General features: G+C 68.6%; 65 protein-coding genes and 1 pseudogene (1 of these 66 only partly in view). 54 read left to right on the top strand and 12 right to left on the bottom strand.

Annotated elements, in window-relative coordinates; all coding sequences use genetic code 11:
- Positions 1 to 1,119, bottom strand: the 5' portion of a protein-coding gene (locus J2X41_RS24290) for an FAD-dependent oxidoreductase (RefSeq protein ID WP_310087001.1). It extends 549 nt beyond the left edge of the window; only the first 1,119 of its 1,668 coding nucleotides appear in the window; it begins with the start codon at positions 1,117 to 1,119; its stop codon lies beyond the left edge, outside the window.
- Between the two features lie 133 nt (positions 1,120 to 1,252).
- On the opposite strand from J2X41_RS24290, the gene fdhD reads away from it, so the two are divergent.
- The 4 genes from fdhD to J2X41_RS24270 all read left to right on the top strand — a co-directional run bounded on the left by fdhD (position 1,253) and on the right by J2X41_RS24270 (position 6,422).
- Positions 1,253 to 2,068, top strand: coding sequence for a formate dehydrogenase accessory sulfurtransferase FdhD (fdhD, locus tag J2X41_RS24285; RefSeq protein WP_310086999.1), 816 nt, complete (start codon positions 1,253 to 1,255; stop codon positions 2,066 to 2,068).
- The gene (locus J2X41_RS24280) at positions 2,068 to 4,362 is read left to right on the top strand and encodes an FdhF/YdeP family oxidoreductase (protein ID WP_310086997.1); all 2,295 of its coding nucleotides are present in this window, start codon (positions 2,068 to 2,070) and stop codon (positions 4,360 to 4,362) included. The genes fdhD and J2X41_RS24280 overlap by 1 nt, the downstream gene beginning before the upstream one ends.
- A gap of 137 nt (positions 4,363 to 4,499) precedes the next feature.
- A complete protein-coding gene (locus J2X41_RS24275; protein ID WP_310086995.1) occupies positions 4,500 to 5,339 on the top strand; it encodes a GIN domain-containing protein in 840 nt (279 codons plus the stop codon).
- 84 nt (positions 5,340 to 5,423) lie between these two features.
- Positions 5,424 to 6,422, top strand: coding sequence for a glycoside hydrolase family 43 (locus J2X41_RS24270; protein ID WP_310086993.1), 999 nt, complete (start codon positions 5,424 to 5,426; stop codon positions 6,420 to 6,422).
- A 105-nt stretch (positions 6,423 to 6,527) separates the two neighbouring features.
- Here J2X41_RS24270 and J2X41_RS24265 read toward each other — a convergent pair whose 3' ends face one another.
- Complete coding sequence (locus J2X41_RS24265; protein ID WP_089928427.1) at positions 6,528 to 7,292, bottom strand: P22 phage major capsid protein family protein; 765 nt, start codon at positions 7,290 to 7,292, stop codon at positions 6,528 to 6,530.
- A 666-nt stretch (positions 7,293 to 7,958) separates the two neighbouring features.
- On the opposite strand from J2X41_RS24265, the gene rpsJ reads away from it, so the two are divergent.
- From rpsJ to J2X41_RS24120, 28 genes are all read left to right on the top strand, one after another.
- Positions 7,959 to 8,267: a 30S ribosomal protein S10 gene (gene rpsJ / locus J2X41_RS24255; protein ID WP_004616952.1), complete on the top strand. Its 309-nt coding sequence runs from the start codon at positions 7,959 to 7,961 to the stop codon at positions 8,265 to 8,267.
- Between the two features lie 14 nt (positions 8,268 to 8,281).
- A complete protein-coding gene (gene rplC / locus J2X41_RS24250) occupies positions 8,282 to 9,049 on the top strand; it encodes a 50S ribosomal protein L3 (protein ID WP_310086988.1) in 768 nt (255 codons plus the stop codon).
- Positions 9,049 to 9,687 carry a 50S ribosomal protein L4 gene (gene rplD / locus J2X41_RS24245; protein WP_056759343.1) on the top strand — a complete coding sequence of 213 codons (639 nt, stop codon included), beginning with the start codon at positions 9,049 to 9,051 and terminating at the stop codon, positions 9,685 to 9,687. Before rplC ends, rplD begins: the two co-directional genes overlap by 1 nt.
- Positions 9,687 to 9,983: a 50S ribosomal protein L23 gene (locus tag J2X41_RS24240; RefSeq protein ID WP_007662755.1), complete on the top strand. Its 297-nt coding sequence runs from the start codon at positions 9,687 to 9,689 to the stop codon at positions 9,981 to 9,983. The genes rplD and J2X41_RS24240 overlap by 1 nt, the downstream gene beginning before the upstream one ends.
- Positions 9,984 to 9,987: 4 nt before the next feature.
- Positions 9,988 to 10,824, top strand: a complete 837-nt coding sequence (rplB, locus tag J2X41_RS24235; RefSeq protein ID WP_028041110.1) for a 50S ribosomal protein L2 — start codon at positions 9,988 to 9,990, stop codon at positions 10,822 to 10,824.
- A gap of 3 nt (positions 10,825 to 10,827) precedes the next feature.
- Positions 10,828 to 11,106 carry a 30S ribosomal protein S19 gene (rpsS, locus tag J2X41_RS24230; protein ID WP_012285669.1) on the top strand — a complete coding sequence of 93 codons (279 nt, stop codon included), beginning with the start codon at positions 10,828 to 10,830 and terminating at the stop codon, positions 11,104 to 11,106.
- 3 nt (positions 11,107 to 11,109) lie between these two features.
- Positions 11,110 to 11,490 (top strand): 50S ribosomal protein L22, encoded by a 381-nt coding sequence (gene rplV, locus J2X41_RS24225; RefSeq protein WP_012285670.1) that lies wholly within the window; start codon positions 11,110 to 11,112, stop codon positions 11,488 to 11,490.
- Positions 11,490 to 12,239 (top strand): 30S ribosomal protein S3, encoded by a 750-nt coding sequence (rpsC, locus tag J2X41_RS24220; protein ID WP_028041108.1) that lies wholly within the window; start codon positions 11,490 to 11,492, stop codon positions 12,237 to 12,239. The genes rplV and rpsC overlap by 1 nt, the downstream gene beginning before the upstream one ends.
- 12 nt (positions 12,240 to 12,251) lie before the next feature.
- Positions 12,252 to 12,692 carry a 50S ribosomal protein L16 gene (gene rplP, locus J2X41_RS24215; protein ID WP_012285672.1) on the top strand — a complete coding sequence of 147 codons (441 nt, stop codon included), beginning with the start codon at positions 12,252 to 12,254 and terminating at the stop codon, positions 12,690 to 12,692.
- Positions 12,689 to 12,883 carry a 50S ribosomal protein L29 gene (gene rpmC / locus J2X41_RS24210; RefSeq protein ID WP_012285673.1) on the top strand — a complete coding sequence of 65 codons (195 nt, stop codon included), beginning with the start codon at positions 12,689 to 12,691 and terminating at the stop codon, positions 12,881 to 12,883. The genes rplP and rpmC overlap by 4 nt, the downstream gene beginning before the upstream one ends.
- Before the next feature lie 10 nt (positions 12,884 to 12,893).
- Positions 12,894 to 13,133 (top strand): 30S ribosomal protein S17, encoded by a 240-nt coding sequence (rpsQ, locus tag J2X41_RS24205; RefSeq protein WP_035080025.1) that lies wholly within the window; start codon positions 12,894 to 12,896, stop codon positions 13,131 to 13,133.
- A gap of 17 nt (positions 13,134 to 13,150) precedes the next feature.
- The gene (rplN, locus tag J2X41_RS24200) at positions 13,151 to 13,519 is read left to right on the top strand and encodes a 50S ribosomal protein L14 (RefSeq protein WP_007662742.1); all 369 of its coding nucleotides are present in this window, start codon (positions 13,151 to 13,153) and stop codon (positions 13,517 to 13,519) included.
- A complete protein-coding gene (gene rplX / locus J2X41_RS24195) occupies positions 13,519 to 13,833 on the top strand; it encodes a 50S ribosomal protein L24 (RefSeq protein WP_310086982.1) in 315 nt (104 codons plus the stop codon). Before rplN ends, rplX begins: the two co-directional genes overlap by 1 nt.
- On the top strand, positions 13,826 to 14,383 hold the full coding sequence (gene rplE, locus J2X41_RS24190; RefSeq protein WP_310086980.1) for a 50S ribosomal protein L5: 558 nt from the start codon (positions 13,826 to 13,828) through the stop codon (positions 14,381 to 14,383). Before rplX ends, rplE begins: the two co-directional genes overlap by 8 nt.
- A gap of 21 nt (positions 14,384 to 14,404) precedes the next feature.
- Positions 14,405 to 14,710 carry a 30S ribosomal protein S14 gene (rpsN, locus tag J2X41_RS24185; protein ID WP_018061186.1) on the top strand — a complete coding sequence of 102 codons (306 nt, stop codon included), beginning with the start codon at positions 14,405 to 14,407 and terminating at the stop codon, positions 14,708 to 14,710.
- Positions 14,711 to 14,720: 10 nt separating this feature from the next.
- Positions 14,721 to 15,119 carry a 30S ribosomal protein S8 gene (gene rpsH / locus J2X41_RS24180; RefSeq protein WP_007662733.1) on the top strand — a complete coding sequence of 133 codons (399 nt, stop codon included), beginning with the start codon at positions 14,721 to 14,723 and terminating at the stop codon, positions 15,117 to 15,119.
- Positions 15,120 to 15,138: 19 nt separating this feature from the next.
- Positions 15,139 to 15,672: a 50S ribosomal protein L6 gene (rplF, locus tag J2X41_RS24175; RefSeq protein ID WP_310086977.1), complete on the top strand. Its 534-nt coding sequence runs from the start codon at positions 15,139 to 15,141 to the stop codon at positions 15,670 to 15,672.
- Between the two features lie 3 nt (positions 15,673 to 15,675).
- Positions 15,676 to 16,032 carry a 50S ribosomal protein L18 gene (rplR, locus tag J2X41_RS24170; protein ID WP_028041103.1) on the top strand — a complete coding sequence of 119 codons (357 nt, stop codon included), beginning with the start codon at positions 15,676 to 15,678 and terminating at the stop codon, positions 16,030 to 16,032.
- A 10-nt stretch (positions 16,033 to 16,042) separates the two neighbouring features.
- Positions 16,043 to 16,648, top strand: coding sequence for a 30S ribosomal protein S5 (gene rpsE / locus J2X41_RS24165; RefSeq protein WP_018113050.1), 606 nt, complete (start codon positions 16,043 to 16,045; stop codon positions 16,646 to 16,648).
- A 3-nt stretch (positions 16,649 to 16,651) separates the two neighbouring features.
- Positions 16,652 to 16,840, top strand: coding sequence for a 50S ribosomal protein L30 (gene rpmD / locus J2X41_RS24160; protein ID WP_028041101.1), 189 nt, complete (start codon positions 16,652 to 16,654; stop codon positions 16,838 to 16,840).
- A gap of 126 nt (positions 16,841 to 16,966) precedes the next feature.
- Positions 16,967 to 17,452: a 50S ribosomal protein L15 gene (gene rplO, locus J2X41_RS24155; RefSeq protein ID WP_310086974.1), complete on the top strand. Its 486-nt coding sequence runs from the start codon at positions 16,967 to 16,969 to the stop codon at positions 17,450 to 17,452.
- A 281-nt stretch (positions 17,453 to 17,733) separates the two neighbouring features.
- Positions 17,734 to 19,092 (top strand): preprotein translocase subunit SecY, encoded by a 1,359-nt coding sequence (gene secY / locus J2X41_RS24150; RefSeq protein ID WP_028041099.1) that lies wholly within the window; start codon positions 17,734 to 17,736, stop codon positions 19,090 to 19,092.
- 132 nt (positions 19,093 to 19,224) lie between these two features.
- Positions 19,225 to 19,794 carry an adenylate kinase gene (locus tag J2X41_RS24145; RefSeq protein ID WP_310086970.1) on the top strand — a complete coding sequence of 190 codons (570 nt, stop codon included), beginning with the start codon at positions 19,225 to 19,227 and terminating at the stop codon, positions 19,792 to 19,794.
- A 174-nt stretch (positions 19,795 to 19,968) separates the two neighbouring features.
- A complete protein-coding gene (gene rpsM / locus J2X41_RS24140; protein ID WP_012285684.1) occupies positions 19,969 to 20,337 on the top strand; it encodes a 30S ribosomal protein S13 in 369 nt (122 codons plus the stop codon).
- A gap of 12 nt (positions 20,338 to 20,349) precedes the next feature.
- A complete protein-coding gene (gene rpsK / locus J2X41_RS24135; protein ID WP_007662706.1) occupies positions 20,350 to 20,739 on the top strand; it encodes a 30S ribosomal protein S11 in 390 nt (129 codons plus the stop codon).
- Between the two features lie 75 nt (positions 20,740 to 20,814).
- Positions 20,815 to 21,831, top strand: a complete 1,017-nt coding sequence (locus J2X41_RS24130; protein ID WP_018061159.1) for a DNA-directed RNA polymerase subunit alpha — start codon at positions 20,815 to 20,817, stop codon at positions 21,829 to 21,831.
- Between the two features lie 186 nt (positions 21,832 to 22,017).
- Entirely contained in the window at positions 22,018 to 22,431 is a 414-nt protein-coding gene (gene rplQ / locus J2X41_RS24125; RefSeq protein ID WP_056437811.1) for a 50S ribosomal protein L17, read from the top strand.
- Between the two features lie 166 nt (positions 22,432 to 22,597).
- Positions 22,598 to 24,400, top strand: coding sequence for a methyl-accepting chemotaxis protein (locus J2X41_RS24120; protein ID WP_310086965.1), 1,803 nt, complete (start codon positions 22,598 to 22,600; stop codon positions 24,398 to 24,400).
- On the opposite strand, the gene J2X41_RS24115 is transcribed toward J2X41_RS24120, so the two are convergent.
- From J2X41_RS24115 to J2X41_RS24105, 3 genes are read right to left on the bottom strand one after another with little or no spacing between them, the layout of a single operon-like run.
- Complete coding sequence (locus J2X41_RS24115) at positions 24,397 to 24,627, bottom strand: hypothetical protein (RefSeq protein WP_310086963.1); 231 nt, start codon at positions 24,625 to 24,627, stop codon at positions 24,397 to 24,399. The genes J2X41_RS24120 and J2X41_RS24115 overlap by 4 nt on opposite strands.
- Positions 24,628 to 24,630: 3 nt before the next feature.
- Positions 24,631 to 25,446, bottom strand: a complete 816-nt coding sequence (locus J2X41_RS24110) for an ABC transporter permease (protein ID WP_310086960.1) — start codon at positions 25,444 to 25,446, stop codon at positions 24,631 to 24,633.
- Positions 25,436 to 26,341, bottom strand: coding sequence for an ABC transporter ATP-binding protein (locus tag J2X41_RS24105; RefSeq protein WP_310086958.1), 906 nt, complete (start codon positions 26,339 to 26,341; stop codon positions 25,436 to 25,438). The genes J2X41_RS24110 and J2X41_RS24105 overlap by 11 nt, the downstream gene beginning before the upstream one ends.
- A gap of 24 nt (positions 26,342 to 26,365) precedes the next feature.
- Here J2X41_RS24105 and J2X41_RS24100 point away from each other — a divergent pair.
- Positions 26,366 to 27,750 (top strand): annotated as a pseudogene (locus J2X41_RS24100) (ectonucleotide pyrophosphatase/phosphodiesterase).
- Between the two features lie 4 nt (positions 27,751 to 27,754).
- Here J2X41_RS24100 and J2X41_RS24095 read toward each other — a convergent pair.
- Complete coding sequence (locus J2X41_RS24095; protein ID WP_310086956.1) at positions 27,755 to 28,165, bottom strand: hypothetical protein; 411 nt, start codon at positions 28,163 to 28,165, stop codon at positions 27,755 to 27,757.
- Between the two features lie 121 nt (positions 28,166 to 28,286).
- Here J2X41_RS24095 and J2X41_RS24090 point away from each other — a divergent pair, with 121 nt between their 5' ends.
- The 6 genes from J2X41_RS24090 (at position 28,287) to J2X41_RS24065 (ending at position 32,918) form a co-directional block, all read left to right on the top strand.
- Positions 28,287 to 28,739 carry a VOC family protein gene (locus J2X41_RS24090; protein ID WP_310086954.1) on the top strand — a complete coding sequence of 151 codons (453 nt, stop codon included), beginning with the start codon at positions 28,287 to 28,289 and terminating at the stop codon, positions 28,737 to 28,739.
- Positions 28,740 to 28,776: 37 nt separating this feature from the next.
- The gene (locus J2X41_RS24085) at positions 28,777 to 29,106 is read left to right on the top strand and encodes a metalloregulator ArsR/SmtB family transcription factor (RefSeq protein WP_310086951.1); all 330 of its coding nucleotides are present in this window, start codon (positions 28,777 to 28,779) and stop codon (positions 29,104 to 29,106) included.
- Entirely contained in the window at positions 29,103 to 29,609 is a 507-nt protein-coding gene (locus J2X41_RS24080) for an SRPBCC domain-containing protein (protein WP_310086950.1), read from the top strand. Before J2X41_RS24085 ends, J2X41_RS24080 begins: the two co-directional genes overlap by 4 nt.
- Positions 29,606 to 30,853 carry a TCR/Tet family MFS transporter gene (locus tag J2X41_RS24075; protein ID WP_310086948.1) on the top strand — a complete coding sequence of 416 codons (1,248 nt, stop codon included), beginning with the start codon at positions 29,606 to 29,608 and terminating at the stop codon, positions 30,851 to 30,853. The genes J2X41_RS24080 and J2X41_RS24075 overlap by 4 nt, the downstream gene beginning before the upstream one ends.
- Positions 30,854 to 30,973: 120 nt before the next feature.
- Entirely contained in the window at positions 30,974 to 32,395 is a 1,422-nt protein-coding gene (locus J2X41_RS24070; protein WP_310086946.1) for a Do family serine endopeptidase, read from the top strand.
- 100 nt (positions 32,396 to 32,495) lie between these two features.
- Complete coding sequence (locus J2X41_RS24065) at positions 32,496 to 32,918, top strand: GFA family protein (protein WP_310086944.1); 423 nt, start codon at positions 32,496 to 32,498, stop codon at positions 32,916 to 32,918.
- Positions 32,919 to 33,059: 141 nt separating this feature from the next.
- Here J2X41_RS24065 and J2X41_RS24060 read toward each other — a convergent pair whose 3' ends face one another.
- Both J2X41_RS24060 and J2X41_RS24055 read right to left on the bottom strand, forming a co-directional pair.
- On the bottom strand, positions 33,060 to 34,160 hold the full coding sequence (locus J2X41_RS24060) for an alpha/beta hydrolase-fold protein (RefSeq protein WP_310086942.1): 1,101 nt from the start codon (positions 34,158 to 34,160) through the stop codon (positions 33,060 to 33,062).
- 180 nt (positions 34,161 to 34,340) lie between these two features.
- Positions 34,341 to 34,757: a VOC family protein gene (locus tag J2X41_RS24055; RefSeq protein ID WP_310086939.1), complete on the bottom strand. Its 417-nt coding sequence runs from the start codon at positions 34,755 to 34,757 to the stop codon at positions 34,341 to 34,343.
- A 34-nt stretch (positions 34,758 to 34,791) separates the two neighbouring features.
- Here J2X41_RS24055 and J2X41_RS24050 point away from each other — a divergent pair, with 34 nt between their 5' ends.
- The 4 genes from J2X41_RS24050 to J2X41_RS24035 are packed head-to-tail and all read left to right on the top strand — an operon-like array spanning position 34,792 to position 38,226.
- Positions 34,792 to 36,093 (top strand): replication-associated recombination protein A, encoded by a 1,302-nt coding sequence (locus tag J2X41_RS24050; RefSeq protein ID WP_310086936.1) that lies wholly within the window; start codon positions 34,792 to 34,794, stop codon positions 36,091 to 36,093.
- On the top strand, positions 36,090 to 36,863 hold the full coding sequence (locus J2X41_RS24045) for a hypothetical protein (RefSeq protein WP_310086934.1): 774 nt from the start codon (positions 36,090 to 36,092) through the stop codon (positions 36,861 to 36,863). The genes J2X41_RS24050 and J2X41_RS24045 overlap by 4 nt, the downstream gene beginning before the upstream one ends.
- A complete protein-coding gene (locus J2X41_RS24040) occupies positions 36,860 to 37,693 on the top strand; it encodes an RluA family pseudouridine synthase (protein WP_310086932.1) in 834 nt (277 codons plus the stop codon). Before J2X41_RS24045 ends, J2X41_RS24040 begins: the two co-directional genes overlap by 4 nt.
- Positions 37,694 to 37,713: 20 nt before the next feature.
- On the top strand, positions 37,714 to 38,226 hold the full coding sequence (locus J2X41_RS24035) for a CC0125/CC1285 family lipoprotein (RefSeq protein WP_028041084.1): 513 nt from the start codon (positions 37,714 to 37,716) through the stop codon (positions 38,224 to 38,226).
- On the opposite strand, the gene J2X41_RS24030 is transcribed toward J2X41_RS24035, so the two are convergent.
- Positions 38,223 to 39,467, bottom strand: coding sequence for a hypothetical protein (locus J2X41_RS24030; RefSeq protein WP_310086929.1), 1,245 nt, complete (start codon positions 39,465 to 39,467; stop codon positions 38,223 to 38,225). The two genes, J2X41_RS24035 and J2X41_RS24030, sit on opposite strands and share 4 nt — an antisense overlap.
- Positions 39,468 to 39,746: 279 nt before the next feature.
- Between J2X41_RS24030 and crcB the strand changes: the two genes are divergently transcribed.
- A complete protein-coding gene (gene crcB, locus J2X41_RS24025; RefSeq protein WP_310086926.1) occupies positions 39,747 to 40,133 on the top strand; it encodes a fluoride efflux transporter CrcB in 387 nt (128 codons plus the stop codon).
- Positions 40,130 to 41,119: an RluA family pseudouridine synthase gene (locus J2X41_RS24020; RefSeq protein WP_310086924.1), complete on the top strand. Its 990-nt coding sequence runs from the start codon at positions 40,130 to 40,132 to the stop codon at positions 41,117 to 41,119. The genes crcB and J2X41_RS24020 overlap by 4 nt, the downstream gene beginning before the upstream one ends.
- A gap of 27 nt (positions 41,120 to 41,146) precedes the next feature.
- Here J2X41_RS24020 and J2X41_RS24015 read toward each other — a convergent pair whose 3' ends face one another.
- Together J2X41_RS24015 and J2X41_RS24010 are read right to left on the bottom strand one after the other, a co-directional pair.
- Entirely contained in the window at positions 41,147 to 42,466 is a 1,320-nt protein-coding gene (locus J2X41_RS24015) for a DUF1501 domain-containing protein (RefSeq protein WP_310086922.1), read from the bottom strand.
- Positions 42,463 to 43,860, bottom strand: coding sequence for a DUF1800 family protein (locus J2X41_RS24010; protein WP_310086920.1), 1,398 nt, complete (start codon positions 43,858 to 43,860; stop codon positions 42,463 to 42,465). Before J2X41_RS24010 ends, J2X41_RS24015 begins: the two co-directional genes overlap by 4 nt.
- Before the next feature lie 107 nt (positions 43,861 to 43,967).
- Here J2X41_RS24010 and J2X41_RS24005 point away from each other — a divergent pair, with 107 nt between their 5' ends.
- The 3 genes from J2X41_RS24005 to J2X41_RS23995 all read left to right on the top strand — a co-directional run bounded on the left by J2X41_RS24005 (position 43,968) and on the right by J2X41_RS23995 (position 46,844).
- Positions 43,968 to 44,693, top strand: a complete 726-nt coding sequence (locus tag J2X41_RS24005; RefSeq protein ID WP_310086918.1) for an ATP12 family protein — start codon at positions 43,968 to 43,970, stop codon at positions 44,691 to 44,693.
- A gap of 125 nt (positions 44,694 to 44,818) precedes the next feature.
- Positions 44,819 to 46,351, top strand: a complete 1,533-nt coding sequence (locus tag J2X41_RS24000; protein WP_310086916.1) for an acyl-CoA carboxylase subunit beta — start codon at positions 44,819 to 44,821, stop codon at positions 46,349 to 46,351.
- A 10-nt stretch (positions 46,352 to 46,361) separates the two neighbouring features.
- Positions 46,362 to 46,844, top strand: a complete 483-nt coding sequence (locus J2X41_RS23995; RefSeq protein ID WP_310086914.1) for a hypothetical protein — start codon at positions 46,362 to 46,364, stop codon at positions 46,842 to 46,844.
- A gap of 91 nt (positions 46,845 to 46,935) precedes the next feature.
- On the opposite strand, the gene J2X41_RS23990 is transcribed toward J2X41_RS23995, so the two are convergent.
- Positions 46,936 to 47,784 carry an RsiV family protein gene (locus J2X41_RS23990; protein WP_310086912.1) on the bottom strand — a complete coding sequence of 283 codons (849 nt, stop codon included), beginning with the start codon at positions 47,782 to 47,784 and terminating at the stop codon, positions 46,936 to 46,938.
- Between the two features lie 175 nt (positions 47,785 to 47,959).
- Here J2X41_RS23990 and J2X41_RS23985 point away from each other — a divergent pair, with 175 nt between their 5' ends.
- The 6 genes from J2X41_RS23985 (at position 47,960) to J2X41_RS23960 (ending at position 52,561) form a co-directional block, all read left to right on the top strand.
- Complete coding sequence (locus J2X41_RS23985; RefSeq protein ID WP_310086910.1) at positions 47,960 to 48,427, top strand: hypothetical protein; 468 nt, start codon at positions 47,960 to 47,962, stop codon at positions 48,425 to 48,427.
- 117 nt (positions 48,428 to 48,544) lie between these two features.
- Entirely contained in the window at positions 48,545 to 49,438 is an 894-nt protein-coding gene (locus J2X41_RS23980) for a polyprenyl synthetase family protein (protein WP_310086909.1), read from the top strand.
- Positions 49,435 to 50,391 (top strand): ABC transporter ATP-binding protein, encoded by a 957-nt coding sequence (locus tag J2X41_RS23975; protein WP_310086907.1) that lies wholly within the window; start codon positions 49,435 to 49,437, stop codon positions 50,389 to 50,391. Before J2X41_RS23980 ends, J2X41_RS23975 begins: the two co-directional genes overlap by 4 nt.
- On the top strand, positions 50,388 to 51,590 hold the full coding sequence (locus J2X41_RS23970) for an ABC transporter permease (RefSeq protein WP_310086905.1): 1,203 nt from the start codon (positions 50,388 to 50,390) through the stop codon (positions 51,588 to 51,590). The genes J2X41_RS23975 and J2X41_RS23970 overlap by 4 nt, the downstream gene beginning before the upstream one ends.
- A gap of 11 nt (positions 51,591 to 51,601) precedes the next feature.
- Positions 51,602 to 52,075, top strand: a complete 474-nt coding sequence (locus tag J2X41_RS23965) for a sterol desaturase family protein (RefSeq protein WP_310086902.1) — start codon at positions 51,602 to 51,604, stop codon at positions 52,073 to 52,075.
- Positions 52,076 to 52,120: 45 nt separating this feature from the next.
- Positions 52,121 to 52,561 (top strand): hypothetical protein, encoded by a 441-nt coding sequence (locus J2X41_RS23960; protein ID WP_310086900.1) that lies wholly within the window; start codon positions 52,121 to 52,123, stop codon positions 52,559 to 52,561.
- The last annotated feature ends 122 nt before the right edge of the window (positions 52,562 to 52,683 follow it).

Here is a 52,683-nt window from a genome sequence, read left to right as displayed (position 1 = left end):
GGCCTCGAGCGGCGAGGCCCAGTAATGGACGCTGCTGCCCTCGAACTGGTCCAGGTTGGACACCTCCAGCCGCCGATAGCGCGCGCCGCTGGCGATCACCACGGTCTTGGCCTGGGTGGTCTCGCCGCTGACCAGTTTCAGGTGATAGCCGCTGAGGCTCCCGTTTTCTTTCGCATCACCATCGCAGTCCAGGCTGGCCACCTCGTCGGGGATGGCCAGGTTGGCGCCGAACTTCTGGGCCTGGTTGTAGGCGCGGGCCATCAGGGCCATGCCCGAGACCCCGGTGGGGAAGCCCAGATAGTTCTCGATCCGGGCCGAGGCCCCGGCCTGGCCGCCGAACGCCCGGGTGTCGAGCACCAGCACCGACAGGCCTTCGGACGCGGCGTAGACCGCGGTGGCCAGGCCCGCGGGGCCCGCGCCGACCACGGCCACGTCGTAGACGCGGTCCGGGTCCAGGTCGCCGACCATGCCGATGCAGCGCGCCAGTTCGGCGTTGGACGGATGGCGCAGCAGCTGGCCGCCGGGGCAGAGCACGATCGGCAGCTCGGCCTCGTCGACCGAGAACCGCTCGATCAGCACCTTGGCGCAGTCGACGACATCCGGGTCCAGGTGCTTGTAGGGATGGCCGTTGCGGCCCAGGAAGCCGGACAGGCGGATGACCTCGCCGTCGGCGGCGCGGCCGATGATCACCGGGCCGCCGGCCCCCGTTTCCAGCAGCCCGACCCGGCGCAGGATCAGGGCCCGCATGATCCGTTCGCCCAGCTCGGCCTCGGCGACCAGCACCGCGCGCAGCCGCTCGGGCTTGATCCGCAGCACCTCCAGGTCGGTCAGGGCGTGGACGTCGACCAGAGAGGGGCGGTTCGACAGCTGGGCCAGTTCGCCGATGAAGGCGCCGGGGCCGTGCTCGGCGATCACGTGAGTCTCCTCCATCGCGTCGCGACGGGTGACCTGGGCGCTGCCTTCCAGCACCACCATGACCCCGGGCGAGACCTCGCCGGCCTTGGCCAGCACGGCGCCGGCCCTGGCGTGGGCGATGTCGCCGAAGCGGCGGATGCGGTCGATCTCCTCCGGGCGGAGGATGGGAAACATCTGGTCGCGGCGGGTGTCGATGATGGCCATGGCCCTAGAGTGCGTCAGGATCGTCGCGCGGTCATCCGTCGTGCGTGAAGGATTTTGTATGTTCCTGCCGTCGTGAGCCGTTCGCCGGCTTCCGGGTTTGGCTATGCGGGCGCCTAGGCGGTAGACTTCGCCCATGTCGAAAGCCGCCGCTCAACGTCGTTCCGCCGTCCAATGGCGGGTCGGGACCGGGTCCCAGACCATCGCCCGCGCCACGCCGCAGGAAGTCGCCGTGGGCCTGTCGTTCGATGGCCGGCCGCACACCGTGCTGATGGCCACGCCCGACGACGTCGCGGACCTGGCGCGGGGCTTCACCCTGACCGAGGCCGTGGCCCGCGCCGAGGACATCCTCGAGATCGAGGTCACCGAAACCGACCTGGGCCTCCTGGCCGACGTCAGGCTCAAGCCCGGGACGCTCCAGCGCAAGGCGCGGCCGCGCACGCTGGAAGGACGGTCCAGCTGCGGGCTGTGCGGCGTGCAGCGACTGGCCGACGCGGTGCGGCCGCTGCCGCGCCTGGACGGCGGCGCAAGAGTGTCGCACCAGGCCGTGCAGCGGGCCGTCGACGCCCTGGACGACGTCCAGGCCCTGGGCCGCCTGACCCGGGCCACCCATGCCGCGGCGTTCGCCGATGGGGAGGGGGCGCTGGTGCTGGTCCGCGAGGACGTCGGCCGCCACAACGCCCTGGACAAGCTGGCCGGGGCGATGGCGCGCGAGGGGCGCGAGGCGTCGGGCGGCTTCGTGCTGGTCACCAGCCGCTGCTCGTTCGAGATGGTCGAGAAGACCGTGCGGATGGGCTGTTCGATCCTGGTGGCGGTCTCCGCGCCCACCGACCTGGCGATCCGCCGGGCCGAGGAGTCCGGCCTGACCCTGGCGGCCCTGGCCCGCGCCGACGGCCACGCCGTCTTCACCCATGCCGAGCGCCTGCTCGACGTCGTTCCGGAGCCTGCGTGATGACCGACCGCAACCCCAATGCGGGCGTGCCCGGCATCCATCGCTACGACAACGCCGCCGGCGGCTGGGGCGCGCTGAAGGCGGTGGCCGGGGCGCTGAGCGACCAGGCGACGGTGATCGAGGGCGGCAAGACCCTGCTGCGCGCCAACCAGCCCGAGGGCTTCGACTGTCCCGGCTGCGCCTGGCCCGACCCCAAGCACACCTCGTCGTTCGAATTCTGCGAGAACGGGGCCAAGGCCGTGGCCTGGGAGGCGACGTCCAAGCGCGCCACGCCGGAGGTGTTCGCGGCCCACACGGTCACCGAGCTCCTGACCTGGAGCGACCACGCCCTGGAGGACCTGGGCCGGCTGACCCATCCCATGGCCTACGACCGTGCGACGGACCGCTATCTGCCCATCGCCTGGGACGACGCCTTCCAGCGCACCGCCGACGCCTTGCGGGCCCTCGACCATCCGGACCAGGCGGAATTCTACGCCTCGGGCCGGGCCTCGAACGAGGCGGCGTTCCTGTTCCAACTGCTGGGCCGACGGGTGGGGACCAACAATTTCCCCGACTGCTCCAACATGTGTCACGAGCCGACCAGCGTCGGCCTGCCGGACTCGATCGGCATGGGCAAGGGCTCGGTGACGCTGGAGGACTTCGACCACGCCGACCTGATCCTGTGCTTCGGCCACAACCCCGGCACCAACCATCCGCGGATGATGACCACCCTGCGCGACGCCTCGCGGCGCGGGGCGACGATCCTGGCCTTCAACCCGCTGAGGGAGCGGGCGCTGGAGAAGTTCGCCGCGCCGCAGGATCCGGTCGAGATGGCGACCCTGTCCTCGACCCCGATCGCCTCGGCCTATTACCAGGTGGCGATCGGCGGCGACGCCCTGGCGGTGCAGGGGATGATGAAGGCCGTGCTGGCCCTGGACGCGGCGAGCCAGGGTACGGTCCTGGACCGCGCCTTCATCGCCGAGCACACCGAAGGCTTCGAGACCGTCAAGGCCGTGGTCGAAGCGCTGGACTGGGACGAGATCGAGGCGGGCTCGGGCCTGTCGCGCCCCCAGATCGAGGAGGCGGCCCGGGCCTATGCCGGCGCCAAGGCCACGATCCTCTGCTACGGCATGGGCCTGACCCAGCATCGCTCCTCGTCCAGCACCGTGCAGCAACTGGTCAACCTGCTGCTGCTGAAGGGCAATATCGGCCGACCGGGGGCGGGGATCTGTCCGCTGCGGGGCCATTCCAACGTCCAGGGCGATCGGACCGTGGGGATCTGGGAGAAGCCCTCGACGGCGTTCCTGGACGCCATGGACCGGGTGTTCGCCTTCAAGTCGCCGCGCGAGCACGGGCATACCGTCGTCGAGACGATCGCGGCCATGGAGGCTGGGCGGACCAAGGTGTTCGTCGGCCTCGGCGGCAATTTCGCGGTCGCCGCCCCCGATCCGACCCGCACCTTCGCGGCGATCCGCAAGGTCGGACTGGCGGTCCACGTCGCCACCAAGCTCAACCGCACCCACCTGCTGCACGGCGGCGAAAGCCTGCTGCTGCCGTGCCTGGGCCGCACAGAGATCGACGTGCAGGCCGGCGGTCGCCAGGCCGTGACGGTCGAGGACTCGATGTCGATGGTCCACGCCTCGCGCGGCCTGAACGCCCCGGCCTCGGACCAGTTGAAGTCCGAGCCGGCCATCGTCGCCGGGATTGGGGCGGCGCTGTTCGGGCCGGACGACATCGTCGACTGGCCGGGCCTGGCCGCCGACTACGACCGGATCCGCGACCTGATCGAGGCGGTCTTTCCCGAGGCCTTCGCCAACTATAACCAGCGGGTGCGCCAGCCCGGCGGCTTCCGCCTGCCGGTCCCGCCGTCCGACCGGGTCTGGAAGACGCCCAGCGGCAAGGCCCAGTTCCTGGCCCATCGCCACGACGGCCAGGACGCCCGGCGCGGCCAGGCCGACGTCCTTCTGCTGACCACCCTGCGCAGCCACGACCAGTACAACACCACCATCTATGGGACCAACGACCGCTATCGCGGGGTGTTCGGCCGCCGCGACGTCGTCTTCGCCCATCCCGAAGACATCGCCGCCCGCGGCCTGAAGGCGGGCGACCGCATCGACCTGACCGCGGCTTTCGACGACACCGGACGGCGGGCGGTGCGCGGCTTCACCCTGGTCGAGCGCGACATCCCGCGCGGTTGCCTGGCGGCCTACTATCCGGAGGCCAACGTGCTGGTGGCGCTGGAGGACCACGACCATCGCAGCGGCACGCCGGCCTACAAGTCGGTTCCCGTGCGGCTGGCCGCCCACGTGGGTTGAAAGCGGCGGACGTCGACGGCGCCGCTTCGATTGCGGCCGGATCATGACAACCGGGTCATGACCTCGAATTAAGTCGTTTCTCGATAAGGGCGCGGTTAGCTTTCCCTCAACAAACGCTTTGCTTCGAGGGAATACCGATGCGCGCTCTTCTGCTCCTGGCCACCGCGGCCGCCGCCCTGGGCTTCGCTGGAACCGCCGCCGCCGATCCGTCCGTGAAGATCAAGGACGCCGTGGCCCGCGTGGTCGTGGTGCCCGAGGCGCGTGGCGACGTGAAGGTCGAATTCCTGACCACCAACAAGAGCCTGCCGCTGGACATCCGCAGGAACGGCTCGGACGTGACGGTCGACGGCGGCCTGCGCCGCAACCGCATCAACGGCTGCAACACGGTGATGGGCAAGATCGTGGTCCACGTCCGCGGCGTCGGCGACGTGAAGTGGGAGGACATCCCGCAGATCGTGGTCCGCGTGCCGATGGACGCCGAAGTGGGCGCCGCCGGCGCGGTGTTCGGCAGCGTCGGCCGCACCGACCACCTGGAACTGTCCAACGCCGGTTGCGGCGACTGGACCGTGGCCAATGTCAGGGGCAAGCTCGAGTTGAGCCAGGCCGGCTCGGGCGACACCAAGACCGGCAGCGCCGGCTCGGCCGAGATCAACATCGCCGGCTCCGGCGACGTGAAGACCCAGGAGATCGGCGGCGACCTGGAGGTCAACATCGCCGGCTCGGGCGGCGTCACCGCCGCCAGCGTCAACGGCAAGCTGGAGGCCAATATCGCCGGCTCGGGCGACGTGACCGTCAACGGCGGCCGCTCGCGGTCGGTCGAGGTCAGCATCATGGGCTCGGGCAATGTCGACTTCGGCGGCGAGGCCGACACGGCCGAGGTGTCGGTCGCCGGCTCCGGCGACGTGAGCATCGCCAAGGTCAACGGTCCGGTCCACAAGTCGGTCGCCGGCTCCGGCGAGGTGAACATCGGCCGCTAGGGCGGGCGCCCGGCCTCGTCAACATGGTGGATCGGCCTGGCCTCTCCGGGCTAGGCTGGTCGCCGTGTTGATGGGGCAAGCGGCATGATCCTGCGGACTTTGGTGTTGATCGGCGCGCTGGCGCTGCCGGCGGTCGCGCAGGCCGCGGCCTTCAAGCCGCTCTATCGCGATCCGATCACCGACGGCGCGGCCGACGTGTCGATCGTGTTCGACCAGGCCCAGCGCGAATGGGTGATGTTCTACACCAACCGCCGGGCCACGATGAAGAGCCCCGACCCCAAGGACGTGGCCTGGGTCCACGCCACGCCGATTGGCATGGCGGTGTCGAAGGACGGCCTGGCCTGGGCCTACAAGGGCGTGGCGAAGATTCCCGCCGCCTGCACGGGCCAGACCCTGTGGGCGCCGGAGCTGTACGCCGAAGCTGGCGTCTACCACATGTGGCTGACCGTGGTGCCCGGCGTCTTCCACCGCTGGGGCGAGGCCGGGGCGACCGCGCGGATCGTCCACCTGACCAGCAAGGACCTGAAGGCCTGGACCTGCGGCGACACGCTGGACCTGGGCTCGGACCGGGTGATCGACGCCAGCGTGGCCAAGGTCGGCGACCGCTATCGCCTCTGGTACAAGGACGAACACAAGGGCAGCCGGATCGTGGCGGCCGAGAGCCCCGACCTCGTCCATTGGACGCCGCTCGGCGACAAGCCTGTGGTCGACATGGGCGCCGAGGGGCCCAAGGTGTTCCGCTGGAAGGACGCCTGGTGGATGGTCGCCGACGCCTGGAAGGGCCTGATCGTCCTGCGTTCGGACGACGCGGAGGCCTGGACCCTGCAGCCGGCGCGCCTGCTGGAGCAGCCGGGAACCCAGGCCACCGACACCGCCAAGGGCCAGCACCCCGACGTGGTGGTCAGCGGGGGCAGAGCCTTCCTCTACTATTTCGTCCACCAGTCCAATGAACCGCGGGCCAAGGCCGACCCCTATTACGGCCAGCGGACCGTCATCCAGGTGGCGGAACTGAAGGAAGCGGACGGCGTGCTGTCGGTCGACCGCGAGGCGCTGGTCGAGCAGGGGCTGGTCGCGCCGAAGTGAGCCGGGTTCGGCGAACCGTGCTTACGTCATATATATAAAGTGAAACGCCCCGGAGCCTGAGCTCCGGGGCGTTCCTTTGTCCACCGTAGGGCGAACGGCGGCCGCTTAGCGGACGCCGAAGCCGAACAGGGTGTCGGCGTCGATCAGGTCGGCGCCCGAACGGTCGCGGGTCTTCAGGCTGCCGCCGAAGGTGTAGCGGAAGCCGACCTTCACGGCTTCGGCGTTCAGGTCGGCCAGGTCCTTGGACTCGGTGTGGGTGTACTTGCCGAAGGTCGACCAGCCGGTGTTGGCGAACTTGTATTCGCCGCCGACATTGACGTCCCAGATGTCGGCTTCCAGGCCGGCGTCAGCGTCCAGCTTGGAGTAGCCGGCGCCGGCGTCCAGACGGAAGTCGTCCGAGACGAAGTAGCGAGCTTCGCCGCGCACGGCGTACAGGTCGGCGTCCAGGTCGTTCGACTGGCCGTAGGCGACCAGGCCGTTCAGGGTGACCTTGTCGAAGTACTTGGAGGCTTCGGCGCCGACGGCCCACAGGGTGTCGTTCGACGGACGCGACAGGGCGGCGAAGCCGCCGACGCGCACGGTGTCGCCGGCGACCAGGGTCGTGGCGTGAGCGGCGGTCGAGGCGACGGTTTCGTCGCTCAGGTCGTTGTCATTGACCGAGACGTTGCCGTTCAGGGTGACGGTCCAGGCGCCGGTCGGGATGGCGACGTTGCCGTCGACCTTCACCGAGGTGCCGTCGGCGTCGATGCCGGTGGCCTTGACGTCGCTGTAGTTCACCGCGGCGCCGATCGAGCCGACGTTCTGGGCGAAGGCGGGAGCCGAGACGGCCAGCGCCAGGACGGCGGCGGCGGCAAAGAGTTGGGTCTTCATAGTGGGTAATCCCCTTACTGTGTGGCCTCGATCGGCGGGCGGTCGTTTGGGGAGGGCCGCCCGTCCGTCGAGGAGCGGCGGATCTATGGAGCTTCGGCCAAGGCGGCAAGACCGGACGGAACGGTCGCTAGAGCATTGATGCAGTTTTATGACACTTGCGCGACCGGGTTAACGTGCCTAACGCGCGCACTCGCCCGATCATGTTCATGCGCCGTGTTTTGAGCTTGTTTCGCATGACGGTGTTATATTCGACTAAGCTCTGCCAACTCCGCTCATCCGGTGAAAGCAGAGGAAGTGGGCGCCGCCTCGGGCGCGGGATCAGGCGCGGCGGGCGCCGGGCTTCGGCCGGGACGAGCGGATCAACAGGGGAGGGCGGGGAGGTCCGGCGGCCCGTCCGAAACCCGCGCCGAACCGCTTGACGAAACCGATTCCCGCACGTAAAAGCCCCCCTCTGTTGGACCGGCTGTGAGCTTTCGAGCTCAGACGCGGTTCGCGAACGACTGCCGATCGCGCCTTTTGGGGCGCAGTTTTCAGTCACAGGCCCTCTCGGGAGACCGGGCGGGCCAATTTGTTTTGCGGACGCTGCGTTCGGACCCCTCGCGGGGACCGAGTTGGTCTTTGAAATGGTTCGAGACGCGGGCGCAGCCCACTAGGAAACCGAGCGATATGGATCGTCAGAACATCCGCATCCGGCTCAAGGCCTTCGATCACCGCGTGTTGGATCATTCCACGCGCGAGATCGTCAATACGGCCAAGCGCACGGGTGCGACGGTACGGGGCCCGATCCCCCTGCCCACGCTTATCGAGAAATTCACGGTCAACCGCTCGCCGCACGTCGACAAGAAGTCGCGCGAGCAGTTCGAGATCCGCACGCACAAGCGCGTTCTCGACATCGTTGATCCGACTCCGCAGACCGTGGACGCGCTGATGAAGCTCGACCTGTCGGCCGGCGTCGACGTCGAAATCAAGCTGTAAGGAGGGCCGAACAGATGACTCTCCCCGCTAATCGTACTGGCGTGATCGCCAAGAAGCTGGGCATGACCCGCTTCTTCGATGAAACCGGACAGCACGTCCCGGTCACCGTCCTGTCGCTGGACGGTTGCCAGGTCACGGGCCAGCGCACGGTCGAGAAGGACGGTTACACCGCCCTGCAACTCGGCGCCGGCGCCAAGAAGCCCAAGAACACCTCCAAGGCCCTGCGCGGCCACTTCGCCAAGAACGCGGTCGAGCCCAAGCGGATCGTCGCCGAATTCCGCGTCGATGAAGCCGCTCTGATCGATGTGGGCGCGGAATTCACCGCCGACCACTACGTTCCTGGCCAGAAGGTGGACATCCAAGGCATCACCGTCGGCAAGGGTTTCGCCGGCGCCATGAAGCGCTGGAACTTCGGCGGTCTGCGCGCCACCCACGGCGTCTCGGTCTCGCACCGTTCGCACGGCTCGACCGGCAACCGCCAGGATCCGGGCCGTACGTTCCCGGGCAAGAAGATGGCCGGTCACCTGGGTCAGGAAACCGTCACCACCCTGAACGTCACCGTTTGGAAAGTGGACGTCGAACGCGGCCTGATCCTGGTCAAGGGCGCCGTCCCCGGCTCGGAAGGCAGCTACGTCAAGGTTCGCGACGCGATCAAGAAGGCCGCTCCGGCCGACCTGCCGCGTCCGGGCGCCTTCCGCAAGGCTGGCGAGGCTCCGGCCGCCGCCGCTGAAACCCCCGCTGAGGAAGCCCCCGCGGCGACGACCGAAGAGGGCGAAGGCTAATGAAACTCGACGTCATCAAACTGGACGGCGGCAAGGCCGGTTCCGTTGATCTCGACGACGCCATCTTTGGCATCGCCGACATCCGCGGCGACATCCTGCAGCGCGTCGTCACCTGGCAGCTGGCCAAGCGCCGCTCCGGGAACCACAAGATTCAGGTCCGCAACGAGGTCTCTCGTACGGGCAAGAAGATGTACAAGCAAAAGGGCACCGGCTCGGCTCGTCACGGTTCGCGCCGTGCGGCTCAGTTCGTCGGCGGCGCCAAGGCCCACGGCCCTGTCGTCCGTAGCCACGCGTTCGATCTTCCCAAGAAGATCCGCGCCATGGCTCTGCGCCACGCGCTCTCGTCGAAGGCCAAGTCCGGTTCGCTGGTCGTGCTGGACAGCGCCGTTCTGACCGATCCGAAGACGGCCGCCCTGCGCGCCAACTTCGAGAAGATCGGCCTGAAGAACGCCCTGGTCATCGCGGGTCCGGAAGTGGACGGCAACTTCAAGCTCGCCGCCCGCAACATTCCGAACATCGACGTGCTGCCGAACGCCGGCCTGAACGTCTATGACGTGCTGCGTCGCCAAACGCTCGTCCTGACCAAGGACGCGATCGAGGCGATCTCGGCCCGTTTCGCTGAGAAGGAAGCCGCCTGATGGCCGCAACCGCCCGCCACTACGACACGATCCTGTCGCCGGTGATCACCGAGAAGGCCACCCTGCTCAGCGAGCAGAACAAGGTTGTCTTCCGCGTGTCCGCCGATGCGTCGAAGGACGAAATCGCCGCCGCCGTCGAAGAGCTGTTCAAGGTCAAGGTCACCAAGGTCAACACCCTGGTCACCAAGGGCAAGACCAAGCGCTTCCGTGGCATCATCGGACGCCGTTCCGATGTCAAAAAAGCCATCGTGACCCTGGCCGAAGGCCAGTCGATCGACATCACGACGGGGCTCTAATCAGATGGCCTTGAAGCACTTCAACCCGACCAGCCCCGGCCAGCGCGGCCTGGTGCTGATCGACCGCAGCGAGCTCCACAAGGGCCGCCCGGAAAAGAAGCTGGTCGAAGGTCTGACCAAGTCGGGCGGTCGCGGCGGCAACGGCCGCATCGCGGTCCGCTTCCGCGGCGGCGGCGCCAAGCGCCTCTACCGTCTGGTCGACTTCAAGCGTCGTAAGCAAGGCACGGCCACGGTCGTCCGCCTCGAGTACGACCCGAACCGCACCGCCTTCATCGCCCTGATCAAGTATCAGGACGGCGAGCTGGCCTACATCCTGGCCCCGCAACGCCTGAAGGCCGGCGACGAAGTCGTCACCGCCGACAAGGTCGACGTGAAGCCGGGCAACGCCTCGCCGCTGCGCACCCTGCCGATCGGCACGATCATCCACAACGTCGAGCTGAAGCCCGCCAAGGGTGGTCAGATCGCGCGTTCGGCTGGCGCCTACGCCCAGCTGGTGGGTCGTGACGCCGGCTACGCCCAGATCCGCCTGAACTCGGGCGAGCTGCGCATGGTGCTCGACAGCTGCATGGCCACCGTCGGCGCCGTGTCGAACCCGGACCACATGAACGAAAACCTCGGCAAGGCCGGGCGCGTTCGTCACATGGGCCGTCGTCCTCACGTCCGCGGCGTCGCCATGAACCCGGTCGACCACCCGCACGGCGGTGGTGAAGGCCGCACCTCGGGCGGCCGTCACCCGGTGACCCCGGCTGGTAAGCCGACCAAGGGCGCCAAGACCCGCGTCAACAAGGCCACGGATAAGTTCATCATCCGTTCGCGCCACAAAGCGAAAAAGGGCCGCTAAGCCATGACCCGCTCCGTCTGGAAAGGCCCGTTCGTCGACGGGTACCTCCTGAAGAAGGCCGACGCCGCTCTCGCGTCGGGCCGCAAGGACGTCATCAAGACCTGGTCGCGCCGCTCGACCATCATGCCGCAGTTCGTCGGCCTGGTGTTCGGCGTGCACAACGGTCAAAAGCACGTTCCCGTCTCCGTGTCGGAAGACATGGTCGGCATGAAGTTCGGTGAGTTCGCACCCACCCGCAACTTCCCCGGCCACGCCGCCGACAAGAAGGCGAAGAGGAAGTAGGCCATGAGCCAAGCTAAACAACCTCGCCGCCTGCCGGCCAATGAAGCGATGTGCAAGGTTCGCACCTTGCGCACCAGCGCCCGCAAGCTGAACCTGGTTGCTCAGTCCATTCGTGGCCTGAACGTCCAGCGCGCTCTGAACGAGCTCGAATTCAGCCACAAGCGTATCGCTCAGGACGTCCGCAAGGCGCTGTACTCGGCCATCTCCAACGCCGAGAACAACCACAACCTCGACATCGACTCGCTGGTCGTCGCCGAGGCCTATGTGGGCAAGAACCTGGTGATGAAGCGCTTCTCGCCGCGTGCTCGCGGTCGGGCCACGCGCGTTGAAAAGCCGTTCTCCGAGATCACCATCGTGGTCCGCGAACTGGGTGAGGCCGCCTGATGGGTCAGAAAGTCAATCCGGTCGGGCTGCGGCTCGGCGTAAACCGTACCTGGGACAGCCGTTGGTTCGCCGACGGCGAGCAGTACGGCAAGCTCCTGCACCAGGACCTCGCGGTCCGTGCGATGCTGAAGAAGCGCCTGTATCAAGCCGGCGTCTCGCGCATCATCATCGAGCGTCCGCACAAGAAGTGCCGCGTCACGATCTATGCCGCCCGTCCGGGCGTCATCATCGGCAAGAAGGGCGCTGACATCGACAAGCTCCGCAAGGACCTGTCGGTGATGACGGAAGGCGAGGTTCACCTGAACATCGTCGAGATCCGCAAGCCCGAAACCGATGCGCAGCTGGTGGCCGAGTCCATCGCCCAGCAGCTCGAGCGTCGTATCGCGTTCCGTCGCGCCATGAAGCGGTCGATCCAATCAGCCGTCCGTCTCGGCGCCAAGGGCATCCGCATCAACGTGTCGGGCCGCCTCGGCGGCGCGGAAATCGCGCGGATGGAATGGTATCGCGAAGGTCGCGTGCCGCTCCACACCCTGCGGGCCGACATCGACTACGGTTTCGCGGAAGCCAAGACCACCTACGGCATCATCGGCGTGAAGACCTGGATCTTCAAAGGCGAAGTGCTGGAGCATGACCCGATGGCGCTCGACAAGCGTTTGGCTACCGAATCCGGCCCGGCCGGCGAAGGTGGCGGACGCGAGCGCGGCGATCGTCCCGACCGGGGCGACCGCGGCCGTCGCGATCGGGGCTAAGGATAGAGCGCTATGCTGTCACCGAAAAAAACCAAGTATCGCAAGCAGTTCAAGGGCCGTATCCACGGCACCTCGAAGGGCGGCACCCTGTTGAACTTCGGTTCGTACGGCCTGAAGGCCGTCGAACCTGAGCGCATCACGGCTCGCCAGATTGAAGCTGCTCGTCGCGCCATCACCCGCCAGATGAAGCGTCAAGGCCGCGTCTGGATCCGTATCTTCCCGGACGTGCCGGTCACCGGCAAGCCGGCCGAAGTGCGGATGGGTAAGGGCAAGGGCGCCGTGGACCACTGGGCCGCTCGCGTGGCTCCGGGCCGCATCATGTTCGAAATCGACGGCGTGCCGGACGATATCGCGCGCGAAGCCCTGCGCCTTGGCGCCGCCAAGCTGCCGATCCGTACCCGCGTCGTCACCCGCATCGACGCTGGTGCGGCTCTGGAGGCCGAAGCGGCATGACCAAGATCCAAGACATCCGGGGCATGACTCCCGACCAACTCGCCGAGCAGCTGCTCAACCTGAAGAAGGAGCAGTTCAACCTGCGCTTCCAGGCGGCGACCGGTCAGGTGGAAAAGACCCACCGCGTCGGCGAGATCCGCAAGGAAATCGCCCGCATCAAGACCGTGCTGCGCGCCAAGGCCGCGGCTTAAGGAGAACGATATGCCCAAGCGTATCCTCGAAGGGGTTGTCGTCTCCGATAAGGGCGACAAGACCGTAGTGGTCAAGGTTGAACGGACCATCGTTCACCCGCTGCTGAAGAAGATCGTGCGTCGGTCCAAGAAGTACCACGCGCATGATGAGAGCAATGCGTACAAGGCGGGCGAAGTGGCCCGTATCATCGAGTGCGCTCCGAAGTCCAAGCTGAAGACCTGGGAAGTCCTTCCCAAGGCTTCAGCTTAATCTGGAAGGTTTGAACCATGATCCAGATGCAAACTAACCTGGAAGTCGCCGACAACTCCGGCGCCCGCCGGGTCATGTGCATCAAGGTGCTGGGTGGCGCAGGTCGTCGCTACGCCAGCGTCGGTGACGTGATCGTCGTGTCCGTGAAGGAAGCCATTCCGCGCGGCCGCGTGAAGAAGGGCGACGTGCTTCGCGCCGTCGTCGTTCGCGTGAACCAAGGCATGAAGCGTAAGGACGGGTCGCTGATCCGTTTCGACAAGAACGCCGCGGTCATCGTCAACAAGCAGAGCGAGCCGGTCGGCACGCGGATCTTCGGCCCGGTTCCCCGTGAACTGCGCGCCAAGAACCACATGAAGATCATCTCCCTCGCCCCCGAGGTGCTGTAATGGCTGCCAAGATTAAGAAGGGCGACCGCGTTGTCGTCCTGGCCGGCAAGGACAAGGGCAAGCAAGGCGCCGTGATCCAGGTTCTCCCCAAGGAGAACCGCGTCCTGGTGCAAGGCGTGAACCTGGTTCAACGCCACACCAAGGCCACCCAGGCTGATCCGCAAGGCGGCATCAAGAGCAAGGAAGCGACCCTGCACGTCTCGAACGTGGCTCTGGTCGATTCCAACGGCAAGCCCACCCGCGTCGGCTTCAAGATCGAAGGCGACAAGAAGGTGCGCGTCGCCAAGACGACGGGCGAGGTGATCAATGGTTGATCAAGCTTACGAGCCGCGGCTGAAGACCGAATATCGCGCGCGCATCCGCGCCGCGATGAAGGAGCAGTTCGCGTACACCAACGAGATGCAGATCCCCAAGCTGGACAAGATCGTCCTGAACATGGGTATCGGCGAGGCCGTGGCCGACTCCAAGAAGGCCCAGACCGCGCTGAAGGATCTGATGGCCATCGCCGGCCAGAAGCCGGTCGCCACGAAGGCCCGCAAGTCGATCGCCGGCTTCAAGCTGCGCGAAGGCATGGTGGTCGGCGCCAAGGTGACCCTCCGCAAGGACCGGATGTACGAATTCCTCGACCGCCTGGTCACGATCGCGCTGCCGCGCGTGAAGGACTTCCGCGGCCTGAACGGCAAGAGCTTCGACGGCCGTGGCAACTACGCCATGGGCCTGAAGGAGCACCTGGTGTTCCCGGAAATCAACTATGACCAGATCGAACAGATCTGGGGCATGGACATCATCGTCTGCACCACTGCGAAGACCGACCAGGAAGCTAAGGCTCTCCTGAAGGAATTCCAGTTCCCGTTCACGAATTAAGAGCGGGCAGGGAAACACACCATGGCCAAGAAAAGCGCCGTTAACCGTAATCTCGCGGTCAAGGCCCTCGTCAAGCAATACGCCGACAAGCGCGCCGCGCTGAAGGCGATCGCCAACGACGAAAGCCTGCCGCTGGAAGAACGCTTCGAAGCCCGCCTGAAGCTCGCGAAGCTTCCGCGCAGCTCGTCGGCTGTTCGCATTCGCAACCGCTGCGAAGTGACCGGCCGCCCGCGCGCCTACTATCGCAAGCTGAAGATGAGCCGGATTGCTCTGCGCGAACTGGGTTCGCAAGGGCAGATCCCCGGCCTCGTCAAGTCGAGCTGGTGAGGACGATCAGATGTCGATGAACGATCCCCTGAGCGATATGATCGCTCGCATCAAGAACGCCGCCACGCGCAAGCGCGCCAAGGTCGCGACGCCGGCTTCCAAGCTGCGCGCCCGCGTCCTGGACGTGCTGGCCGACGAAGGCTACATCCGCGGCTACTCGCTGGTCGAGAAGCCCGGCGCGTTCCCCGAATTCGAGATCGAGCTCAAGTATTTTGACGGTGAGCCCGTGATCGCCGAGATCAGCCGCGTGTCCAAGCCTGGCCGTCGCGTCTATTCGTCGATCAAGGACCTGAAGCCGATCAAGAACGGCCTGGGCATCTCGATCCTTTCGACGCCGAAGGGCGTCATGTCGGACTCCGCCGCACGCGACGCTAACGTCGGTGGCGAAGTCCTCTGCCGCGTCTACTAGGCGCGGGAGGGAACAGAGCATGTCACGTATCGGTAAGAAGGCCGTCGCGATCCCCTCGAACGTGCAAGTCACGATCGACGGGCAGACGGTCACGGTGAAGGGCCCCAAGGGGCAACTCGCCTGGACCATCGCCGAAGAGATCGCCGTTTCGCAGGAAGGTTCCGACCTCCTGCTGGCGGCGCGCGATGAGAGCAAGCGCGCCAAGTCGATGTGGGGCCTGTCCCGCACGCTGGTGGCCAACATGGTGCAAGGCGTCACCACGGGCTTCGAGGAAACCCTCGAGCTGGTGGGCGTCGGTTACCGCGCCGCGATGAAGGGCACCGCGCTCTCCATCCAGCTCGGTTTCTCCCACGATGTGGACGTCGAGGCTCCGGCCGGCGTCACCTTCGCGGTGCCCAAGCAGACCGAAATCAAGATCGCCGGCGCTGACAAGCAGGCGGTTGGCGAGATTGCCGCGAAGATCCGTCGCATTCGTCCGCCGGAGCCCTACAAGGGCAAGGGCGTGCGGTATGCTGGCGAGAAGGTTCGCCGCAAGGAAGGCAAGAAGAAGTAAGCCATGGCGCTCTCACCTCGCGAATCCGCCGTGCGTCGTGCCCAACGCACCCGCACCCGCCTCAAGGCCCTGTCCAACGGTCGTCCGCGTCTGTCGGTCTTCCGTTCGTCCAAGAACATCTACGCCCAGGTCATCGATGATGAACGTGGCGTGACCCTGGCTTCGGCCTCCACTCTCGAGGGTGAAGGTTCGGCCAAGGGCGCGGACAAGGACGCGGCCGCCCTGGTCGGCAAGCTCGTCGCCGAGCGCGCCATCGAAAAGGGCGTCAAGGACGTCGTCTTCGATCGCGGCGGCTACATCTTCCACGGACGGGTGAAAGCCCTGGCCGACGCCGCGCGCGAAGCCGGCCTGAACTTCTAAGGGAAACATCATGGCTCGTGGTGACCAACAGCGCGGAGAAGGCGGCCAACGCCGGGACCGTCGCGACCGCAACGCCCCCGAAGAGCGGGTCGACAGCGACATCGTCGAAAAGCTCGTCCACATCAACCGCGTCGCCGCCACCGTTAAGGGCGGCCGTCGCTTCAGCTTCGCCGCTCTGATGGTCGTCGGCGACCAGAAGGGCCGCGTCGGCTACGGTCATGGCAAGGCGCGTGAAGTGCCCGAAGCCATCCGCAAGGCGACCGAAGAAGCCAAGAAGACCATGGTCCGCGTCCCGCTCCGCGAGTCGCGCACCCTGCACCACGACGGCTACGGCCGTTGGGGCGCTGGCAAGGTCATGATGCGCGCCGCCCCTCCCGGCACGGGCGTCATCGCCGGTGGTCCGATGCGCGCGGTTCTCGAAACCCTGGGCGTCCAGGACGTGGTGGCCAAGTCGACGGGTTCCAGCAACCCGTACAACATGGTCCGCGCCACGTTCGAGGCCCTGAAGGTTCAATCGTCGCCCCGCCAGATCGCCGCCAAGCGCGGCAAGAAGGTCGGCGACATTCTCGGCCGCCGCGCCGACGGAGCCTCGGCTCCGGACGCCATCGAGGGCTAAGACATGGCTACGCAAACCAAGACCGTGAAGGTTCGCCAGACCGGCAGCCCGATCCGCCGCAACGCCGTCCAGCGCGCCACGCTCGCTGGCCTGGGTCTCAACAAGCTGGGCCGCGAGTCCGAGCTGGAAGACACCCCCTCGGTGCGCGGCATGATCCGCAAGGTCCAGCACCTGCTGGAAATCGTCGAGTAGGTCTGCTACGAGACGTCGAAATCGCCACCCCGGTGAAAGCCGGGGTGGTTTTCGTTTGAAGTTTCTTTGTTTTCAAAAGCCGAGTCCGGCCGCTGGCCGGGCGCAGATCTCCAAGGAGAGGCACACATGACCAAGCTGAATGAACTGGCTCCGGCCCCCGGCTCGACCAAGGGCCGCATGCGCATCGGCCGCGGCCCGGGTTCGGGCAAGGGCAAGACCGGTGGTCGCGGCGTGAAGGGCCAGAAGGCGCGCTCGGGCGTCGCCATCGCCGGCTTCGAAGGCGGCCAGATGCCGCTGCACATGCGCATGCCCAAGCGCGGCTTCAACAACCCCTTCCGCCTGGAGTTCGCCGAAGTGAACCTGTGGCGCCTGGAGCAGGCCGTGGCCGCTGGCAAGTTCAAGGCCGGCGCCGAGCTGGCCGCCGCTGACCTGGTCGCCGCCGGCGTGATCCGCCGCGAACTGGACGGCGTGAAGCTGCTGGGCAAGGGCGAGATCAAGACCGCCCTGAAGCTGACCGTCTATTCGGCGACCGAAGCGGCCATCAAGGCCGTGGAAGCCGCCGGCGGTTCGGTGACCGTGACCAAGAAGGCCAAGGCGCAAGCCGAAGCCTAAGTCCATAGCGTCATCCCGAATCCGGCGCGCCAAGCTCTTGGACGCCGTCGCCGGGATCGCGGACAGGGCAGGGGAGACCCCGCCAGGTGCGCAGTTTCCCATCGGGATGACAGAATAACGAGGCTCGCCGTGACATCGCGGCGAGCCTCACCTATGTACGGCTCCGTACTCGGGCCTTGTCCGGCCCCGGCGATTCACCGCCGACCGGACTGGCTCGAATTTATGCTTGGAGCGCGATCAAGGCCGCGGACGCGGCGCGCGCTCTCGACGTGGGGATTTGAATGGCCTCGGCCGCCGAACAACTCGCAGCCAACATGAACTTCGGGTCCTTCCAGAAGGCCACCGAACTTCACAAGCGCATCTGGTTCACGCTCATCGCCTTGATCGTCTACCGGCTCGGCACCTATGTGCCGATCCCGGGGATCAATCCGGAAGCCTTCGCCGCGGCGTTCTCGCAGCAGTCGAAGGGCATCCTGGGCATGTTCAACATGTTCTCGGGCGGGGCGGTGCAGCGCATGGCCGTGTTCTCGCTGAACGTGATGCCCTACATCAGCGCCTCGATCATCGTGCAGCTGATGGGCTCGGTGTATCCGCCGTGGGAGAAGCTGAAGAAGGAAGGCGGCGAAGCCGGCCGCAAGACCCTCAACCAGTACACCCGCTACCTGGCGGTCATCCTGGCCATCGTGCAGTCGTTCTCGATCGCCGTCGGCCTGCAGAGCCAGCCCAACATGATCGTCGGCGGCATCGCCCCGGCCTTCTTCATCCTGTCGACCGTGGTGGCCCTGACGGGTGGCACCCTGTTCCTGATGTGGCTGGGCGAGCAGATCACCAGCCGGGGCGTCGGCAACGGCGTGTCGCTGATCATCTTCGCCGGCATCGTGGCCGCCCTGCCGCTAGGCGTGGTGCAGATGTTCACCCAGGTGCAGACCGGCGCGATGTCGGGCTTCGCCCTGTTCGCCGTGGCCGTGCTGGCCGTGGCCGTGATCTTCTTCATCGTGTTCATCGAGCGCTCGCAACGCCGGCTGCTGGTCCACTATCCCAAGCGCCAGCAGGGCAACCGGATGATCGGCGGCGACACCTCGTTCATCCCGCTGAAGCTGAACACCGCCGGCGTCATCCCGCCGATCTTCGCCTCCAGCCTGTTGCTGCTGCCGACCACGGCCATGGGCTTCCTGGCCACCGCCAACCTGCCCAACTGGCTGCAATGGCTGCCCAGCGTCGTGGGCGCCCTGCAGCACGGCCAGCCGCTGTTCATGGTGCTGTACGCGGCCCTGATCATCTTCTTCTCGTTCTTCTACACCTCGGTGGTGTTCAATCCGGACGAGACGGCCGAGAACCTGCGCAAGTACGGCGGCTTCATGCCGGGCATCCGTCCGGGCAAGCGGACGGCGGAGTATCTGGACTACGTCCTGACCCGCCTGACGGTGATCGGCGCGGCCTACATCACCGCGGTCTGTATCCTGCCCGAGCTGCTGATGAGCAGCATGGGCCCGACCAAGTTCGCCCTGGGCGGCACCTCGATCCTGATCGTCGTGACCGTGACCATGGATACAGTCGCCCAGATCCAGTCCCACCTGCTGGCCCACCAGTACGAAGGCTTGATCAAGAAATCGAAGCTGCGCGGCGGCAAGGGGCGCTAACCCCTTCCGGCGCGACGTAAGGCAGGAACGCGGAAGCCGGTTTGTCACAAACCGGCTTCCGTTTTCATCGAACCCACTCTAGGTCTGGGCGGACGCGGGCGGCAGACCCGCGGAAACGCAGGAAGCGCATTGATGAACTTGATCCTGTTCGGGCCGCCTGGGGCGGGCAAGGGGACCCAGGCCAAGCGCCTGGTCGAGCAGCGGGGCATGGTCCAGCTGTCGACCGGCGACATGCTGCGCGCCGCCATCGCCTCGGGCTCGGACCTGGGCCAGAAGGTCAAGGGCGTCCTGGACCGTGGCGACCTGGTCACCGACGAGATCGTCATCGCCCTGATCGAGGAGCGCCTGCCCGAGGCCGAGGCGGCCGGCGGCGCGATCTTCGACGGCTTCCCCCGCACCATCGCCCAGGCGCAGGCCCTGGACACCATGTTGGCCAAGCGGGGTCAGAAGATCGACTCTGTTCTCCGACTCAAGGTAGACGAGCCCGCCCTGATCGAACGCATCACCAAGCGATACGCCGAGCAGGGACGGTCGGACGATAATCCCGAGACCTTCGTGAATCGCCTGGACCGCTACAACGCCGACACCGCGCCGCTGCTTCCCTACTACCGGGAGCAGGGCAAGTTGTCGGAAGTCGACGGCATGGGCACCGTGGAAGCGGTGGCCGGCTCCATCGACGCCGCGCTTTCGGTCGTGGCTTAAGACTTCGTTGGAATCCTCTCGATTGAGCGGATTCCGCCATTGACGGATGCGCAACTATCCCTATAACGGGGCGCTTCCGCGAAAGGGCGCGATCTGTGCGCGCCGGACTGGGTCGAAAGACCGGGCCGGGCGCGCCGTTCGCGTCTTTAGTGCGTGACTAGGAGAACATTAGACGTGGCCCGTATCGCAGGCGTCAACATCCCGACGAACAAGCGCGTTTTGATCGCGCTTCAGTACATTCATGGCATTGGCCAGAAGTCCGCTCGTGACATCGTCACGAAGGTGGGCATCGATGACGCCCGCCGGGTCAACCAGCTGACCGACGCCGAAGTGCTCGCGATCCGTGAAACGATCGACAAGGACTTCACCGTCGAAGGCGACCTGCGCCGCGAAAATTCGATGAACATCAAGCGCCTGATGGACCTGGCCTGCTATCGCGGCCTGCGTCACCGTAAGGGCCTGCCGGTCCGCGGTCAGCGCACGCACACGAATGCTCGTACCCGCAAGGGTCCGGCCAAGCCGATCGCCGGCAAGAAGAAATAAGGTAGCCTGACGATGGCCAAGGAACCGGCTCGCGTTAAAAAGCGCGAACGCAAGAACATCACCTCGGGCGTGGCGCACGTGAACGCCTCGTTCAACAACACCATGATCACCATCACCGACGCTCAAGGGAACACCATTTCCTGGTCGAGCGCCGGCGCGATGGGCTTCAAGGGCTCGCGCAAGTCGACCCCGTACGCCGCTCAAATGGCAGCGGAAGACGCGGGCAAGAAGGCCGCCGAGCACGGTGTGAAGACCCTCGAGGTCAACGTGTCGGGTCCGGGTTCGGGCCGTGAGTCGGCCCTGCGCGCCCTTCAGGCCGCCGGCATGACCATCACGACGATCCGCGACGTGACGCCGATCCCGCACAACGGCTGCCGTCCGCCCAAGCGTCGTCGCGTCTAGTACTATCAAGACCCAATTCTCCATCGCCGGCTGCGAGATTCGCGGCCGGCGAGCCGCGTTCAAGGGATCGACCACGTGATCGAAAGAAACTGGAACGAGCTGATCCGTCCTGAGAAGCCGCAAATCGAGACTGGCGCCGACGCGACCCGCAAGGCTCGCATCGTGGCTGAGCCGCTCGAACGCGGCTTCGGTGTGACGCTCGGCAACGCTCTCCGCCGCGTCCTGCTCTCCTCGCTTCAGGGCGCCGCCGTCACCGCCATCCAGATCGATGGCGTCGTACACGAATTCTCCTCGCTCGAAGGCGTCCGCGAAGACGTCGTCGACATCGTTCTGAACATCAAGCAGCTGGCCGTGCGCATGCACGCCGAAGGCCCCAAGCGCATGACCCTGCGCGCCACGGGCCCCGGCCCGGTGACCGCCGGTCAGATCGAAACCCCCGCCGACATCGAGATCCTGAACCCCGACCACGTGCTGTGCACGCTGGACGACGGCGCTTCGGTGCGGATGGAGTTCACGGTCAACACCGGCAAGGGCTACGTCCCGGCCGACCGCAACCGTCCGGAAGACGCGCCGATCGGCCTGATCGCCGTCGACGCCCTGTACTCGCCGGTCAAGCGCGTCGCCTATCGCGTCGAGCCGACCCGTCAGGGCCAGTCGCTGGACTATGACAAGCTGATCCTGGAAGTGGAAACCAACGGCGCGGTCACGCCGGTGGACGCGGTGGCCTACGCCGCCCGCATCCTGCAAGACCAGCTGCAGATCTTCATCACCTTCGAAGAGCCCAAGGCCAAGACCGCCGACGAGGCCAAGCCGGAACTGCCGTTCAACCCGGCCCTGCTGAAGAAGGTGGACGAACTGGAACTGTCGGTCCGCTCGGCCAACTGCCTGAAGAACGACAACATCGTCTATATCGGCGACCTGATCCAGAAGACCGAAGCCGAGATGCTGCGCACCCCGAACTTCGGCCGCAAGTCCTTGAACGAGATCAAGGAAGTGCTGGCCGGCATGGGCCTGCACCTGGGCATGGACGTGCCGAACTGGCCGCCCGAAAACATCGAAGACCTGGCCAAAAAGTTCGAAGACCAGATCTAAGAGTAACTGAGTACCGCGCTTAATCCGGGCCGCTCTTTCGCAAGAGCGGCCTGGGCCTTTTGAAGCCGCAACAGCGGTGGAGGGCCTCGGCGCTTCGTTCTGAACCCGGCCGGGACGCCGCTGGGATTGGTGACAATCAGCGCACTTTTCCGCGCTTCAGCGGGCCACGGCCCAGGAGACACTACAATGCGTCACGGTAAGGCTCACCGTAAACTCGGTCGTACGTCCGCTCACCGCACCGCCATGTTCGCCAACATGTCGGCCTCGCTGATCAAGCACGAGCAGATCGTCACCACCCTGCCCAAGGCCAAGGAACTGCGTCCGTTCGTCGAAAAGCTGGTCACCCTGGCCAAGCGCGGCGACCTGCACGCCCGTCGCCAGGCCATCTCGACCGTCCGCGACGTCGAGCAAGTCGGCAAGCTGTTCGCCACCATCGGTCCCCGCTACAAGGACCGCCAGGGCGGCTACATCCGCGTCCTGAAGGCCGGCTTCCGCTACGGCGACAACGCTCCGCTGGCCGTCATCGAGTTCGTCGATCGCGACGTCTCGGCCAAGGGCAAGGACTCCGGCCCGGTGTTCTCGAACGACTCGGACGACTAGGATTTTCAGCCTTGGCTGACGAAGAGGCCCTGGAGCGATCCGGGGCCTTTTTTGCGTCCGGGCCGCCGCGCCAGGTTGCAGCGGGCTCCGTTGTCGCTTCCGGTAGAGGTTTGTTCACCTCGTCGCCCCATCCTTCGCCGTTAAGGCTCTCGGGGGAGGGATCACGATGAAAATTTCCGGCGTCATGCGCACGTTTGGCGGCGCGCTGGCCGTGGGCGTGGTCCTAGCCGGCGGCCTGGCCCTGTTCGCGATCGAAGGCCTGAGGGTCGGCGGGCCGCTGTTCCGCCAGATCGTCGACAACAAGGACATCGTCGCCGACATCCTGCCGCCGCCCCTCTACGTGGTCGAGGCCGATCTGGTGGCCACCAAGCTGGTCGCCCACCCCGAGACGGTGGACGCCGCCGCCGACAAGCTGGCGGCCCTGCGCAAGGACTACGACACCCGCCGCGCCTATTGGACGACCGCGCCGATCGATCCGGCCATGCGCACGCTGCTGGTCGACCAGTCCGCCGCACCGGCCATGGAATTCTGGCGCGAGATCGACCAGGAGATTCTGCCCGCCGTCCGGTCCGGCGACCTGGAGCGCGCCCGGCGGGGCCTGGCCCGGGCCGACACCGCCTACGAGGCCCATCGCGCCGTGATCGACAAGGTGGTGGTCATGGCCAACCACGACGCCGCGGCGGTCGAGGCGCGCGCCGCGGCCCAGACCCGTCTGGCCTTCGCTCTGCTGGCCGGGGCGGGCGCGCTGATGCTGGTGGTGGTCGGCGGCGGGATCGTCCTGATGAGCCGCCGCATCGTCAAGCCGATCCAGGCCATGACCGGCTTCATGGGCCGGCTGGCGGCCGGCGACTACGATCGGGCCGTGCCGTTCGCCGGGCGAGGCGACGAGATCGGCGAGATGGCCAATTCGGTGGCCGTGTTCCGCGAGGCGATCGTCGCGCGGCAAGCGGCCGAGGACCGGATCGCGGTCGAACGCGACGAGACCGAGATCGCCAAGACCCGACACGACACCGAGCGGCGGACCGAGGAGGCGGGGCGTCTGCAGGTTGTCGAAGCCCTGGGCGCGGCGGTGGCCCGGCTGAAGGCCGGCGACCTGACGGCGCGCCTGGAGACGGCGTTCCCCAGCGCCTACGAGCGGCTGCGCGGCGACTTCAACCGGGCGATCGCCGGGCTCGAGGCGGCCATGGTCGAGGTGGTCGAGGGCGCGGGCGGCCTGCGGGCGGGAGCCGGCGAGATCCGGGGCGCGATCGAAGACCTGTCGGCCCGCACCGAACGCCAGGCCGCCAGCCTGGCCGAGACCGCCGCCGCCGTGGGCCAGGTCAGCGCCAGCGTCAGGCGCACGGCCGAGGGCGCGACCGAGGCCAACGCCGCCGTGACCGACAGCCGGGCGGTCGCCGACCGGTCCAGCCAGGTGGTCGGCCGCGCGGCCCAGGCCATGAGCCAGATCGAGAGCTCGTCGGCCAAGGTCTCGCAGATCCTGGGCGTGATCGACGAGATCGCCTTCCAGACCAACCTTCTGGCCCTGAACGCCGGGGTCGAGGCGGCGCGCGCCGGTGACGCCGGCCGCGGCTTCGCGGTCGTGGCCCAGGAGGTGCGGGCCCTGGCCCAGCGCTCGGCCGAGGCGGCCAAGGAGATCAAGGGGCTGATCTCGGAGTCGTCCGACCATGTGCGCTCGGGGGTGACCCTGGTGGGCGAGGCTGGCGAGGCGCTCGGCGACATCGTCGAGCGGGTGGGGCTGATCGGCGGCCTGATGGAGCAGATCGCCCAGTCCAGCCGCGAGCAGGCCGCGGGCCTGGCCGAGATCGACCAGGCGGTCGGCCAGATGGACCAGGTGATCCAGCAGAACGCCGCCATGGCCGAGCAGGCCACCGCCGCCAGCCGCGGCCTGGCCGACGACGCCGTGCGCCTGGAGGCCCAGGTCGAGCACTTCCAGGTGTCGGGCGGGCAGGGCGCCTGGGCGGCCGCCTAAGCCGACCGGTTGCCGAGGACGACAACTGCGGCTGCGAAGCCGAACATCAAGTCGTGCATGACCACCACGAGCCAGAACATGCCGGGCTCGCGGTCGCGCTCGATATACCAGGGCTTGCCAAGCGTGCGGATGGGCAGGGCGATCCGCCGCCGGACGATGGCTTGGTAGACGGTCCACGCGATCCAGCCACAGACCGCCAGCCCCCATATCCATCGCACGGGCGTCAACGCCTACTCCTTGGTCAGGTCCTGGCGGCGGAACAGCGCCACCGCGCCGGCTGCCAGCACGATCAGCCAGGCCAGCAGCAGCACCAGCGCCAGGCCTGCGGGGCCCGCCTCGGGGCGCACCTCGTCGGGGGCGGCGACGAAGCCCTTGAGGATGCGGCCCGCATAGGCCGGGATCGCCAGGCTCTTCCAGGTCGTGGCCTGCATCGTGGCGGCCAGGGTCGACTGCACGAACACCACCACCAGGCCAGCGATCACAGCGCCCATGGTCGAGCGGGTGACGACGCCGACCAGGCCCGCCAGGGCGCCGACCAGCATGACCTCCAGCCAGGTGATCACGAAGACGCCGGCGAAATGGCCGAGGAAGGCCGAGCCGTTGGGCGGGGCGACCAGGGCGGCGTGGTTGACGACGCTGCCGAACAGGCCCGCCAGCACCGACGTGAAGGCGGTCAGCAGCAGGCTCCAGGCCGCGACCTCGGCGAAGACGATCAGCTTGGCGGCCAGCAGGTTGACGCGGCTGTTGCGCGGGGTGAGCAGGCGCCAGGTCTCCCAGCGATAGTCGCCGGCGAAGATCGCCGCCGCGCCGATCAGCAGGAACAGGGCGGTGAACGGTCCCGACGCCCCGGCCACGGCGCCCATGGCCCGGTTGGCCAGGTCGGTCGTCTCGCCGGGAATGGTCCGGTGCAGGACCGCGCGGGTGAAGACGTCGATCCCCATGCTGAACAGCATGGAGACCAGGGGCGCGAAGCCGAAGCCCCAGAACAGGGCGGTCCGGTCGCGGGACAGGCGGAAGCGCTCGGCGGCGATGGCGTCAGCGAGCATCGGCAAGATCCTTTGGGCCAAGCGCGCCGAGATAGGCGCTCTCAAGGTCGCCCTCGCGCCAGCGGGCCTCGGTGATCTCGACCCCAGCCTCGACCAGGGCGCGGATCAGGGCCGGGGTTTCGGCGCGCAGCACATCAGCCAGAACGGCGTTGGCGCCGTCGGGCTCGCCCTTGGCGCCGAGCACGGCCAGGGCCTTGTCGATGGGCGAGACGGTCAGGCGCAGGCGCGGCTTGCCGCCGGTTAGGGCCTCGACGTCGCCCTCGGCGGCCAGCTTGCCCTTGGAGAAGATCGCCACCCGGTCGCAGACCCTGCGGACCTCGTCCAGCTGGTGGCTGGCCAGGATGATCGTCACGCCCTCCTTGTCGGCCAGGTCGCGGATCAGGGCGCGGATCTCCTGGATGCCGGCCGGGTCCATGCCGCTGGTCGGCTCGTCCAGGATCACCAGCTCGGGCCGGGTGAAGAAGGCCGCGGCCAGGCCCAGGCGCTGCTTCATGCCCACCGAGAAGGTGCCGGCCTTGCGGTCGGCGGCGCCGCCCAACCCGACCCGCTCGAGCCAGTAGTTGACGTCGGCCGAGCCTATCGCGCCGCTTTCCATGGCCAGCATCCGCAGCACGTCGCGGGCGGTCAGATAGGGCGGATAGCGCGGCGTCTCGATCATCGCCCCGACCCGGCGCAGGGATGAGGCCTGGCCGGCCGGGGCGCCGAACAGCCGCGCCGTCCCGCTGGTCGGCCGCACCAGGCCCAGGGCGATCCGGAACAGGGTGCTCTTGCCCGCCCCGTTCGGACCCAGCACGCCGAACACTCCGCCGGCCGGGATGCGTAGCGACAGGCCGTCCAGGGCGCGCACCGCGCCATAGGTCTTGACGAGGCTCTCGGCCTCCAGGGCGAAGCTCATGCGCGACAGGTTCCGGCGGCGGTCATGCGGGGCGACTCCCTGAAAGTTGCGGCGACTATGGCCGGGCGGGCCTCCCTCGCCAAGTTAAGTCGCCGACAGACATGGCGAGCCGTCACAAGCCTGGGCTATAGGCGAGCGTCCCAGTACGAGGTGTGCGTGATGGTCATTGTGTGTCGGTGGATGGTCCTGGCCGCGGCCCTGATGCTGGCGACCTTCGCCACGTCCTCGCGGGCCGAGGCGGCCAAGAGGCCGTCGAAGCCGGGCCTGACCATCCTGATCTCGCTGGATGGCTTCCGGCCCGACTATCTGGACCGGGGGAACACTCCGGTCCTCAACGCCCTGGCGGCCGACGGCGCACGCGGGGCCATGCGGCCCTCGTTCCCGTCCCTGACCTATCCGAACCATTACACCCTGGTCACCGGCAAGCGGCCCGACCACCACGGCATGGTCAACAACACGCTGGAGGACGAGGCCATCCCCGGCGGCAGCTTCAGCATGTCCAACCACGCGGCGGTCGGCGACGGGCGCTGGTGGGACCAGGCCAGGCCGATCTGGGTCAGCGCCGAGCAACAGGGCGTGCACGCCGGCATCCTGTTCTGGCCGGGCTCGGAAGCGCGGATCGACGGCGTGCGGCCCAGCCGCTGGAAGGTCTTCGACATGAAGGTCTCGTCCAACGACCGGGTCGACACCCTGCTGTCGTGGATCGACGCCAAGGCCCCGCCGCTGGGTTTCGCCACCCTCTATTTCGACCGCGCCGACACCGAAGGCCACCACCACGGCCCGGATTCGCCGGAGGTGAACGCCGCCGCCGCCGAGGTCGACGCCGCGATCGGCCGGCTGGTGGCGGGCTAAAGGCGAGGGGACTGTACCGGACCACCAACCTCGTCGTCGTCGCCGACCACGGCATGGCGCCCCAGCCGCTGAGTGGCCTGGTCGAGATCTCGACCCTGGTCGACCCGGCCAAGGTCAAGTTCGTCAGCACCGGTTCGATCGTCGGCGTGCGCGCCTTGCCGGGGTTCGAGGCCGAGGTCGCGGCGGCGATGCTGAAGGCCCACCCGCATCTGACCTGCTGGGAGAAGGGCCAGATCCCGGCCCGCTACGGCTACGGGACCAATCCGCGCGTGCCGCCGATCGTCTGCCTGGCCGACCTGGGCTGGTACTTCGTCACCGCCAGCGCCCTCAAGAAACGGCTGGAGGAGCATCCGCGCGACGGCGGGGCCCACGGCTACGACCCGTTCGACCCCACCATGCGGGCGGTGTTCGTGGCCCACGGTCCGGCCTTCCGGCGGGGCGTCGTGCTGCCGGTGTTCGACAATGTCGACGTCTATCCGCTGCTGACCCGCCTGATCGGCGTCAGGGGCGACAAGGGCGACGGCGCGCTGGGCCCGGTGAAGGCGGCGCTGCGGTAGGCGATCACCACTCGATCTTGTCGGGCGCCCGGCTGGGCAGGGCGATGGTCAGGGCCAGGTTCAAGACCTCACAAGGGGGTTTCCCCATGCTGACGTCGTGGACCACCGCATCCGGACGCGGGGCGCGAGGCGAGCCGTCATAGGTCAGGACGTGGAGGTGATAGCCGCGGCCGCCGTGCTCGTAGATCATCACATAGCGGTCCGACAGACGGGCGGCCGAGGCGAAGCGCCGCCAGGGGCCCGGGCCGACGTCGGACGCGCTGAACGGACCGCCGGCGGGTGAAAGCTGGATCTGGCGCGCGTCGAGCGCGCGCGTCATCGCCGGCGGCAGGCCAGCCAGATCGGCGATCGGTTCCGCGCCGGCGACCAGTTGGCAAACGGCTGGCGAAGGGGTGGGCGCGTCAGCGAGCATCATGATGGCAACCTCCTGATCCAAACAACCTTGGGGCGTGCTCTCGGCAGGATTGTGGCGCCGCTTGCGCAAATAGTTTCGATATGCGTTAAATATTGCGGAAATCGGAAAACGGAGCTTCGCCATGATCCGCAGCGCCCTGACCTCGGCCCTCTGCTATCGCGACCCCAAGGCCGCGCTGAAGTTCCTGGAGGCCGCGTTTGACTTCGAACTGGTGATGCTGATCGAGGACAACGAAGGCAACCTGGCCCATGCCGAGATGAGCTTCGGCGACGGCCTGGTGATGATCGGCAATGAGTGGACCGCGCAGCACAGGAGCCCGGCCTCGATCGACGGGTTCAACACCCAGAGCGTCCACATTCACCTGGAGGGCGACATCGACGCCCACTGCGAGCGGGCGCGGGCGGCCGGAGCCGAGATCCTGATGGAGCCGGCCGACCAGTTCTACGGCGACCGCACCTATCGCTGCCGCGACCCGGAGGGCCATTTCTGGACGATCGGCGCGCCGGTCCGCGCGGTCAGCGTGGAAGAGGCCGAGGCGGAGTCCGGCCTGAAGGTGGTCAAGGGCTGGGCGTGACTCCCGACGATTTCCGCCGCCTGGAGGCGACCTCGTCATGAGCGCCTCGCTCGACGTGACCCTAGCGGCCCTGGCCGACCCGCATCGGCGGGCGACCGTCGACCTGCTGCGCCAGGGACCGCGCCGGGCGGGCGAGCTGGCCCAGGCCGCCGGCCTGTCGGCCCCGGCCATGAGCCGCCACCTGCGCGCCCTGCGCCTGGCCGGCCTAGTGGAGGAGACCCATCCGCCGTTCGACGCCCGGGTGCGGGTCTACGCCCTGCGGCCCGGGCCGATGGCCGAGCTCAAGGCCTGGGCCGAGGCCGCCGAGGGTCTGTGGAGCGACCAGCTGCTGGCGCTGAAGGCGCATGTCGAGGGAGGCGGCGGGTGAGCTCCAAGATCCTGGTCGCCCTGCGCATCAAGGCCGCGCCGTCGCGGGTTTTCGAGGCGTTCACCGCCGACATCGGCGCCTGGTGGAGGCCTAATCCCCTATTCTCGTTCACCCCGCGCTCGCCCGGCGTGCTGGCGTTCGAGGGGACCGGCCAGGGCGCCCGCCTGGTCGAGCGCCTGCCGTCGGGCAAGGTGTTCGAGATCGGCCCCGTCCGCGTCTGGGCGCCCGGCGAGCGGCTGGTGTTCGGCTGGCGCCAGGCCAGCTTCGCGCCGGGCATGGACACCGAGGTCGAGGTCCGCTTCGAGCCGGCAGGAGACGAGACCCGGGTCACGGTCGAGCATCGCGGCTGGGATACGGTGCCGACCGAGCACGTGGCGCGCCATCGCTTCCCGGACGCCGTCTTCCTGCAGCGCCACGCCGAATGGTGGCGCGCGTTGCTGACAAGTCTCGCCAGCCGGGCGGCTATGGACGTAAAAGAACGCGCCAGGGAGGGCGACGCATGACCAAGGCCATCAGCCGAAACCACCGACAGGCCGCGCTCGGCTTCATCTTCGTCACCGCCTGCCTGGACGTGCTGTCGCTGGGGGTGATGATCCCCGTGCTGCCCGAGCTGATGAAGCGCTTCAACGGCGGCGACACCGCCTCCACGGCCCTGTGGGTGGTGCTGTTCGCCACCACCTGGGGCGTGATGCAGTTCTTCTGCTCGCCGATCCTGGGCCTGATGTCCGACCGCTGGGGCCGCCGCCCGGTGATTCTGACCTCGATCTTCGGCCTGGGGGTGGATTTCCTGTTCATGGCCTTCGCCCCAACCCTGTGGTGGCTGTTCGTCGGTCGGGTGTTCAACGGCATGACGGCGGCCAGCTTCTCGACGGCGGGAGCCTATGTCGCCGACGTCACCAAGCCCGAGGAGCGGGCCAAGGGCTTTGGCCTGATGGGCGCGGCGTTCGGGGTGGGCTTCACCTTTGGCCCGGCCCTGGGCGGCTGGCTGTGGCAGTTCGATCATCGGCTGCCGTTCCTGGTCTGCGCGGGCCTGGCCCTGTGCAACTGGCTGTACGGCTTCTTCGTGCTGCCGGAATCGCTGCCGCCCGAGAAGCGCGTCCATCGCTTCGACTGGAGCAAGGCCAATCCGCTGGGCTCGCTGAACCTGCTGCGGAGCAAGCCCGACCTGCTGGGCCTGGCGGGCGTCGGCTTCCTGTTCCAGCTGGCCCACAACGTGCTGCCCAGCGTCTTCGTGCTGTACATGGGCTTCCGCTATCACTGGTCGACGGCGGTGATCGGCCTGACCCTGATGGGCAGCGGCATAGCCGGCATCCTGCTGCAGAGCTTCGTGGTCGGGCCGGTGGTCAAGCGGGTGGGCGAGCGCGGCGCCCTGCTGATCGGCCTGTTCAGCGGCTGCGTCGGCTTCATGATCTATGGCCTGGCGCCGACGGGCTGGCTCTATCTGTGCGGCCTGCCGATCTTCGCCTTCACGGGGCTGATCCAGCCGGGGCTGCAAGGGCTGATGACCCGCCGGGTTCAGCCGTGGGAGCAGGGCCAGCTGCAGGGGGCGAACTCGGCCATGATGGGCGTCACCGCCATCGTCGGGCCCTCGCTCTACCTGCTGCCGTTCTCCTGGGCGGTCCGCCACGACGCCACGGTGCACCTGCCCGGCCTGCCGGCCCTGATCGCCGCGGTCCTGCTGCTGGCGGCCACGGTGCTGGCCATCCGCGTGGCGCGGCCCGTGGCGGTGGAACCGAGCGTCGCCTGACCGTCTTTGAATAGCGGCGGGAAGGGCCTGGCGCCGAAATCCCGGACCTTGGCCGCCATCAATGCGCCCGAAAGCTCGGCTGATCTCGCGGGCTGCAATTCACGGAGTCGCCCAACAACCATGCGATCCTATCGCGTCGTGCTTCCCGCCCTGGCCCTGCTGGCCGCCTGCTCGCCGCAGGGGCCCTCGAAGGCCCAGACACTCCCCGATCTGGCCCAGCCGACCCGCCGGGTCCCCACCGACCCCGGGTCGATGAAGGCCTCGTTCTCGCCGGTGGTGAAGAAGACCGCCCCGGCCATCGTCAACGTCGCCAGCAAGCGCGTGGTGCGCCAGCAGGCCGATCCGTTCTGGGACTTCTTCATGGGCGGCGGCGGCGGGGCGCCGCGCGAGCAGGTGCAGGGCTCGCTGGGCTCGGGCGCCATCGTCCGCGCCGACGGGGTGATCATCACCAACCACCACAATATCGAGAACATGAGCGACGTCACCGTCCAGCTGGCCGACCGCCGGGAGTTCCCGGCCACGGTGCTGCTGGACGACCCGCGCTCGGACCTGGCGGTGCTGAAGATCGACACCAAGGGCGAGCGCCTGCCGGTGATCGCCATCGACGACCAGGAGCAGCTGGAGGTCGGCGACCTGGTTCTGGCCATGGGCAACCCGTTCGGGGTCGGCCAGACCGTGACCAACGGCATCGTCTCGGCCCTGGCCCGCACCGACGTCGGGGCCGCCGAGTTCGGCAGTTACATCCAGACCGACGCGGCGATCAATCCGGGCAATTCCGGCGGTCCGCTGGTCGACATGGATGGCGACCTGATCGGGGTGAACACCTTCATCATCTCGCGCTCGGGCTCGTCCAGCGGCGTCGGCTTCGCCATTCCCGCCGCCGTGGTGCGCCAGGTGGTCAACGCGGCCCTGGGCGGCGGCCATAGCGTGGTGCGGCCCTGGCTGGGGGTGAAGGGCCAGCCGGTGACCGGCGACATCGCCCGCAGCCTGGGCCTGGCCACGCCCCGCGGCGTGGTGATCTCCGACGTCTATCCGGGCGGCTCGGCCGAGCGGGCAGGCGTCCGCGACGGCGACGTGATCCTGTCCATCGACGGCCAGGCGGTGAACGACGAGGGCGGCGGCGCCTTCGCCATCGGCACCCACAAGATCGGCGACCGGGTCCAGGTGCTGATCAATCGCAACGGCAAGGAACAGACCCTGACCCTGCGCGCCGAGGCCGCGCCGGAAAGTCCCCCCCGCGACGAGCGGGTGATCAAGGGCCGCAATCCGTTCGACGGCGCCACCGTGGTCAACCTGTCGCCCGCCGTGGCCCAGGAGCTGGGCGCCGACCCGTTCGCCGCTCGGGGCGTGCTGGTCACCCAGGTCGGTCAGGGCTTCGCGCTCAATGTGAACCTGCGTCCGGGCGACCTGATCCGCGAGGTCAACGGCCGGGCCATCAACACCACCGCCGATTTGGCGGCGGCGTCCAAGGCAGGGGCCGCGACCTGGACCATCACCATCGAGCGCAACGGCCAGCGGATTACGGCGCGGCTCAGGGCTTAGGCGAGCGCGGCGGCCGCGAGAGCGGCCGTCACGACGCTTGTTGCGGGCCGGCGGAAGCGTTACCGTCTCCCGGCTGGTCACGCGAACCCTGGAACGTGTCATGACCTATGTCGGAAGCTGCTTCTGCGGCGCGGTCCAATTGGAAGCCGTCGGCGAGCCCGAGGCCATGGGCTATTGCCATTGCCGCTCGTGCCGGTCCTGGTCGGGCGGGCCGGTCAACGCCTTCAGCCTGTGGAAACCGGACGCCGTGCGGGTCACGTCGGGCTCCGACGAGGTGGCGACCTACCAGAAGACCGCGTTCAGCCAGCGGCGATACTGCGCCAAGTGCGGCGGCCACCTGATGACCGACCATCCGACCCTGGGGCTGGTCGACGTGTTCGCCGCCACGCTGCCGACCCTGGCCTTCGCGCCGGGCGTGCACGTGAACTACGCCGAAACCGTGCTGCCGATGCGCGACGGCCTGCCCAAGCTGAAGGACTTTCCAGCCGAGTTCGGCGGTTCCGGCGAGGCGATGGCGGAGTAGGCGGCGCTTGGGGCGCGTCGACATTCAAGCCTGATCGCCAAGGCTCTTCATCGCCGGTTGAATCGAGTGTTCCTGCCACAGGGGCGTGGTCACGCGAGACCGACGGTTGTTGGCCGTGGCAATTTGAAGGCCTGGAGACGCCTACTGCGCCGGCTTGCGCTCCGCACGGACTTTCGCGCCGCGCCCGGTCAGAGTCAGTCCGCTCGGGTCGAAGGTGACGTCGAGGTCGCCCGTAAAGGCGTAGAAGCGGTCCGTGCCGTTCGGCAGCCAGTAGACTGATGGCTGGTCATCGACCTGGGCCGCCAAAAGGTTGTCGAACCCTGGCTTGACGGTCAGGGTGCGGCCATCCGGCAGTGCATATGCCCCGACGTAGTGCGCAAGCGCGCTTTGCGACAACGGCACGTAAGGCAAGTCGACCGGTACGGTGGGCGGCAACACGAAGCGGAAGCCGTCGAGCATCAGGTTCGGATAGTAGGAGAGATGGTTCTCGCCCGCATAGGACTTGGCTTGCAATGTGACGCCCGGACTTGCCTTGAACGCAGCGGTCAAGGCGGTGAAGCCCTGCCCCATAAAGCGCTTCTCGGAGACCGTGGAATCCTCTGCGCCCCCGACGGCCAGGAAGACCCTCTGGCCATGAGCCCTGGCTGTTGCCTTGGCGATCCGGTCCACGAGGCCGGGATCTCGCGGAACCACCACGCTGCCGATGATGTAGCCGGCGAAGGCGTTGGGATTGTCCGCGAAGACGTTGGCGGCGAACACGCCGCCCAGCGAATGACCAAACAGCACGGCGCTCGCAGGATCGGCCGGGTACTTCGCCTCGATGAACGGTTTCAGGTCCTGAAGCAGAAACGCCTCGAAGACCGCGCCGCCGCCGCCCAAGGTTTTCCCGTCCACGGTGAAGGGATGGTGCGTGAAGTCCTGGTTGCGGGAGGACGGCTGGCCGGGGGCGAGACGCAGGCTGACGACGATCGCCGGCGCCATCATGGCCCGCCCGCCGAGAAAGACGCTGTTCGACCCGGCCAGTCCGTAGCCGCCGTCCAGCGCATATATCGCCGCGAGCTTCTGGCCGGGCAGGAAGACCTTGGCCTCGGGGAGTTGGACGGTAACCTCGTAGTCTCGCCCCAGGCGGTCAGAGTGGACGACGAACCTCGTTGCGCCCTGCTGGGTTATGGGCGCTTCCGAGACGACCGTCAGGGGATCGGCGACCGCCGTCGACGCCAGCGCGGCAACGACGATCGACAAGCATGCCGCCAAAGTCCGGTGCATAGCCCCTCCCGCATCCTAAGGTGAAGCTGGAGGCCTCTGGTGTCTGAAAGGTGGCGCTAGCCCGACGATTATATGGTGTGGAGCGCTGGCTAAGGGCAGGAGAAAGATTAGGTCGCGGGCTGTTCGACTCCCAGGGCGTAGAATGTAGGTACGCCCCTAACCCTTGATCTTCGAAGCCACCGACCAGGTGTGGCCGAACGGGTCGACGAGCTGGCCGTAGCGGTCGCCCCAGAACTGGTCGGCCAGCGGGAAGCGCACCGTCGCCCCGGCCTCGACGGCCCGGTTCCACCAGGCGTCGGCGTCGTCGACTTCCAGGTGCAGCGTGACGGCCGAGGGCGGAACATAATCGCCATGCGCCATTTCGCTGAAGTGGTCCGACAGCATGACCCAGTCGCCGTTGATCAGCAGCCGCGAATGCAACAGGCGCTCGCCGTCTTCGGCGGTGTTGCGGAACACCTCCTGCGCCCCGAACGCCCGCTTGTAGAAGTCCACGGCCGCCTTGCCGCCGACGACGGAAAGATAGGGGGTGACGCCGGTCGTCGGACCCCGGGCGGGATCGCCTTCGTTGGTCATGGTGGTTCCTCCCACGATTAAGTAAACCTACTCCATGTCCGATCTTTTCCAAGCCGCCGGCCTGACGCCCCACGCGCCCAGCCCGCTGGCCGACCGCCTGCGTCCCCAGACCCTCGACGAGGTGGTGGGCCAGGAACACCTGCTGGGCCCGGACGGTCCCATCGGCCGCATGGCGGCGGCCCGTCGCCTGGCCTCGATGATCCTGTGGGGGCCGCCCGGCACCGGCAAGACCACCATCGCCCGCCTGCTGGCCAAGGCCGGCGGCTACGAGTTCATGCAGATCTCGGCGGTGTTCTCCGGCGTCGCCGACCTGAAGAAGGCCTTCGAGCAGGCCCGCGTGCGTCGCTCGGCCGGCCAGAGCACCTTGTTGTTCGTCGACGAGATCCACCGCTTCAACCGCGCCCAGCAGGACGGTTTCCTGCCGTTCGTGGAGGAGGGGATCGTCACCTTGGTGGGGGCCACCACCGAGAACCCGTCGTTCGAGCTGAACGGCGCCTTGCTGTCGCGCTGCCAGGTCTTCGTGCTCAAGCGGCTGGACGAGGACGCGCTGGAGGCCCTGCTGGTCAAGGCCGAGACCGCCGAGAACCGCAAGCTGCCGCTGGACGGCGACGCCCGCTCGACCCTGATCGCCATGGCCGACGGCGACGGTCGCTACCTGCTGACCCTGACCGAGACCCTGCTGGCCATCGGCACGGACACGCCGCTGAACCCCACCCAGCTGGGCCAGTTCTTGCAGAAGCGCCGCCCGGCCTACGACAAGAACCGCGAGGAGCACTACAACCTGATCTCGGCCCTGCACAAGTCGGTGCGCGGCAGCGATCCGGACGCGGCGCTCTACTGGCTGGCGCGGATGCTGGAAGGCGGCGAGGATCCGCTGTTCATCGCCCGCCGCCTGGTGCGCATGGCGTCGGAGGACATCGGCGCGGCCGACCCCCTGAGCCTGCTGCTGACCACGGCCGCCAAGGACGCCTACGACTTCCTCGGCAGCCCCGAGGGCGAACTGGCCCTGGCCCAGGCGGTGGTGCACATGGCCAGCGCGCCCAAGTCCAACGCCGTCTACAACGCCTACAAGGCCGCCCGGCGGCTGGCCAAGGAGACGGGCAGCCTGACGCCGCCGGCCCACATCCTCAATGCGCCGACCAAGCTGATGAAATCGCTGGGCTATGGCGACGGCTACGCCTACGACCACGATGTCGAGGGCGGGGTCTCGGGCCAGAACTACTTCCCGGACGGCATCGAGCGTCCGACCCTCTACGATCCCAAGCCGGTCGGGGCCGAGGCCAAGGTCAAGGAGCGGCTGGACGCCTGGAACCGCCTGCGGAGAGACGGCAAGTGAAGCTTACCCCCGCGGTCCGCGTGACCGCCGCGATCGCCCTGGTCCTGCTGCTGGCCGGCGCGGCGCTGCTATGGCTGGCGGCGACGACGCCCTGGCACACCGACTCCAGCGCCTATTTCGCCGACCTCCGGAAGCTGCGCGCCACGCTCTATTTCGGCCAGCCGGACGCCGAGGCGTTCAAGGCGGCCACCCTTCGGTTTGGGGCCCTGCAGACCCAGTACGCGACCCGCAAGTGGCTGTACGCCGACCTGGCCTACGCCTGCTTCAGCCTCGGCGCCTGCGCGGCGGTGGTCGCCGGCCTGACGACGCGGTTCGGGGCGCGGCTGCTGCGCACGCAGAAGAACGCGCTGGTCGTGCTGGGCGTGACGCTGCTGGCCCTGGCGGCCACCCTGGCCGGGCTGGCGGCCGACCCGCTGCACCGGTTCTATCGCGAGCAACTGCCCGAATGGTCCGACGCCCTGGAGATCCCGCTGGCCGGGGCGCTGGTGGCGATGATCCCGATCGCGACGATCACCCTGCTGCTGGTCGCGCCGCCGCTGATCTTCCGCCGCCGGGCCAGCGGGCCGCTGCTGGTCTTCACCCGTCCGCCGCACTGGCCGTCGATCGTGGCCAACGCGGTCTACGCCCTGCCGCTGGCCTTCGCGGTGTTCCTGCTGACCAGCTTCGCCTCGCGCGGCGGCTGGGCCTTGGCCCCGGCGGGGCTGATGCTGCTGTGGCTGTTCCTGAACGGCCGGGCGCTGTGGATCGCGCCGAAAGGAGAGGCCGCATGAGCCGCCAACCTCCCGGCAAGGCGGACCGCCGCCCGCCCGGCGTGGCCAAGCCCAAGGCGTCCGACATACCGGTCGCCCTGACCCCCGAAGAGGTCGAATTCACCAAGTCGCTGGTGATCCACGAGGACGACAGCGTCTTCGTGCTGAACAAGCCGGCCGGGCTGTCCAGCCAGGGCGGGCGCATCCGGGCCCATACGCTGGACGACCTGCTGTGGGCCCTGGCCCGGCGCGACCGGCCGCGGCCGCGCCTGATCCACCGCCTGGACCGCGACACCTCGGGCGTGATCCTGACCGCCCGAACCAAGCCGGCCGCGACCTTCCTGGGCAAGGCCCTGATGGGCAAGCGGTTCCGCAAGACCTATCTGGCCATCGTCACGCCCGGCGCGCCCGAGCCGCGCGGCGGCCAGATCGACTCGCCCCTGCGCCGCGAGTCGATTGGTCGCGAGGCCTATATGCGGGTCTGCGCGGCCGACCATCCCGACGCGGAGGCCGCGCGCAGCCGTTATCGGACCCTGGCCTCGACGGAAGGAGCGGCCCTGGTCGAGCTCTCGCCAGACACCGGCCGCATGCACCAGCTGCGGGTCCACATGGCCTCGATCGGCCGGCCGATCGCCGGCGACAGCCGCTATGGCGGGGCGCTGATGCTGGGCGGGGCGCCCGTGCCGCGCCTGATGCTCCACGCCGTCCAGCTGGTCTTCCCGCATCCCGAAGGCGGCGAGCGGCGGATCAGCGCGCCGATCCCTGACGACATGCGCGCGGTTTTGGATAAGCTGGGCCTTGAGCTTCCCGACCGGGCCGTTCCGGAACAGGGGCGCCCGGAAAGCCGTTAAGCCTGGCAGGAGAATTCGCCATGAAGCGCCACAAGACCAAGGGATTGATCGCACTCGCCTTTTCCGCCGTCCTGCTGGCCGCCTGCGCCACCACGCCGACGCTCTATGCGCCGCAGACGGCGCCGCGCGGGGCCGGCTATTCGGAGTATCGCCTGGAGGCCGGCCGCTACCGCGTCACCTTCCAGGGCAATCCCGGCGCGCCGGTCAACCAGGTGTCCGATTACGCCCTGCTGCGCTCGGCCGAACTGGCCCTGCGTGACGGCTACGACTGGTTCCGGGTGGCCGACCGCGTGACCCAGCAGACCGGGTCGGGCGGCGGCTCAAGCCTGTCGATCGGCGGCGGCTCAGGCAGCTATGGCCGGCGCAGCGGGGTCGGGCTGGGCGTCGGCACCAGCTTCAACCTGGGCCCGGGCCCAGCCGTCAGCAGTTCGATGGAGGTGGTGTTCGGCAAGGGCAAGCCGCCGAGCGGCGCCGACGTCTACGACGCCCGCGCCATCGTCCGCACCGTGGGGCAGGGACGGGCGGCGGTTTAGCCCGCCGCCTTCTTCGTCCCGGTCGCCGCGACCGGATAGGCCGCGCGCAGGGCCGCGTGGGTCAGGCCCGCGGTCTCGGCGGCGGCGAAGTAGCCTTCCGCGGGCAGGCCCTGCAGGGCGACCATCGGGGCCAGGCCCCGGGCGTCGCGCCCGAAGGCCATGATGTCGGCGGCGATCTTCTCGGCCGGGCCGGCCAGGTCGCTGGCGTCCAGGGTCAGGCCGTGCAGGCGGGCGTCGCGCAACACCCGCAGCGCTTCCTTCTCCGGCGGCACGCGGGCGATGACGCCGCGGGTCAGGGCCTTCAGCAGGCCCACCACTTCCAGCAGGCGGCCGGCGGGGGTGCCGCGCGTGACGTCGACCAGCTCCATCATTACCCCGCCGCGCAGCAGCGCCAGGGACAGGCCGGAGGTGCCGGTCAGCATGTCGCGGCCGCGCTGGGTGCCCAGGGTGCGGAACGAGGCCGGCACGATCAGGTCGGGCCGGTCGTGGCCCTGCGAGGCGCGGGCGAAGACGGCGGCGTATTTCAGCGCCGCCTCGTCGATGAAGGCGGCGTCGCGGTCGGGCAGGCGCGAGACGGCGCGGGCGCTGATCTGCTTGCCCGAGCCCAGGTGGGTGACCACCGGCTCGATGCGCACGGCCGTGGCGATGTTGCGCTTGAGGCTGATCACGTGCTCGAGCGTGAAATCGACGCGCAGGGCCGCGCCGCCCGCGGTGGTGAAGGCCACGGGCGTGCGCCGGGTCTCTTCCAGCGGATCGATGTCGAAGCGGATGGGCGAGCGGATCGAGTCGCGGCGGGCCCGCGCGGCCAGCACCACGGCCGCGTCCACCGGACGGCAGACCAGACCGCCGGCCTCCAGGCCGATCACCGACCGCACGCCCAGGTCGGTGGGCTCGGCCGCGCCCAGCAGGTGGGTCAGCACGTCTTCCAGGATGCGCACGCTGGTCGCCTGGGCCGCCAAGCCGTGGTCGTTGTTCATGGCGATCAGGAAGTCTTCCTCGCCGATCCGGGCGCGCAGGTCGCTGCGGTCCAGGTGCTCGGCCAGCTTGCGCTCGACATAGGTCCAGACGTCGACGCGCTTCTTGTCCCACCAGTCGCCGGCCCAGCGGCGGATGGCCTTGACGCTGATGACGTTCACCGAGCCGCGGGCGATCAGCTCCGAGCCAGCCAGGCGCTGGAGTACGGGGCCGCTGAGAGCCAGGTGCTCGTTTCGGTCGTCACTATGCATCGAATCGAAGGGCATGTTCGCCTTGGCGCGGGAGGAGCCCATAGGATGCATTTTACAGCCTTAATGGTCGGTGCAGGAACACGGTGTGCAAACGAGGTTACCGTAACGCGCTCAAACGTTAAGATGCCCATTTTCCGGGCCTTTTGGCGACATTCGAAGGCCGCTTTAAGGCCCTCCAGGGCAGCGTAAACCATGATGACGGCGGATCGGCGTTAACCCTTCGCCGAACTTGCTGGCGAAACCCGCTTTCAGGCGCGGCTTGGCGTTCGCGGCCGCGCGGCGCATAAGGGCGCGATGACCAAACTCCTCCTTGTCGCCGCCGGCGGCGCCTTGGGCTCCGTCGCTCGCTATCTCGTGGGAATCCAGGCCCTGCGCCTGTTCGGGTCGAACTGGCCGTACGGCACCTTCATCGTCAACCTGACGGGCGGGCTGCTGATGGGGCTGCTGGCGGCCTGGCTGGTCCTGCGGGGCGGCGCGCAACAGGAACACTGGAGGGTGTTGCTCGGTGTCGGCGTCATGGGCGGCTTCACCACCTTTTCAGCCTTTTCGCTGGAGACCGCGCTGATGATCGAGAAGCGCGCCTACGCCCAGGCCTTTACCTATACGACCGCCAGCGTGATCCTGTCCGTGGCGGCCATTTTCGCGGGCCTCTTGATCGCCCGCAGGATCTTTTCGGCATGAAAGAAGTACGTACGATCTATGTGGACGCCGGCGAAGACGGCGTCCGCCTGGACCGCTGGTTCAAGCGCCGCTGGCCGCACCTGAACCATATCCAGCTGAACAAGCTGTTCCGCTCCGGCCAGGTGCGGGTCGACGGCTCGCGCGCCAAGGCCGACACCAAGCTGGCGGCCGGCAGCCAGATCCGCGTGCCGCCGCTGCCGGACGCGCCCGATCCGGCCGACAAGGGCAAGCTGTCGCCGCGCGACATCGCCTTCGCCAAGTCGCTGGTGCTGTACGAGGACGAGGAAGTCCTGGCCCTGAACAAGCCCGCCGGCCTGGCCGTGCAGGGCGGCACCAAGACCACCCATCACATCGACAAGCTGCTCAGCGCCTGGGGCGAGGGGGTCAACCGGCCCAAGCTGGTCCACCGCCTGGACCGCGACACCTCCGGCGTGCTGCTGCTGGGCAAGACCCCCGGCGCCGCGGCGCGGCTGTCGGGAGCCTTCGCCAAGCGCCGGGCCCAGAAGACCTACTGGGCCATCGTCGCCGGCAATCCGCACCCCACCGAGGGCGTGATCGAGCTGCATCTGGCCAAGCGGGGCGTCGGCGATCGCGAACTGGTGGTGCCGGCCGAGCCGAAGGATCAGGACGCCCAGCCGGCCGAGACCGAGTACGTCTCGATCAGCCGGGCCGGGCCGCGCGTCACCTGGATGGCCCTGCGCCCGCACACCGGCCGCACCCACCAGCTGCGCGCCCACATGAAGGCCATCGGCCACCCGATCCTGGGCGACCCCAAGTACAGCGACGACAAGTCCACGCCGCTATCGGAAGGCCTGAAGCTGCAGCTGCACGCCCGCTCGATCATCCTGCCGCACCCGACGGTCGGCACCCTGGCCATCGAGGCGCCGCTGAGCCCGGAGATGAAGGCCGGCTTCGCCAAGTTCGGCTTCTCGGAGGACGAGGCCGAGTACGATCCGTTCGCGCGGCGGCAGACCAGGCGTCGCTGAGGCCCCCTCGGCCCCGCCGGCGAACGGTCAGACCAGGCCCGTCACGGGCCTGGCGTCCGCGCTGTCAGGAAAGACCTTGGCTTCCAGGGCCGCGCGGTCGACGCCCATGTGGTCGGCCAGCACGCCCTTGAACAGGCCGCGCATGTCGAGGGTGGGGCGCACGTCACGGTTCTCGAACAGAGCCTCCTGCTTCAAGGTGGGCCAGTCGCCGACGATGCCGCCCGGCTTGAGGCCGCCGCCCAGCACCAGGGCGGTCGAGCCGGTGCCGTGATCGGTGCCGCCCGTGCCGTTGACCCGGGCGGTGCGGCCGAACTCGGTGGCGGCGACCACGACGGTGTTGCGCCATTCGTCGCCGAGGCCGGTGTTCAGCCCGTCGAGCACGGCGTCCAGATAGGACAGGCGGCTGTTGAGCTGGCCGACCTGGCCGGCGTGGGTGTCCCAGCCGTCCAGCGAGATGGCGGCGATGCGCGGCCCGCCCGGCTGGACCATGAACCCCGCCAGGGTCGCGCCCAGCTTGCGCGCGGCCTCGCGGGCCTGGCGCTGGCCGGCGATCGCCTGGGCGCCGGGGGCCACGGCCGGCGGCGCCATGACCAGCGGCGTCCCCGAGGTGTTCACCGCGTTTTTCCACATCGCCTTGGGCGCCATCGATGCGGCGTCGGCCGACACCGGGACGGGCGTGGGATTGAGCGCGGTCATCGCCGCCTGGGCCATGGCCTCGGTCTCCAGGCCGCGTGCGAAGGCCGGACCCATCAGCGGGTCGGCCTTGTAGAGGTCCTGCAGAAGGGTGGGCAGGCGGGCGGTCTCGTCGACGCCCTTGCCCGGCGACCAACTGGCGGCCTGGACCTTGCCGCGCAGGATCAGCGGCGCGGTGGCGCCCACCGACAGGCCCTCGACCTTCGACGGCCCCATGACCTCCAGCGTGCGGTTCAACCAGCCGGTATTGACGCCGTAGACCTGGGCCGCGCCGGTCTCCAGCACGTCCTGGGCCTCGAAGTGCGAGCGGGCCCGGTCGGGACTGGCGATGGCCGGGGCGATGCGGGCTTGGCCCTTCAGCGCAAGGGCGTGCACCGACTCCAGGGCCGGATGCAGGCCGAAGGTCCCGTCCAGCTTCAGGGCCTGGTCGGGCGTCACCGCCACCGCGCCGCGCAGGGCGGCGTAGTCGGGATCGCCGACCGGCGGGCTGACGGTCAGGCCATCCATGCCGCCCCGGCAGATGACCACCACCATCTTGCGCCTGGCCATCGGCCCGTCTTCGGCGGCGAAGGCCGAGCCGCCCAGGAAGCTGACGGAAACGCCTAGGCCGGCGGCCTGGACCAGAAGCGATCGACGCGAAATCGGGGCGTTCATCGGCGTTGGAACTCCGGGCTCATCAACAGCAGGGCCATGGCCTCGCGGCGGGTTTCGGCCCGGGCCACGGCCTTGGCGACTTGCGAGCTCAAGCGCGCGCCCAGGGCGGTCTGGGCCAGCAGGTTGGGGTCCAGGCGGTCGGCGACCACCGCGGCGAAGCCCTCGCTGAACCGCAGGCGCTTGATCAGGGCGTCGGGCGCGCACCAGACCTGGGCTTCGTCGGGCCAGCCCTTGGGGGAAGGGGCCGAGAACGGCTTCTGGCCCAGCCCCGTCAGCACCGGCGCCAGCTTGTCGATCCCCGACGGTTGGGCGTCCACGGCCCGCCAGGTCGAGATGGCGAACTCGTAGGGGGTCTTGAACTTGGCGGCCGCGGGCTCCCAGGCCTCCGGCGCGGCGACCAGGGCGCGGGCCATCTCGTCCAGTCGCCCGCCGCTGTCGAGATAGGTCTTCCGCAACCGGGCTACGAGGGCCGGCGGCGGGGTGTCGCTGACGAAGTGGGCGGCCAGCTTGGTCGAGACGTGGTGGGCGGTGTGAGGGCTGGCGGCCAGGTCGCGCATCACCGCCAGGGCCTGGGCCTGGCCCTCCTGCGGATAGCGCCGGCCCATCACCGTCCGCGCGCCGGGCTCGTGGGCGTTGTCGCGGAACAGGAACTGGTGCGGGGTCGGATCCTGCGGCCGTCCGACGCTGAAACCGGTCATGGCCCGGGCGAACTCAGTGACGTCGGCCTGCCTGTAGCGGGCGTCGACGCCCACCGTGTGCAGTTCCATGATTTCGCGGGCCAGGTTCTCGTTCAGGCCGCCGGCCTTCTTGCCGGTCTTGCGCTGGTAGGCCGCGGCCTTGCTGTCGGGACCGACCGACTGGGCCTGGTCGAGATAGAGCAGCATGGCCGGATGGGTGGAGGAGGCGATCAGCAGGTCCTCGAACCGGCCGAAGACATGGGGTCGGATGGCCTCCTGCTCGAACGGTCCGGCCACCGAGGTGACGGCCAGGCTGGTGGACGAGACGGTGAAATGGTTGGCCCAGAACAGCGCCCAGCGCTCGCGGAACGCGGCGTCGGTCGTGGCGCCCAGCCGGGCCCGGGCCAGGAAGTCGTCGCCGGCCTGGTCGCGCAGGTCCTTCTGGAGGTCCTTGACCGGCAGGCTCTTGGGATCCCCTCCCATTTCTTTTTGGGCGGCCTTGGCGTCGCGCTTCTGCATCTGATAGTCGGCGACCTCGGCCAGGCGCTGGGGCGAGCCTTCGCCGCCCTGCGGCTGGTCGGCGCCTTCGGAGCGGATCTGGGCGGTCAGAAAGCCGCGCGGATCGTTCCGCGCCGCGTCGATCTCGCCGGGGCGCGCGCCCAGGCCGAACCGGGTCGCGGCGATGGCCGCCATCATGTCGTTGGAAGGCAGGCTCACGCCGCTACTCTCCCTTGCATCGCCCGCTCTTGCCTTGCGCGCGTTGATTGCTCATTCAACGGCCTGAAACCGATGTTTTGATGTCTGGACTGAAAAGAAGTTCCGCCTTGGTCGACAAGCCCGATCTGCTGCAACGTCCCCGCCGCTTCTACAAGGTCGCCACGGCGGGCCCCGCGGAAGGTGGTTTCGCCGTGCTGCTGGACGGCCGCACGCCCAAGTCGCCGGCCAAGTCGCCCCTGGTCCTGCCGAACCAAGCCCTCGCCCAGCTGGTCGCGGCCGAATGGGAAGCCCAGGTCGAGGTGATCGATTCCACGGCCATGCCCGCCACCCGCCTGGCCTTCACCGCCATCGACCGGATCCGCGAAACCCGCGCCGAGGTGGCGGCCGAGGTCGCGGCCTACGCCGGCTCGGACCTGCTGTGCTACTGGGCCGACCATCCCACGCCCCTGGTCGAGCTTCAAAAGCGCGACTGGGGCGCCCTGCTGGACTGGGCCAGGGCCGAACTGGACGTTCATCTCAAGCCAGCCTCAGGCGTGATCCACACGCCGCAATCGCCGGCCGCCCTGGCCACCGTCGAGGCCCTGGCCCTGACCCTGGACGACTTCGCCCTGGCGGGGGTCGCCTATGGCGCGGGCCTGTTCGGCTCGACGGTCCTGGCCCTGGCCCTGCGCGCGGGCAAGGTTACCGGCCGCAAGGCCCTGGACCTGTCGCGGCTGGAGGAGATCTTCCAGGCGCAGACCTGGGGACAGGACGCAGAGGCCGCCGCCCGCGCCGCGGCCCTGGCGGTCGAGGCCCAGGTGCTGGAGCGCTGGTTCGCCGCGCTGCGGCGCTGAGTGTCTCCCAAACGTTCGGGCGCCGGGCTGCCTCAGCGTACGCCTTGCCACGGAAAGCTCGCGCCATTAGGGCTCGGCCCATAAGGTGGAAAAACCGCCCAGTGAACGAGCAGGGGAGCGTCCGCGTGCAGCATATTCTCGAGGAACTGGATCGTCGTCGCGATCACGCCCGGGCCGGCGGCGGCGAGGGGCGGGTGGCGGCCCAGCACGCCAAGGGCAAGCTGACGGCGCGGGAACGGATCGACCTGCTGTTGGACGAAGGCTCGTTCGAGGAGTTCGACATGTTCGTCGAGCACCGGGGCACCGAGTTCGGCATGGCCGAGCAGAAGGTGCCCGGCGACGGGGTGGTCACCGGCTGGGGCACGATCAACGGCAAGGTCGTCTACGTCTTCTCCAAGGACTTCACGGTGTTCGGCGGCTCGCTGAGCGGGGCGCACGCGGCCAAGATCGTCAAGGTCCAGCGCCAGGCCATGAAGGTGGGCGCGCCGATCATCGGCCTGTTCGACGCGGGCGGAGCGCGCATCCAGGAGGGCGTCGACAGCCTGGCCGGCTATGCCGATATCTTCCTGGAGAACGTCATGGCCTCGGGCGTGATCCCGCAGATCAGCGTGATCATGGGCCCGTGCGCCGGGGGCGACGTCTATTCGCCGGCCATGACCGACTTCATCTTCATGGTCCGCGACACCAGCTACATGTTCGTGACCGGGCCGGACGTTGTAAAGACGGTGACCAACGAGGTGGTCACCGCCGAGGAGCTGGGCGGCGCGCGGGTGCACGCGGCCAAGTCGGGCGTGGCCGAAGGCGCGTTCGACAACGACCTGGAAGCCCTGACCCAGGTGCGCCGCCTGGTCGACTTCCTGCCCGCCTCCAATCGCCAGCCCGCCCCCGAGCGCCAGAGCTTCGACGACCCCTATCGCACCGAGCCCAGCCTCGACAGCCTGATCCCCTCCGATCCGGGCAAGCCCTACGACATCAAGGAACTGATCCTGAAGATCGTCGACGAGGCCGACTTCTTCGAGATCTCCAGCGAGTGGGCCAGGAACATCGTCTGCGGTTTCGCCCGCATGGACGGGACCAGCGTCGGGGTCGTCGCCAACCAGCCCCAGGTGCTGGCCGGCGTGTTGGACATCGACTCCTCGCGCAAGGCCGCCCGCTTCGTGCGGTTCTGCGACGCCTTCAACATCCCGATCATCACCCTGGTGGACGTGCCCGGCTTCATGCCCGGCACCAAGCAGGAGTACGGCGGGCTGATCAAGCACGGCGCCAAGCTGCTGTTCGCCTACGCCGAGGCCACGGTTCCGAAGATCACCCTGATCACCCGCAAGGCCTATGGCGGGGCCTATGACGTGATGAGCTCGAAGCACCTGCGCGGCGATTTCAACTACGCCTGGCCCACCGCCGAGATCGCGGTCATGGGCGCCAAGGGGGCGGTGGAGATCATCTTCCGCCAGGAAGCCAAGGACCCCGACGCCCTGGCCGCCCGCGAGGCCGAGTACAAGGACCGCTTCGCCAACCCGTTCGTGGCCGCTTCCCGCGGCTATATCGACGACGTCATCATGCCCCACGGCACCCGCAAGCGCATCGTCCGGGCGCTGAAGAGCCTCAAGGGCAAGCAGCTCCAGAACCCCTGGAAGAAGCACGACAATATCCCGCTGTAGGATCAGGCTCATGAGATCGACGCCTTGGTTCCTTGCGATCGTCGGATTGTCGATGCTGGGTGGGTGCGCGACCCAGGTCGCGCCCGCGGCCCCGCCGATGAGCTGGGGCTATATCGCGGCTTCCGATCAAGAGCCGGCGCGGCTTGCCTATGGGGTCGACGACTCGGATGAGATCGGGATCGTCTTCATCTGCGACCAGACCAAGGATCGAGTCGAGTTCATCATCCCGGCGGTCGAGGGACATGATGTCCCGGTGATGCATCTGCGCGGCGGCAAGGTCGCCCGGCGTTTCGAGGCGCTCGCGCCGGAAGGCGACGGTTCCGACGACCTCGCGCATTTCCAGGCCGGAAGGCGCGATCCTGTGCTCGCGGCTTTCGTGGCGACGGGGAGTCTCGCCCTGAATCCCTACGGAACGTTTGTTTCGCACGACGCTCGAACCGCCGCCGAGCGGGCGGCCGTCGCGACCTTCGCCAAGGCCTGCGGTCTGGGGTGACGCCGGTCCTTCGAGGCTCGCTGCGGGGCGGCTCGGATGGGAGCGTTGTGCGAGGCGGAGCCGAGCCTCGCAGGACGCACGACGTGAGACCTTACTTCACCACGTCCATCCTCACGCTCAGCGTCCCGTCCGGATTGCCCGGCGACTTCGGGGCGCCGCCGAACGCGCCGGCGTAGGCCGGGGCCAGCAGGCCCTGGAACGTCGAGGCGGGGACGACGACCTCGTAGTCGCCCTCGGCATAGGGGCCGACCACATAGGGGTCGATCAGCGCCGTCAGCCCGCCGATTTTGCCCGGGATCGTCGAGGGGGCCAGGACCAGCACCGTCTGGTTCCACTTCGGACAGGCGAACATGTCGTTGAGGGGCGTGGCGCCCGCGCGATGGGTCTTGGCCTGGGCCACCGCGTCGCAGATCGCCTTGTCCAGGACGGCCATGTCGGCGTCCGGGCGGAACAGCGCGTTGGGCTGGATCTCGCGGTTGGCGACGTTGTCCCAGATCAGGGTCGAGCCGCCGTGGTTGGGGTGGGCGCCGCCTGTGTCCTCGAACCACAGGGCGCGCAGGCCCACCAGCGGCGCGCTGTCGACGGCCAGGAACCACTGGCTCTGGCGGGTGTAGGGCCGCCACGGGAACTTGCCGTCCGAAGCCTTGCGGTCGGCCGCGGCCTTGGCGGCGAAGGTCTTCAGGCCGGCGGTTTCGCGGTCGTAGAGCAGGGCGTGCAGGGCGGGATGGCTGGCGATCTCGGCCGGCAGGCGCAGGGCGACCTTGGCCGCCTCGTCGGACTGGTCGAAGCTCAGGGGCCGCGCCATCGGCGCGGGCGCCGCAGCCTTCGGCGTGGTGACGGACGCTTCGACGGGCGCCTTCGGCGGCGTGGCGGGTTTGCGCTCGCAGGCCGCCAGCGCGACGACCAGGCCGAGGACGGCGAAGGCTTTCATGGACAGCATGGACATCCCTCCTGAACGCCGCCCCCGCCGGCTGGCTCCACCCTGCCTGGCACAACCCGAGCCGTCCATGCGCGCTTTGCCGGGGCCGGCCCCCGTCGCCATCCGGCGCGAACAGGGTTAGATCGACGGCGGACCAGGCGAGGGGCGGAGCATGAAGCAGCGGGGATCATGGTTGTTGCTGGCGACGAGCGCCGTGTTGCTGGGCGCGTGCTCGACCCTGGGTCCGGCGCAGGGACCGGCGCCGGCCGGCATGAAATGGAACGCGTTCGCCACACCCGACGCCGAGCAGCGACTGGCCTACGGCCTGCCCGACAGCGACGTGGTCGGCATCATCTTCTCGTGCCGCCGCAAGACGACGAGCGTCGGCTTCTTCACCAACCTGGCCGACGGCAAGCCGGGGTCCGGGACGGTGCGCTTTCGGTCCGGCAAGGCCCAGGGACGGTACGCCGCCACGCTGGCAGCCTCCGAGATCACCGACGGCCTGGACGCGATCGGGCGAATCCCCCTGGCCGACCCGGTGCTGGCCGCGTTCGAGAAGACCGGCCTGATCAGCCAGATCGAGGACAAGGCCTATCCGCAGGACGCGCGCACGTCGGCCGAACGGGCGGACATCAAGCGCTTCTTCGGCTTTTGCCGGGGCTGACCGGCGCTTATCGCGCCCTCCGGGGCCGGGCGAGGAGCTTTCGATTGACGCCCGGCGAGGGCGCCCCTCAAATGCCCCCGCCCGCGTCGGGGTGGACAGCAGGTCGCGACCCGCGAGATGGACGACCACGCCGCCTTTCTCCAAAGAGTCGAGGCCCTGCGCGCCGGGGTGGATCGGCGGCTGGCCGAACTGGCGCCGGCCGTGGGCTCGGCGCCCGACCGTCTGGTCGAGGCGGTGCGCTATTCGCTGCTGGCTCCGGGCAAGCGCTTCCGCCCGATGATGACCCTGCTGGCCGCCGCCGAGCTGGGCGCGCCCGAAGGGGCGGCGCTGGACGCGGCCTGCGCGTTCGAGATGATCCACGCCGCTTCGCTGATCCTGGACGACCTGCCGTCGATGGACGACGCGGGTCTGCGCCGGGGCCTGCCGACCATCCACCGGGCCTTCGACGAGGCCACGGCGATCCTGGCCGGGGTCGGGCTGCTGAACCAGGCCTATGCGGTGATCGCCGCCGACCAGGGTTTGCCGGCGCCGTTGCGCGCCGACCTGGCCGGCCGCGCCGCCCAGGCCGTGGGGTTCTCCGGCCTGATCGCCGGCCAGGCCCGCGACCTGTTCGACCGCGACCAGCTGCGGGACCCCGCGGCGCTGGACCGGCTCAACCACGAAAAGACCGGCGTGCTGATCATCGCCGCCGCCCAGGGCGGGGCGCTGGTGGCTGAGGCCCCCGAAGCGGCGGTCGAGGCGATGGGCGTCTTCGCCCGCCATGTCGGCCTGGCGTTCCAGATCCGCGACGACCTGATCGACGTCCAGGGCTCGGCCGAGGCGGCCGGCAAGGATGTCGGCAAGGACGCGGCCATGGCCACAGTGGTCTCGACCCTGGGTCCGGCGGGCGCCCGCCAGGTCATGGAGGAGCACCTGGCCAAGGCCTCCGCCGCCCTGGTACAGGTCGGCTGCGGCGACCTGCTGGGCCGCTATGTCGGCGAGCTGTTCGCCCGCCGCAAGGCGGCGGCGTGACGACCGAAACGGTTTCGCCGGCCCCCATCGTGACGGTCGGCGGCGTGGTCCACGCCTATGGCGGCCAGCCCGTGCTGCGTGGCGTCGACCTGGCGCTGCGCCCCGGCGAGATCTACGGCCTGCTGGGTCCGAACGGGGCCGGCAAGACCACCCTGATCCGCGCGATCTGCGGCCGCATCCGGCCCGACGGCGGCGCGGTGCGGCTGAACGGCCGCGACCCCGCCCGGATCCCCGCCGCCCGCGCCGGACTGGGCCTGGTCCCGCAGGAGATCGCCCTCTATCCGAACCTGACCGTGGCCGAAAACGTCGAGACCTTCGCGGTGCTGGCCGACGTGCCGCGCGCGGGCCTGGCGTCGGCCGTGACCCGCGCCCTGGCCCTGACCCGTACGACCGATCGCGCCCAGGTCCTGGTCAGGCATCTGTCGGGCGGCTATCAGCGCCGGGCCAACATCGCCGCCGCCATCGTCCACCAGCCCAGCCTGCTGATCCTCGACGAGCCGACGGTCGGGGTCGACCAGGACGCCCGCGAGGCCTTGGACGCGGTGATCCGGGGGCTGCGCGACCTGGGCGTGGCTGTGCTGATGACCACCCACGACCTCGACCAGGCCGGAGCCCTGGCCGACCGGGTAGGCTTCCTGCGCGAGGGCGAACTGGTGCTGGAGGGCGCGCCCCGGACCCTGGTCGCCGAGGCGTTCGGCGCCCGGATGGAGATCCTGGTCCACCTGGCCGAGGCGATCGCCGCCGACGACGAGATCCACCTGATCGCCGAGGGGTTGGAGCGCACGCACCAGCCGACTGTCTGGACGCGGCTGGACGCCGACGGCTATGCGGCGGCGGGCCGGCTGGACAAGCGCCTGCGCCAGGCGGGGCTGATCCCGCGCGAGATCCGGGTGCGCGAGCCGTCCCTGGCCAATCTGTTCGCCCTGGTCGCCGACCGGAAGCAGGCGGCGTGAGGCGGTCCGCCTGGAAGATCGCCGCCATGGTGCGGGTGATGGCGCTGGACCTCTGGCGCGACCGCGGCGCCCTGCTGATGACCTTCCTGCTGCCGCCGCTGGTGTTCCTGATCTTCGCCTCGGTGTTCGCCGGGACGACGGGCGACGCCATCCAGCTGAAGCTGGCGGTGGCCGACACGGCCCGCACGGCGGATTCGGCCCGGCTGGCGGCGGCGCTGGTCCGCTCGGCCGAGGTCCGCGCCGAGATCGCGCCGACGGCGGCCGAGGTGCGGCGGCGGGTCAAGGCCGGCCAGGCCGACGCCGGCCTGGTGATCCGCGCCGATCCGGCTTCGGCCGACAAGCCGTTCCTGATCGTCGCCGATCCCAGCCGCGCGGTGGCCGCACCCCTGGCCCAGGCCCGCGTGCAGCAGGTGCTGGCCGACGCCCTGCCGGACGTCACCCTGCGCCGGACGATCACCCAGCTGGAGCCCGCCCTCGGTGGCTTCACCGACGAGCAGGTCGAGAACGCCGACAGCGCCGCGGCCCTGATGCGCCAGGACCCGACCCACGACGACGGCGGCTTCTTCGAGCGCGAGGCGGTCAAGGACGCCAAGGTCGGCGGCGGAGTGATCGCCTATTACGCTGGGGCGGTGATGATCCTGTTCGCCCTGTTCTCGGCCATGCAGGGCGCGCTGGGCCTGATGGACGAGCAGAGCACGGGCGTGGCCGACCGGCTGCTGGCCGGCACGGCGGGCATGGGGCCGGTGGTCAGCGGCAAGTTCCTGTTCCTGGTCGGGCAGGGGACGGTCCAGGCCCTGCTGATCTTCGCCACCGCCCAGGTGGTCTACGGCGTGGCGGCGATCCAGCATGCGGCCCTGTGGCTGCCGACCACCCTGGCGGCCAGCGCCTGCGCGGCGGGCGTGGCCCTGGGGCTGGTGTCGGTGTGCCGCACGCGCGAGCAGGCCCAGATGCTGTCGACCTTCGTGATCCTGGTCCTGGCGGCGATCGGCGGCAGCATGGTGCCGCGCTTCCTGATGCCGCCCTGGCTGCAGGCGGTGGGCTGGTTCACCCCGCACGCCTGGGCCATCGAGGCCTATCAGGCCATCCTCTGGCGCGACGCCGGGGTCGGGGCGGTGTATAAGGCCTGGTGCGTCCTGGCGGCCGTGGGCCTCGCCGGCCTGGCCCTGGCGCACGTGCTGGCGCGCCGGATTCGGCGATAGACGGGAAGACGATGGCGACCCTTGGTCTGCACCTGGCCCTGTTCCTGGCGGCCCTGGCCTTCATGGAGGGCTTCGCCTGGGTCATGCACCGCTACGTGATGCACGGCTGGCTGTGGGCCTGGCACCGATCGCACCACGAGCCGCGCACCGGGATGTTCGAACTCAACGACCTGTTCGCGGTGGTGTTCGCGGCGCCGGCCATCGTGGCGATCTATTTCGGCGCCAACGGCGTTCCGTGGCTGCTGCCGATCGGGCTGGGGATCACGGCCTATGGCGCGATCTATTTCGTGTTCCACGACGGCATGGTGCATCGGCGGTTCAGGGTGCCGGCGGGCAAGTCGCGCTACTGGAAGCAGCTGATCCAGGCCCACCGGATTCATCACGCGGTGCACACCAAGGAAGGGGCGGTGTCGTTCGGGTTCCTGCTGGCGCGGCCGGTGCGGGAGCTGAAGGCGAAGCTGCGGGCGCGAGGTGTCGACGCCTAGGCGATCAGAAAGAAGGCGGCGAACGGCCGCGTAGGGGAGGGGACCATGACGCGGATAACGACCGGGACGCCCTGGCACCTGTGGCTGGTGGGCGTCGTCGCCGTGCTGTTCAACTGCATCGGCGTCTTCGACTTCGTGATGAGCATGACGCGGGGCGCGGCCTACATGGCCGGCGCGGGCATGACGCCCGAGCAGATCGCTCACTACCAGCAGATGCCGGCCTGGATGACGGTCGACTGGGCGATCGGGGTGTTCGGCGCGCTGCTGGGCTCGGTGCTGATCCTGCTGCGCAACAAGCTGGCGTGGCCTGTCCTGGTCGTGTCGCTGGCGGCGTTCCTACTGAGCCTGGCCTACACTTATCTGCTGACGGGCGGCGGCAAGATCATGGGCCAACAGATGGCGATCACCAGCGCGGTCATCGCTGGGCTGCTGGCGGCCTTCACGGGATATGCATGGTGGATGACCCGGCGTGGGGTGCTGCGGTAGGGTTCGCCTTTCTAGGTCCTCCCCCTATGGGCAGGGCTATCGCATATGAGCAAAGAGCTCGAAGAAGAAGGCTTGCCGCCAGCAGGCGATCTTCATTTTGCGTGAGATGGACTTGGTGTCGG

The sequence above is a fragment of the Caulobacter sp. BE254 genome (assembly GCF_031457295.1).
Taxonomy (GTDB): domain Bacteria; phylum Pseudomonadota; class Alphaproteobacteria; order Caulobacterales; family Caulobacteraceae; genus Caulobacter.
Note: the sequence above shows the minus strand (reverse complement) of the source record. Positions and strands in the feature narration are given on the sequence as shown.

Excerpts from the sequence above, each read along its gene's own strand:
- fdhD (WP_310086999.1), top strand. The coding sequence starts at position 1,253 with ATGTCGAAAGCCGCCGCTCAACGTCGTTCCGCCGTCCAATGGCGGGTC.
- J2X41_RS24280 (WP_310086997.1), top strand. The coding sequence starts at position 2,068 with ATGACCGACCGCAACCCCAATGCGGGCGTGCCCGGCATCCATCGCTAC.
- J2X41_RS24275 (WP_310086995.1), top strand. The coding sequence starts at position 4,500 with ATGCGCGCTCTTCTGCTCCTGGCCACCGCGGCCGCCGCCCTGGGCTTC.
- J2X41_RS24270 (WP_310086993.1), top strand. The coding sequence starts at position 5,424 with ATGATCCTGCGGACTTTGGTGTTGATCGGCGCGCTGGCGCTGCCGGCG.
- J2X41_RS24265 (WP_089928427.1), bottom strand. The coding sequence starts at position 7,292 with ATGAAGACCCAACTCTTTGCCGCCGCCGCCGTCCTGGCGCTGGCCGTC.
- rpsJ (WP_004616952.1), top strand. The coding sequence starts at position 7,959 with ATGGATCGTCAGAACATCCGCATCCGGCTCAAGGCCTTCGATCACCGC.
- rplC (WP_310086988.1), top strand. The coding sequence starts at position 8,282 with ATGACTCTCCCCGCTAATCGTACTGGCGTGATCGCCAAGAAGCTGGGC.
- rplD (WP_056759343.1), top strand. The coding sequence starts at position 9,049 with ATGAAACTCGACGTCATCAAACTGGACGGCGGCAAGGCCGGTTCCGTT.
- J2X41_RS24240 (WP_007662755.1), top strand. The coding sequence starts at position 9,687 with ATGGCCGCAACCGCCCGCCACTACGACACGATCCTGTCGCCGGTGATC.
- rplB (WP_028041110.1), top strand. The coding sequence starts at position 9,988 with ATGGCCTTGAAGCACTTCAACCCGACCAGCCCCGGCCAGCGCGGCCTG.
- rpsS (WP_012285669.1), top strand. The coding sequence starts at position 10,828 with ATGACCCGCTCCGTCTGGAAAGGCCCGTTCGTCGACGGGTACCTCCTG.
- rplV (WP_012285670.1), top strand. The coding sequence starts at position 11,110 with ATGAGCCAAGCTAAACAACCTCGCCGCCTGCCGGCCAATGAAGCGATG.
- rpsC (WP_028041108.1), top strand. The coding sequence starts at position 11,490 with ATGGGTCAGAAAGTCAATCCGGTCGGGCTGCGGCTCGGCGTAAACCGT.
- rplP (WP_012285672.1), top strand. The coding sequence starts at position 12,252 with ATGCTGTCACCGAAAAAAACCAAGTATCGCAAGCAGTTCAAGGGCCGT.
- rpmC (WP_012285673.1), top strand. The coding sequence starts at position 12,689 with ATGACCAAGATCCAAGACATCCGGGGCATGACTCCCGACCAACTCGCC.
- rpsQ (WP_035080025.1), top strand. The coding sequence starts at position 12,894 with ATGCCCAAGCGTATCCTCGAAGGGGTTGTCGTCTCCGATAAGGGCGAC.
- rplN (WP_007662742.1), top strand. The coding sequence starts at position 13,151 with ATGATCCAGATGCAAACTAACCTGGAAGTCGCCGACAACTCCGGCGCC.
- rplX (WP_310086982.1), top strand. The coding sequence starts at position 13,519 with ATGGCTGCCAAGATTAAGAAGGGCGACCGCGTTGTCGTCCTGGCCGGC.
- rplE (WP_310086980.1), top strand. The coding sequence starts at position 13,826 with ATGGTTGATCAAGCTTACGAGCCGCGGCTGAAGACCGAATATCGCGCG.
- rpsN (WP_018061186.1), top strand. The coding sequence starts at position 14,405 with ATGGCCAAGAAAAGCGCCGTTAACCGTAATCTCGCGGTCAAGGCCCTC.
- rpsH (WP_007662733.1), top strand. The coding sequence starts at position 14,721 with ATGTCGATGAACGATCCCCTGAGCGATATGATCGCTCGCATCAAGAAC.
- rplF (WP_310086977.1), top strand. The coding sequence starts at position 15,139 with ATGTCACGTATCGGTAAGAAGGCCGTCGCGATCCCCTCGAACGTGCAA.
- rplR (WP_028041103.1), top strand. The coding sequence starts at position 15,676 with ATGGCGCTCTCACCTCGCGAATCCGCCGTGCGTCGTGCCCAACGCACC.
- rpsE (WP_018113050.1), top strand. The coding sequence starts at position 16,043 with ATGGCTCGTGGTGACCAACAGCGCGGAGAAGGCGGCCAACGCCGGGAC.
- rpmD (WP_028041101.1), top strand. The coding sequence starts at position 16,652 with ATGGCTACGCAAACCAAGACCGTGAAGGTTCGCCAGACCGGCAGCCCG.
- rplO (WP_310086974.1), top strand. The coding sequence starts at position 16,967 with ATGACCAAGCTGAATGAACTGGCTCCGGCCCCCGGCTCGACCAAGGGC.
- secY (WP_028041099.1), top strand. The coding sequence starts at position 17,734 with ATGGCCTCGGCCGCCGAACAACTCGCAGCCAACATGAACTTCGGGTCC.
- J2X41_RS24145 (WP_310086970.1), top strand. The coding sequence starts at position 19,225 with ATGAACTTGATCCTGTTCGGGCCGCCTGGGGCGGGCAAGGGGACCCAG.
- rpsK (WP_007662706.1), top strand. The coding sequence starts at position 20,350 with ATGGCCAAGGAACCGGCTCGCGTTAAAAAGCGCGAACGCAAGAACATC.
- rplQ (WP_056437811.1), top strand. The coding sequence starts at position 22,018 with ATGCGTCACGGTAAGGCTCACCGTAAACTCGGTCGTACGTCCGCTCAC.
- J2X41_RS24120 (WP_310086965.1), top strand. The coding sequence starts at position 22,598 with ATGAAAATTTCCGGCGTCATGCGCACGTTTGGCGGCGCGCTGGCCGTG.
- J2X41_RS24110 (WP_310086960.1), bottom strand. The coding sequence starts at position 25,446 with ATGCTCGCTGACGCCATCGCCGCCGAGCGCTTCCGCCTGTCCCGCGAC.
- J2X41_RS24105 (WP_310086958.1), bottom strand. The coding sequence starts at position 26,341 with ATGAGCTTCGCCCTGGAGGCCGAGAGCCTCGTCAAGACCTATGGCGCG.
- J2X41_RS24095 (WP_310086956.1), bottom strand. The coding sequence starts at position 28,165 with ATGATGCTCGCTGACGCGCCCACCCCTTCGCCAGCCGTTTGCCAACTG.
- J2X41_RS24090 (WP_310086954.1), top strand. The coding sequence starts at position 28,287 with ATGATCCGCAGCGCCCTGACCTCGGCCCTCTGCTATCGCGACCCCAAG.
- J2X41_RS24085 (WP_310086951.1), top strand. The coding sequence starts at position 28,777 with ATGAGCGCCTCGCTCGACGTGACCCTAGCGGCCCTGGCCGACCCGCAT.
- J2X41_RS24075 (WP_310086948.1), top strand. The coding sequence starts at position 29,606 with ATGACCAAGGCCATCAGCCGAAACCACCGACAGGCCGCGCTCGGCTTC.
- J2X41_RS24070 (WP_310086946.1), top strand. The coding sequence starts at position 30,974 with ATGCGATCCTATCGCGTCGTGCTTCCCGCCCTGGCCCTGCTGGCCGCC.
- J2X41_RS24065 (WP_310086944.1), top strand. The coding sequence starts at position 32,496 with ATGACCTATGTCGGAAGCTGCTTCTGCGGCGCGGTCCAATTGGAAGCC.
- J2X41_RS24055 (WP_310086939.1), bottom strand. The coding sequence starts at position 34,757 with ATGACCAACGAAGGCGATCCCGCCCGGGGTCCGACGACCGGCGTCACC.
- J2X41_RS24050 (WP_310086936.1), top strand. The coding sequence starts at position 34,792 with ATGTCCGATCTTTTCCAAGCCGCCGGCCTGACGCCCCACGCGCCCAGC.
- J2X41_RS24040 (WP_310086932.1), top strand. The coding sequence starts at position 36,860 with ATGAGCCGCCAACCTCCCGGCAAGGCGGACCGCCGCCCGCCCGGCGTG.
- J2X41_RS24035 (WP_028041084.1), top strand. The coding sequence starts at position 37,714 with ATGAAGCGCCACAAGACCAAGGGATTGATCGCACTCGCCTTTTCCGCC.
- J2X41_RS24030 (WP_310086929.1), bottom strand. The coding sequence starts at position 39,467 with ATGCCCTTCGATTCGATGCATAGTGACGACCGAAACGAGCACCTGGCT.
- crcB (WP_310086926.1), top strand. The coding sequence starts at position 39,747 with ATGACCAAACTCCTCCTTGTCGCCGCCGGCGGCGCCTTGGGCTCCGTC.
- J2X41_RS24020 (WP_310086924.1), top strand. The coding sequence starts at position 40,130 with ATGAAAGAAGTACGTACGATCTATGTGGACGCCGGCGAAGACGGCGTC.
- J2X41_RS24015 (WP_310086922.1), bottom strand. The coding sequence starts at position 42,466 with ATGAACGCCCCGATTTCGCGTCGATCGCTTCTGGTCCAGGCCGCCGGC.
- J2X41_RS23995 (WP_310086914.1), top strand. The coding sequence starts at position 46,362 with ATGAGATCGACGCCTTGGTTCCTTGCGATCGTCGGATTGTCGATGCTG.
- J2X41_RS23990 (WP_310086912.1), bottom strand. The coding sequence starts at position 47,784 with ATGCTGTCCATGAAAGCCTTCGCCGTCCTCGGCCTGGTCGTCGCGCTG.
- J2X41_RS23980 (WP_310086909.1), top strand. The coding sequence starts at position 48,545 with ATGGACGACCACGCCGCCTTTCTCCAAAGAGTCGAGGCCCTGCGCGCC.
- J2X41_RS23965 (WP_310086902.1), top strand. The coding sequence starts at position 51,602 with ATGGCGACCCTTGGTCTGCACCTGGCCCTGTTCCTGGCGGCCCTGGCC.
- J2X41_RS23960 (WP_310086900.1), top strand. The coding sequence starts at position 52,121 with ATGACGCGGATAACGACCGGGACGCCCTGGCACCTGTGGCTGGTGGGC.